Source organism: Kribbella monticola, assembly GCF_003261635.1.
GTDB classification, from domain to species: Bacteria; Actinomycetota; Actinomycetes; order Propionibacteriales; family Kribbellaceae; genus Kribbella; species Kribbella monticola.
Window position 1 is genome coordinate 225183 of the sequence record NZ_QFXK01000035.1, and the last position, 57671, is coordinate 282853.

At 68.6% G+C, this 57671-nt stretch carries 47 protein-coding genes (2 of these 47 cut by a window edge); 35 read left to right on the forward strand and 12 right to left on the reverse strand.

Annotation, left to right across the window (positions count from 1 at the left end):
- Positions 1-858: the 3' portion of a glycosyltransferase 87 family protein gene (locus tag DIZ26_RS27095; protein ID WP_232828665.1), read on the forward strand. The gene continues 348 nt to the left of window position 1, outside the view; only the last 858 of its 1206 coding nucleotides appear in the window; its start codon lies off the left edge, out of view; it ends in the stop codon at positions 856-858.
- 3 nt (positions 859-861) lie between these two features.
- Here the strand turns inward: DIZ26_RS27095 and DIZ26_RS27100 are convergent, their stop codons facing one another.
- Positions 862-1386: a TetR/AcrR family transcriptional regulator gene (locus DIZ26_RS27100; protein ID WP_112246490.1), complete on the reverse strand. Its 525-nt coding sequence runs from the start codon at positions 1384-1386 to the stop codon at positions 862-864.
- Between the two features lie 82 nt (positions 1387-1468).
- On the opposite strand from DIZ26_RS27100, the gene DIZ26_RS27105 reads away from it, so the two are divergent.
- Entirely contained in the window at positions 1469-2518 is a 1050-nt protein-coding gene (locus tag DIZ26_RS27105) for an aldo/keto reductase (RefSeq protein WP_112246492.1), read from the forward strand.
- Between the two features lie 100 nt (positions 2519-2618).
- Here DIZ26_RS27105 and DIZ26_RS27110 read toward each other — a convergent pair whose 3' ends face one another.
- Positions 2619-3512, reverse strand: a complete 894-nt coding sequence (locus DIZ26_RS27110; RefSeq protein ID WP_112246494.1) for a cell wall metabolism sensor histidine kinase WalK — start codon at positions 3510-3512, stop codon at positions 2619-2621.
- A gap of 149 nt (positions 3513-3661) precedes the next feature.
- Between DIZ26_RS27110 and DIZ26_RS27115 the strand changes: the two genes are divergently transcribed.
- From DIZ26_RS27115 to DIZ26_RS27125, 3 genes are all read left to right on the forward strand, one after another.
- Entirely contained in the window at positions 3662-5233 is a 1572-nt protein-coding gene (locus DIZ26_RS27115) for an N-acetylmuramoyl-L-alanine amidase (protein ID WP_112246496.1), read from the forward strand.
- On the forward strand, positions 5230-6453 hold the full coding sequence (locus DIZ26_RS27120; RefSeq protein WP_112246498.1) for a SpoIID/LytB domain-containing protein: 1224 nt from the start codon (positions 5230-5232) through the stop codon (positions 6451-6453). The genes DIZ26_RS27115 and DIZ26_RS27120 overlap by 4 nt, the downstream gene beginning before the upstream one ends.
- A 110-nt stretch (positions 6454-6563) precedes the next feature.
- On the forward strand, positions 6564-7745 hold the full coding sequence (locus tag DIZ26_RS27125; protein WP_232828623.1) for a glycoside hydrolase family 76 protein: 1182 nt from the start codon (positions 6564-6566) through the stop codon (positions 7743-7745).
- Between the two features lie 60 nt (positions 7746-7805).
- Here the strand turns inward: DIZ26_RS27125 and DIZ26_RS27130 are convergent, their stop codons facing one another.
- From DIZ26_RS27130 to DIZ26_RS27140, 3 genes are all read right to left on the reverse strand, one after another.
- Positions 7806-8690 carry a peptidylprolyl isomerase gene (locus tag DIZ26_RS27130; protein WP_112246502.1) on the reverse strand — a complete coding sequence of 295 codons (885 nt, stop codon included), beginning with the start codon at positions 8688-8690 and terminating at the stop codon, positions 7806-7808.
- Between the two features lie 108 nt (positions 8691-8798).
- The gene (locus tag DIZ26_RS27135; RefSeq protein ID WP_112246504.1) at positions 8799-10568 is read right to left on the reverse strand and encodes an acetyl/propionyl/methylcrotonyl-CoA carboxylase subunit alpha; all 1770 of its coding nucleotides are present in this window, start codon (positions 10566-10568) and stop codon (positions 8799-8801) included.
- Between the two features lie 66 nt (positions 10569-10634).
- Entirely contained in the window at positions 10635-11084 is a 450-nt protein-coding gene (locus DIZ26_RS27140; RefSeq protein WP_112246506.1) for an Lrp/AsnC family transcriptional regulator, read from the reverse strand.
- Positions 11085-11114: 30 nt separating this feature from the next.
- On the opposite strand from DIZ26_RS27140, the gene DIZ26_RS27145 reads away from it, so the two are divergent.
- From DIZ26_RS27145 to DIZ26_RS27155, 3 genes are all read left to right on the forward strand, one after another.
- Positions 11115-12032, forward strand: coding sequence for an SMP-30/gluconolactonase/LRE family protein (locus tag DIZ26_RS27145; RefSeq protein ID WP_112246508.1), 918 nt, complete (start codon positions 11115-11117; stop codon positions 12030-12032).
- Between the two features lie 25 nt (positions 12033-12057).
- A complete protein-coding gene (locus DIZ26_RS27150; RefSeq protein WP_112246510.1) occupies positions 12058-12987 on the forward strand; it encodes an SMP-30/gluconolactonase/LRE family protein in 930 nt (309 codons plus the stop codon).
- Between the two features lie 197 nt (positions 12988-13184).
- Positions 13185-15026: a hypothetical protein gene (locus tag DIZ26_RS27155; protein ID WP_112246512.1), complete on the forward strand. Its 1842-nt coding sequence runs from the start codon at positions 13185-13187 to the stop codon at positions 15024-15026.
- Between the two features lie 65 nt (positions 15027-15091).
- Here DIZ26_RS27155 and DIZ26_RS27160 read toward each other — a convergent pair whose 3' ends face one another.
- Positions 15092-16549, reverse strand: coding sequence for an Nramp family divalent metal transporter (locus DIZ26_RS27160; protein WP_112246514.1), 1458 nt, complete (start codon positions 16547-16549; stop codon positions 15092-15094).
- A 167-nt stretch (positions 16550-16716) separates the two neighbouring features.
- Positions 16717-17415: a hypothetical protein gene (locus DIZ26_RS27165; protein ID WP_112246516.1), complete on the reverse strand. Its 699-nt coding sequence runs from the start codon at positions 17413-17415 to the stop codon at positions 16717-16719.
- 163 nt (positions 17416-17578) lie between these two features.
- Here DIZ26_RS27165 and DIZ26_RS27170 point away from each other — a divergent pair, with 163 nt between their 5' ends.
- The 3 genes from DIZ26_RS27170 to DIZ26_RS38400 are packed head-to-tail and all read left to right on the forward strand — an operon-like array spanning position 17579 to position 23236.
- Positions 17579-19600: a sensor histidine kinase gene (locus DIZ26_RS27170; protein WP_112246518.1), complete on the forward strand. Its 2022-nt coding sequence runs from the start codon at positions 17579-17581 to the stop codon at positions 19598-19600.
- Positions 19597-20238: a response regulator transcription factor gene (locus tag DIZ26_RS27175; RefSeq protein WP_112246520.1), complete on the forward strand. Its 642-nt coding sequence runs from the start codon at positions 19597-19599 to the stop codon at positions 20236-20238. Before DIZ26_RS27170 ends, DIZ26_RS27175 begins: the two co-directional genes overlap by 4 nt.
- A gap of 25 nt (positions 20239-20263) precedes the next feature.
- On the forward strand, positions 20264-23236 hold the full coding sequence (locus tag DIZ26_RS38400) for a helix-turn-helix transcriptional regulator (protein WP_157979827.1): 2973 nt from the start codon (positions 20264-20266) through the stop codon (positions 23234-23236).
- Between the two features lie 33 nt (positions 23237-23269).
- On the opposite strand, the gene DIZ26_RS27185 is transcribed toward DIZ26_RS38400, so the two are convergent.
- Positions 23270-25411, reverse strand: coding sequence for an MMPL family transporter (locus DIZ26_RS27185; RefSeq protein WP_112246524.1), 2142 nt, complete (start codon positions 25409-25411; stop codon positions 23270-23272).
- A gap of 271 nt (positions 25412-25682) precedes the next feature.
- On the opposite strand from DIZ26_RS27185, the gene DIZ26_RS27190 reads away from it, so the two are divergent.
- The 10 genes from DIZ26_RS27190 to DIZ26_RS27235 are packed head-to-tail and all read left to right on the forward strand — an operon-like array spanning position 25683 to position 38308.
- On the forward strand, positions 25683-27062 hold the full coding sequence (locus tag DIZ26_RS27190; RefSeq protein ID WP_112246527.1) for an MFS transporter: 1380 nt from the start codon (positions 25683-25685) through the stop codon (positions 27060-27062).
- Positions 27059-29182: a molybdopterin oxidoreductase family protein gene (locus tag DIZ26_RS27195; RefSeq protein WP_112246529.1), complete on the forward strand. Its 2124-nt coding sequence runs from the start codon at positions 27059-27061 to the stop codon at positions 29180-29182. The genes DIZ26_RS27190 and DIZ26_RS27195 overlap by 4 nt, the downstream gene beginning before the upstream one ends.
- Entirely contained in the window at positions 29179-33093 is a 3915-nt protein-coding gene (nirB, locus tag DIZ26_RS27200) for a nitrite reductase large subunit NirB (protein ID WP_112246531.1), read from the forward strand. Before DIZ26_RS27195 ends, nirB begins: the two co-directional genes overlap by 4 nt.
- A complete protein-coding gene (nirD, locus tag DIZ26_RS27205; protein ID WP_112246533.1) occupies positions 33090-33428 on the forward strand; it encodes a nitrite reductase small subunit NirD in 339 nt (112 codons plus the stop codon). The genes nirB and nirD overlap by 4 nt, the downstream gene beginning before the upstream one ends.
- The gene (locus DIZ26_RS27210; protein ID WP_198676328.1) at positions 33421-34545 is read left to right on the forward strand and encodes a uroporphyrinogen-III synthase; all 1125 of its coding nucleotides are present in this window, start codon (positions 33421-33423) and stop codon (positions 34543-34545) included. Before nirD ends, DIZ26_RS27210 begins: the two co-directional genes overlap by 8 nt.
- Complete coding sequence (locus tag DIZ26_RS38650; protein ID WP_112246535.1) at positions 34542-35300, forward strand: sirohydrochlorin chelatase; 759 nt, start codon at positions 34542-34544, stop codon at positions 35298-35300. The genes DIZ26_RS27210 and DIZ26_RS38650 overlap by 4 nt, the downstream gene beginning before the upstream one ends.
- A 41-nt stretch (positions 35301-35341) precedes the next feature.
- Positions 35342-36286: a phosphotransferase family protein gene (locus DIZ26_RS27220; protein ID WP_112246537.1), complete on the forward strand. Its 945-nt coding sequence runs from the start codon at positions 35342-35344 to the stop codon at positions 36284-36286.
- Positions 36287-36330: 44 nt separating this feature from the next.
- The gene (locus DIZ26_RS27225) at positions 36331-36945 is read left to right on the forward strand and encodes a rhomboid family intramembrane serine protease (protein ID WP_112246539.1); all 615 of its coding nucleotides are present in this window, start codon (positions 36331-36333) and stop codon (positions 36943-36945) included.
- 53 nt (positions 36946-36998) lie between these two features.
- A complete protein-coding gene (locus tag DIZ26_RS27230) occupies positions 36999-37511 on the forward strand; it encodes a SigE family RNA polymerase sigma factor (protein ID WP_112246541.1) in 513 nt (170 codons plus the stop codon).
- Positions 37508-38308, forward strand: a complete 801-nt coding sequence (locus DIZ26_RS27235; protein ID WP_112246543.1) for a hypothetical protein — start codon at positions 37508-37510, stop codon at positions 38306-38308. The genes DIZ26_RS27230 and DIZ26_RS27235 overlap by 4 nt, the downstream gene beginning before the upstream one ends.
- Positions 38309-38375: 67 nt before the next feature.
- Here DIZ26_RS27235 and DIZ26_RS27240 read toward each other — a convergent pair whose 3' ends face one another.
- Both DIZ26_RS27240 and DIZ26_RS27245 read right to left on the reverse strand, forming a co-directional pair.
- Entirely contained in the window at positions 38376-40496 is a 2121-nt protein-coding gene (locus DIZ26_RS27240; RefSeq protein WP_112246545.1) for a DEAD/DEAH box helicase, read from the reverse strand.
- Between the two features lie 359 nt (positions 40497-40855).
- On the reverse strand, positions 40856-41248 hold the full coding sequence (locus DIZ26_RS27245) for a MerR family transcriptional regulator (protein ID WP_232828624.1): 393 nt from the start codon (positions 41246-41248) through the stop codon (positions 40856-40858).
- Positions 41249-41325: 77 nt separating this feature from the next.
- Here DIZ26_RS27245 and DIZ26_RS27250 point away from each other — a divergent pair, with 77 nt between their 5' ends.
- The 3 genes from DIZ26_RS27250 to DIZ26_RS27260 all read left to right on the forward strand — a co-directional run bounded on the left by DIZ26_RS27250 (position 41326) and on the right by DIZ26_RS27260 (position 44892).
- Positions 41326-42492 carry an acyl-CoA dehydrogenase family protein gene (locus DIZ26_RS27250; RefSeq protein WP_112246549.1) on the forward strand — a complete coding sequence of 389 codons (1167 nt, stop codon included), beginning with the start codon at positions 41326-41328 and terminating at the stop codon, positions 42490-42492.
- A gap of 12 nt (positions 42493-42504) precedes the next feature.
- Positions 42505-44034 carry an acyl-CoA carboxylase subunit beta gene (locus DIZ26_RS27255; RefSeq protein WP_112246551.1) on the forward strand — a complete coding sequence of 510 codons (1530 nt, stop codon included), beginning with the start codon at positions 42505-42507 and terminating at the stop codon, positions 44032-44034.
- Between the two features lie 159 nt (positions 44035-44193).
- On the forward strand, positions 44194-44892 hold the full coding sequence (locus DIZ26_RS27260; protein ID WP_112246553.1) for a maleylpyruvate isomerase N-terminal domain-containing protein: 699 nt from the start codon (positions 44194-44196) through the stop codon (positions 44890-44892).
- Here DIZ26_RS27260 and DIZ26_RS27265 read toward each other — a convergent pair.
- Entirely contained in the window at positions 44875-45960 is a 1086-nt protein-coding gene (locus DIZ26_RS27265; RefSeq protein WP_112246555.1) for a GTP-binding protein, read from the reverse strand. The genes DIZ26_RS27260 and DIZ26_RS27265 overlap by 18 nt on opposite strands.
- 117 nt (positions 45961-46077) lie before the next feature.
- Between DIZ26_RS27265 and DIZ26_RS27270 the strand changes: the two genes are divergently transcribed.
- From DIZ26_RS27270 to DIZ26_RS27305, 8 genes are all read left to right on the forward strand, one after another.
- Positions 46078-46983: an XRE family transcriptional regulator gene (locus DIZ26_RS27270; RefSeq protein WP_232828625.1), complete on the forward strand. Its 906-nt coding sequence runs from the start codon at positions 46078-46080 to the stop codon at positions 46981-46983.
- A 115-nt stretch (positions 46984-47098) separates the two neighbouring features.
- Positions 47099-48856, forward strand: coding sequence for a proprotein convertase P-domain-containing protein (locus tag DIZ26_RS27275; protein WP_112247146.1), 1758 nt, complete (start codon positions 47099-47101; stop codon positions 48854-48856).
- Between the two features lie 140 nt (positions 48857-48996).
- Positions 48997-50208, forward strand: coding sequence for a GNAT family N-acetyltransferase (locus tag DIZ26_RS27280; RefSeq protein WP_112246556.1), 1212 nt, complete (start codon positions 48997-48999; stop codon positions 50206-50208).
- Between the two features lie 32 nt (positions 50209-50240).
- The gene (locus DIZ26_RS27285; RefSeq protein WP_112246557.1) at positions 50241-50999 is read left to right on the forward strand and encodes a DUF4129 domain-containing protein; all 759 of its coding nucleotides are present in this window, start codon (positions 50241-50243) and stop codon (positions 50997-50999) included.
- Complete coding sequence (locus tag DIZ26_RS27290; RefSeq protein ID WP_112246558.1) at positions 50996-51511, forward strand: hypothetical protein; 516 nt, start codon at positions 50996-50998, stop codon at positions 51509-51511. The genes DIZ26_RS27285 and DIZ26_RS27290 overlap by 4 nt, the downstream gene beginning before the upstream one ends.
- 6 nt (positions 51512-51517) lie before the next feature.
- A complete protein-coding gene (locus DIZ26_RS27295) occupies positions 51518-52504 on the forward strand; it encodes an AAA family ATPase (protein ID WP_112246559.1) in 987 nt (328 codons plus the stop codon).
- Positions 52505-52526: 22 nt separating this feature from the next.
- Entirely contained in the window at positions 52527-53828 is a 1302-nt protein-coding gene (locus DIZ26_RS27300) for a DUF58 domain-containing protein (RefSeq protein ID WP_112246561.1), read from the forward strand.
- Positions 53825-54373: a hypothetical protein gene (locus DIZ26_RS27305; RefSeq protein ID WP_112246563.1), complete on the forward strand. Its 549-nt coding sequence runs from the start codon at positions 53825-53827 to the stop codon at positions 54371-54373. The genes DIZ26_RS27300 and DIZ26_RS27305 overlap by 4 nt, the downstream gene beginning before the upstream one ends.
- On the opposite strand, the gene DIZ26_RS27310 is transcribed toward DIZ26_RS27305, so the two are convergent.
- Complete coding sequence (locus tag DIZ26_RS27310) at positions 54352-54912, reverse strand: TetR/AcrR family transcriptional regulator (RefSeq protein WP_112246565.1); 561 nt, start codon at positions 54910-54912, stop codon at positions 54352-54354. The two genes, DIZ26_RS27305 and DIZ26_RS27310, sit on opposite strands and share 22 nt — an antisense overlap.
- 94 nt (positions 54913-55006) lie before the next feature.
- Between DIZ26_RS27310 and DIZ26_RS27315 the strand changes: the two genes are divergently transcribed.
- The 3 genes from DIZ26_RS27315 to DIZ26_RS27325 form a co-directional block, all read left to right on the forward strand.
- Complete coding sequence (locus DIZ26_RS27315; protein WP_112246567.1) at positions 55007-56413, forward strand: MFS transporter; 1407 nt, start codon at positions 55007-55009, stop codon at positions 56411-56413.
- Between the two features lie 92 nt (positions 56414-56505).
- Positions 56506-56835, forward strand: coding sequence for an MmcQ/YjbR family DNA-binding protein (locus tag DIZ26_RS27320; protein WP_112246569.1), 330 nt, complete (start codon positions 56506-56508; stop codon positions 56833-56835).
- A gap of 38 nt (positions 56836-56873) precedes the next feature.
- On the forward strand, positions 56874-57671 hold the 5' portion of the coding sequence (locus DIZ26_RS27325; RefSeq protein ID WP_232828626.1) for a DUF885 domain-containing protein. The gene runs 894 nt beyond the window's last position; 798 of the gene's 1692 nt are visible here — the first part of the coding sequence; its start codon is at positions 56874-56876; its stop codon lies beyond the right edge, outside the window.

A 57671-nucleotide genomic window follows, 5' to 3' on the forward strand; every position in this document is an offset into this window, starting at 1 on the left:
TATTTCGGCCGTCTCCACCCGGCCGTGCTGGTAGCCCTGGTGGCCGCCTCCATGCTGCTCGAGCCGGTGCGCGAGACCCTCTCGTACGGCCAGATCAACCTCATCCTCTGCGCGGTCATCCTGTACGACGTCCTCGCCGCGAAGCGCTCGAGTCGCGGGATCTGGATCGGGCTGGCCGCCGGGATCAAGCTGACGCCGTTGGTGTTCTTCGGACTGCTTCTCGTCACGAAGCAGTGGCGAGCCCTCGCGCACGCGTCGGCCGCGTTCCTCGTGACCGTGCTGATCGGGTTCCTGCTCGCGCCGCGGACCGCCCTGGACTACTGGACGCACATGGTGTCGGACACCGGGCGGATCGGCGGTCTGGCGTACGCCGGGAACCAGTCGTGGAACGGCTTTCTGATTCGCGTCACCGGTGACCTGGCGGGTGGCGGCCGGCTCTGGCAGGTCGTCGTACTGCTGACCGTCGTCGGCGGACTCTGGCTGACCCGCGTGCTGTGGTTGCGCGGCGAACAGCTCGCCTCGGTGTCGGTCTGCGCGTTGATCGGCCTGCTGTGCTCGCCGGTGTCCTGGAGCCACCACTGGGTCTGGTGCCTGCCGCTCGGCATCTCCTTGCTGACGGCAACACAACTCGGCCGCCGCCACCCGATCCCGCTGGCGGCCACCTGGTTCGGCCTCTTCGCCCTGGCACCCATCTGGTGGCCGGCCCGCGGCGACAACCAGGAACTCAGCTGGAACCTCCTCGAACACCTCGCCGGCAATGCCTACCTCTGGCTTTCCCTGACAGCCTCAGTCCTACTGGCCATCGGCACCCGCACCAAGGCCGCGGCGGAAGCCGGGAACCAGGCGCTCACCAGGTAGCCGCTACTGCGGCCGGAGTCCGTCGAGGATCAGCGCCAGCATCCGGGGGGATCGCTCGGGCGTGGCGCGCCACAGCGCACTGGTCAACTGGAGGAAGTCACCGGCGTCCGCGTCCGCGCGGATGCTCCCGTCCTTCTTGCCGGCCTCGATGAGTTCCTCGATCGCCGCCACCACCGGCTCGTACGTCTGCTCGGCCATGGCCTGCTGGGCGGCCGGGCTGAGGGCGTTGCCGAGCCCGTGCTTCCTGCGCATGGCTTCGACCAGGCCGGTGGTCCACCGGCGTAGTGCTTCCAGCGGCGGATGGCCGGCGAGCAGACCCGGGACGCTGCCGGTGATCTGCTCGACCTCGTCCTGATAGACGGCCAGCAGCAGGGCCTCTCGGGTCGGGAAGTTGCGGTACAGCGTGCCGGCACCGACTCCGGCCCGCTGGGCGAGCTGGTTCATCGAGGTGGAGCCGTCCTCGGCGAAGGCCTCGCGGGCAGCCGCGAGGATGCGTTCCCGGTTCTCCCGGGCGTCTGAACGAACCACAGAAACCTCGTCCTTGCTAAGTGGAGAGTTCTCCACTACGTTAAATGGAGAACTCTCCACATACTACTCGCAAGGGGCACCCATGCACTACATCAAGCTCGGCAGCACCGGTCTGGACGTGTCGCCGATCGCGATCGGCGCGATGACGTACGGCGAACCCGACCGCGGGCATCCGGTCTGGTCGAAGGGTGAGGCCGAGGCGCGACCGCTGATCCAGCACGCGCTCGAGGCCGGCATCAACTTCTTCGACACCGCGAACATGTACTCCAACGGCTCCAGTGAGGAGATCCTCGGCCGCGCCCTCGAGGACTACGCCGACCGTGACAGCGTGGTGATCGCGACCAAGCTCCGGCATCCGATGCGCACCGGCCCGAACGGCAGGGGACTGTCCCGGAAGGCGATCATGACCGAGGTCGAGCACTCCCTGCGCCGGCTGGGGACGGACTACATCGACCTCTACCAGATCCACCGCAACGATCACGCGACCCGGTGGGAGGAGACCCTCGAGGCGCTCAGCGATCTGGTCAAGCAGGGCAAGGTGCGTTACCTCGGTGCCTCGTCCATGCACGCCTGGGAGTTCGCGAAGGCGCTGCACCTGCAGCGGCAGAACGGCTGGGCGCGGTTCGTCTCGATGCAGAACCACTACAACCTGCTCGCCCGGGAAGAAGAGCGGGAGATGATCCCGCTGTGCCTGGACGAAGGTGTCGGCACGATCATCTGGTCGCCGCTGGCGCGCGGACGGCTCGCCCGCGGTTGGGACGACGCCCGCTCGACAGCCCGCTCCGAGACCGATGGTGCCTACGCCGACCTGCTCTACTCGCCCGCGCAGGAGGCGTCCAACCGGGACATCATCGAGGCGGTCGGAAAGGTTGCCGAAGGCCATGGTGTTACCCGGGCGCAGATCGCGCTAGCCTGGCTGCGGCACCAGCCCGTCGTCACCGCCCCGCTGGTCGGAGCCGGCTCGATCGAGCAGATCGACGAGGCGGTCGCGTCCCTGGACGTCGAGCTGACCGAGGACGAGGTGCGAGCGCTGGAAGGTCCCTACACGCCGCGGTACGACTGGCAGGGCATCTCCGACGAGGCCGAACTCGAGGCCATCCGCAACCGCATCCCTGGAATGGCGCTGTCCTGACGAGTGACCTGGCGACCGGAGGGTCCGGTTTCGACGCCATCACCTGGCCGTGGACAAGAAACCCCGGGCACAGAGACTGTGCCCGGGGTCGATGATGAGGTCAGAAGTCGAAGCCGCCGCCGTCGAAACCGCCGCCGTCGCCGCCACCGAAGTCCCAGCCGCCGGAGTCGCCGCCGCCGAAGTCACCGCCGGGGTCCTGGCTGAAGTCGAAGTCCCCGCCGTCACCGCCACCGCCGTCGCCACCGTCGTACCCGCCGCCGTCACCACCACCGTCGTAGCCGCCACCGTCGAACCCGCCGCCGGCGTAGTCGCCGTAGCCGCCGCCGGCGAACATCCCGCCGAGCATGGTGCCGATGAACATGCCGGTCATCACGCCACCCAGACCGCCGAACATGCCTTGGGCGTACGGCGAGTAGGCCGGTCCGGCCTCCCAGTACGGCACCCGCTGCGGGCCGACCATGACCTTGCGGACGTCCGGCTCGGCGCCCGCGCGGACCCGCTCGACGTCGGCCGCGCAGGCCGGGACCTCACGCGGTGCGCCGCCGGGCGGGGCCCAGGTCACGTCCGCGACGGACGGACCGTGCTGCGGGTTGAAGAAGCAGGAGGGACGCCGCTGCGGCAGCGGTTCGCCGTTCACCCGGGCGCGGACGCAGGCCATCGCGTACCGGCCGTCCTCGAGGATCTCGATCACGTGCTTGATCTGCTCGGCCTGGGTGACCTGACCGACCGCTTGCTTGGCCGACTCGTAGGAGTCCAGCGCGCGCTGGTAGTCCTGCCGGGCGCCGTCGCCGAGATCCTTGCCGACCATGTCCAGGTCGAGGTCCTGCAACTCCTCGCCGAACTTGGTGATGTCCTCGTCCGCGGTGCGCTTGACCGACTCGAGCTCGGCCGACGAGATCTCGTCGCGCTTCTTCGTCTCCAGTTGCGTGCGGCGGTAGGAGCGATAGGCCAGCGCGGCGATCACGATCACCGCGATCAGCAGGATGAATTCCATGACAGCCTTCCTCGACGGGTAGTGCGTCGAGCCTACCGGGGCAGCCCAATCGGGCCGGAAGTGCCGCCACGCAGAGTGATCACAATGCCAGGGATTCCCGTCACCGTGTGCACATAATCGATCACGCTGCCCGAGCACAGGGGTGAAAGATGAGAACAACCCGACTCGCGGTGACCGTGCTGACCGGCCTGGCGCTGTTCGTGCCCAACCATTCGCAGGCCTTACCCAGAACCGGCCCGGCACCCGAAGCCACCGACCCGTCGTACCAGGAACTGCCACTGCGGCCGGGCTTCGGTACGACGTCCGCCGGCGCGACGAAGCCCTTCGGCATGGTCGGGATCACCTGGCCGAGCCGCCCGGATTCGAGTGAGGTCGTGGTGAAGATCCGGGTCCAGCGAGGCGGCGTGTGGTCGGACTGGGAACAGCTCCCGGTCGAGGACGAGCACGGTCCCGACCCCGCCGGCGGCGAAGGGCAGCAACGCTCGGGCACCGATCCGATCTGGGTCGGCGACGCGAACGGCATCGACGCGTCCCTGACCACCAAGGACGGTACGACGGTCAGCGACGCCAAGGTCGTCCTGGTCGAGCCCGGCACCCTCGCCACCGACGCCAACCCGCCGAGCAGCCTCGCGGCCACCCGGACCGACGCCACAGCGCCGTACCCGGCACCCGCGGTCATCGGCCGGCGTGGCTGGGGAGCCGACGAACGCTTGCGCAGCCATAACGGAGCGGCCTGCGTGCGACCGAAGTACACCAGCACAGTGCAGGCGGCGTTCGTCCACCACACGGCCGATCGCAACAACTACACCCGTGCACAGGTCCCCGCGATGATCCGCGCCATGTACGCGTACCACGTGCGCAGCCGCGGCTGGTGCGACCTCGGCTACAACTTCCTCGTCGACCGCTTCGGCCGCATCTTCGAGGGCCGGTACGGCGGTACGCAGCTGCCCGTCCTCGGTGCGCACACCGGCGCGTTCAACGCCAACTCCTTCGGCGTCTCCCTGATCGGCAACTTCGAGAACGCCAAGCCGACCGGATCGATGCTGGAGGCAACGGCCCGGGTCATCGCCTGGAAGCTCGACGCGAACTACCGCTCGCCCCAGGCCACGGTCGTGCTGGACGGCAGCAGGCTGCATACGGTCTCCGGTCACCGCGACACCAAGGCCACGGCGTGCCCGGGCAACAACCTCTACTCACAACTCGGTTGGCTGAAGCAACGAGCCGACGTGTTGATGGGGCGCAGTGTGTCGACCGAGATCTACCGGTTCGCCCAGCAACTGGGCGGTTATCGCCGGATCGGCCAGCCGTTCTGGGGTGAACACCCGACCCGTACCGGCCGCGCCACGTACTTTGGCGCACGGGACCTCTACTGGTCGCCCGCCACCGGCGCGCACAGCGTTCAGGGCGGATTCCGCGGCCGCTTCCGCACCTACGGACCGGACGGCCTGCTCGGCATGCCGACCGCCGAACAGCGCAACGGAAAGCCCGCCGGCAGCCGGGCACAGAACTTTCACTACGGCGCGATCTACTGGTCGCCGCGTACCGGCATGCACGCCGTGAACGGCCTGATCTCCCGCAAGTACGGGGCTCTCGGCGCCGACCGCTCGCGCCTGGGCCTGCCGATCTCCGAACCGTTCCGGGTCGCCGGCGGCGTGCAGCAGAAGTTCCAGCACGGCCGGCTCACCCTCAGCTTTCGCACCCAGAAGGTCTACGTCACATGAAGCGCGCTGTTCTGATCGTCCTCGTCGCCGCGACTCTGCCCACCGGCCTTGCCGTCGCCCGCGAAGCGGATCCACCCCAGGCCCAGGCGACCACGACGATCAGTGGCCGCGGCTTCGGGCACGGCCGCGGCATGTCGCAGTACGGCGCTCAGGGCGCTGCCATCGCCGGCAAGTCCGTCAAGCAGATCCTGGACTTCTACTACCCCGGTACGGCGGTCGGCAAGGCCACCGGGAACGTCCGGATCCGGCTGACGGCCGACACCACCGACGGCGTCCGGGTACTTGCCACCAACAACCTCAAGGTGCGCGATCTGAAGGCTGGCAAGGTCTATACGTTGCCCAAGGCATCGACCAGGAACCAGTGGTCGATCGATCCGTCCGGTGACAGCGGCACCAAGGTCAGCTCGTTCGACTCGAAGAAGCGGACCTGGACGCTCTGGCGGACCATGAAGGGGATGGCGCAGTTCGAAGGTCCGGCTGTCACCGCGCTGATCCTGCCGAGCGGCAACCAGGCCCGGTACCGCGGCATCCTGCGTGCGATCGACACCAGCGGGCCCCATCTCGACACGGTCAACGTGCTGTCCTTGGAGACCTACCTGCGAGGCGTAGTGCCCCGGGAAGCCTTGTACACCTGGCGTCCGGCGGCTCTGCAAGCACAAGCGGTTGCCGCGCGCACCTATGCGGCGTACCACCGGAGGCGGTCGACGGAGCGGGCCTACGACCTGTGCGACACGATCCTCTGCCAGGTCTACGGCGGCTACAGCTCGGAAGAGTCCTCCACCAACGCCGCGATCGCGGCGACCGCCGGTCAGATCCGGCTCTACAAGAGCGCGCCGATCATCGCGGAGTTCTCGTCGTCGAACGGCGGCGCGACCACGTCCGGCGACCTGCCGTACCAGGTGCAGAAGGTCGACACCTGGGATGCCTACCCGGGCAACCGGAACCCGAATGCGAGCTGGACGGTCACCAGGCCGACCTCGCAGGTCCAGGCGGCCTTCGGCGTCGGCGTCCTGCGCAGCCTCAAGGTGACAGCGCGAACCGGCGTCGGTCCCGGCGGCGGCCGGGTATTGCGGGTCGAGGCGGTCGGCGTCAACGGCCAGAAGAAGGCGATGACCGGCGATCAGCTCCGGTCGCGGCTCAGTCTCCGATCGGCCTGGTTCAGCTTCGTGCCGGCAGCTGCCCGCACCCTTGATATATCAAGTGATCAGGAAACCCGCTGACGCTGAAGCATTGACGCCGAAACCCTGCGCCGGTTAGAACGTGACATCGATGTCAACCGCAGCCGCCCAGGAGGAGCAAGTCGATGCGCAGGAAATTTGGTATATCAACCATGAGGATCGCCGGTGGGGTGCTGGCGGTCTCGATGCTCGCTGCGCTGCACGCCCCTGCAGCCGGTGCGGCCGTCACCAACGGCACCAACGGGACCGCCGCCACCGAGACGGCCGGTCACTTGCCTAACCCGGCCGCCCGGGCCGCGGCGTCGTACCAGGCCCTGACCAAGTACTTCGAGACCGGCCAGTCGGAGTTGCTGCTGGAGGAGTACCCGAACACCCAGCAGAACGCCTACTCCTACGTCTGGCCGTACTCGCAGGCCGCGGTCGCCGCCGAGGACTTGGCCGGCATCCCGGGCGCGGGCCGCAAGGCGTCGGCGGAGGCCGAACGCAGGCTGGCCGGCTACCAGCCGTACTGGAACGACACGACCACGCCCAAGGGCTACGACTCCTACGTCCGCCCGCCGCTCGGTGGTGGCGGCGACAAGTTCTACGACGACAACGAGTGGATCGGCCTGAACCTGATCCAGCACTACCAGCGGACTGGTGACCGCTCGTCGCTGGCCCGGGCGAAAGAGATCTTCGCCCTCGTTGTGCACGGCTGGGACACCGACCCGACGCACCCGTGCGCGGGCGGCGTCTACTGGACCCAGGCGCCCTGGAGCCAGGACCGCAACACCATCTCCAACGGCCCCGGCGCCGAGCTCGGCGCTCACCTCTACCTGCTCACCAGGGACAAGTCGTACCTGACCGAGGCGAAGCGGATGTACGCGTGGGCCCAGCAGTGCATGCTCGCGCCGAACGGCCTGTACTACGACCACATCGACCTCGCCGGTAACGTCGAGAAGACCCAGTGGAGCTACAACCAGGGCGTCATGCTGGGCGCCGGAGCCCTGCTCTACAAGGCGACCCACGACCGCAAGTACCTCGACGACGCCAAGGCACTGGCGAAGGCGTCGCTGGCGTTCTACGGCGCGGAGGACCGGCTGTGGAAGCAGCCGACGAGGTTCAACTCGATCTACTTCAAGAATCTGCTGATCCTCGACTCGATCTCGCACGACCCGAGCTACAAGGCCACCATGCAGGCGTACAGCGTGCGCGCCTGGAAGGAGGTCCGTGACCCGGCCACCGGGCTGTTCCACTTCGCCGACGGACCGGTCCTGCTCCTCGAGCAGTCGGCCATGGTCCAGATCGACGCACTGCTGGCCTGGCCCCGTTCGCGGTACGACGAACTCGCCTGACCCGCAACGCACAAGCGGCCCGCTCCCAGAAGGGGGCGGGCCGCTTTGCTGTCAGGCAGCTCAGGCTGCGGCGGTCGCGCTCTTGATCTCCACCGGGATGTACGGCGCGCCGTCGGTCGGGCCGCCCTGCGGAGAAGGAACGACACCGGCGTTGGCGACCTTGTCGATCGCCTTGAGCCCGGCCTCGTCGACCGTGCCGAACGCCGTGTACGCCGGGGTGAGCGCCGAAGCATCGCCGTACACGATGAAGAACTGGCTGCCGTTCGTGTTCGGGCCGGCGTTCGCCATCGCGAGGATGCCGCGGCCGTACTTCAGCTGCGGGTAGACCTCGTCGGCGAAGCTGTAGCCCGGACCGCCGGAGCCGCTGCCGGACGGGTCGCCGCACTGCAGCACCTGGAGTCCGGCGCCGACGGTGAGCCGGTGGCACTTGGTGTTGTCGAAGTACTTCTGGCCGACCAGGTTGAGGAAGCTCTTGACCGTGCAGGGAGCCAGCGCGCTGTCCAGGTTGAGGTGCAGGTCGCCGATCGAGGTGCCGAGGGTGACCTTCGACGTGCCGCTGGCCTTCACCTTGCCGTTGGCCGGCGCGTTCACCGGCTTGCTGGCCGGCTCGGCCGACTTCTTGTAACTGCAGTCGACCTCGGAGGCGAGCGGCGTCGTCCGCTTGGGGGCGGCGGCCAGTGCGGTCGGGATCGACTTCGGCTTGTTCTCCGGCCCCGGTGCCGAGGGGGCGGTCGACGACGGTGACGGCGTGTTGCCGGCGGCCGGGGTGTCCTTGCCGTTGTTGCCCAGCACGACGAAGAGACCGACGATCACGACGACCACCGCGACGATGGCCGTGATGGTCGCAGTCAGCATCCGTCGCTGGCGACGGCGTTCGGCATCACGCTCGGCCTGACGCTGGGCCTTGCGCTGTGCGAGCTGCTGCTGATGGGTCTTCTTGGACATGCAGAGTTCTCCTCATCGAGCCTGGCGATCAGAGCCGTCCGACGCGGACCGCTGGAGGGAACTTACAGCGTTTCCCTGAGAACACGCTGTGGATGCCGGCCGAAGTTGTCAGTCCTTGATCTCGCAGATCGCGGCCCCGGCGGCCACCGTGGCGCCCACCTCGGCGGACAGGCCCGTCACGGTGCCTGCCTTGTGCGCGTTCAGCGGCTGCTCCATCTTCATCGCCTCCAGGACGACGATCAGGTCGCCGGCGGCGACGGTCGCGCCCTCCTCGACGGCGATCTTGACGATGGTGCCCTGCATCGGCGAGGTCAGCGAGTCGCCCGAGGTGGCCGCGCCCTTGCCGCTGCCACCGGAGCGCTTGGCCGGCTTCTTCTTCGCCGTACCGGAGGCCGCGGCCGACGCACCGAGGCCGGCCGGGAGAACGACCTCGAGCCGCTTGCCGCCGACCTCGACGGTGACCTTCTCCCGCTCGTCCGGCTCGGCGTCCTCGGCGACCCCGTCGTACGGCGGGATCTGGTTGTCGAACTCGGTCTCGATCCAGCGGGTGTGCACCTTGAAGCCGTCGACGCCGGTGAACGCAGGATCGCTGACCACGGCGGCGTGGAACGGGATCGCGCTCGGCATCCCGCCGACGACGAACTCCTTCAGCGCACGGCGGGACCGCTCCAGCGCCTGCGTCCGGTCGCGCCCGGACACGATCAGCTTCGCCACCAGTGAGTCGAAGGCGCCGGGCACGGTCTCGCCCTGGTCGTAACCGCCGTCGAGCCGGATGCCCGGACCCGACGGCGCGTGCCACCTGGTCAGGGTGCCCGGCGCGGGCAGGAAACCGCGGCCAGGGTCCTCGGCGTTGATCCGGAACTCGATCGAGTGCCCGGAGATCTCCGGGTCGTCGTAGCCGAGTTCCTCGCCGTCGGCGATCCGGAACATCTCCCGGACCAGGTCGATCCCGGTCACCTCTTCGCTGACCGGGTGCTCGACCTGCAGCCGGGTGTTCACCTCGAGGAACGAGATCAGGCCGTCCTGGCCGATCAGGAACTCACACGTCCCGGCGCCGACGTAGCCGGCCTCGCGCAGGATCGCCTTGGACGACGTGTAGAGGATCTCGCGCTGCTCCGGCGTGATGAACGGCGCGGGCGCTTCCTCGACGAGCTTCTGGTACCGGCGCTGCAGCGAGCAGTCGCGGGTGGAGATCACCACGACGTTGCCATGGGCATCGGCCAGGCACTGGGTCTCGACGTGCCGCGGCTTGTCCAGGTACCGCTCGACGAAGCACTCACCGCGACCGAAGGCACTGATCGCCTCGCGGGTCGCGGACTCGAACAGCTCGGGGACCTCTTCCATGGTGCGCGCGACCTTCATCCCGCGCCCACCACCGCCGTACGCCGCCTTGATCGCGATCGGCAGCCCGTACTCCGTGGCGAAGGCGACCACCTCGTCCGCGCCGGCCACCGGGTTCGGCGTACCGGGGACCTGCGGGGCGCCGACCTTCTCGGCGATGTGCCGGGCCTTCACCTTGTCGCCGAGCGAGTCGATCGCGGCCGGCGGTGGGCCGATCCAGATCAGCCCGGCGTCGATGACGGCCTGGGCGAACTCGGCGTTCTCGGCCAGGAAGCCGTAGCCGGGGTGCACCGCGTCCGCGCCGGAGCGGGCCGCGACGTCGAGGATCTTGGCGATGTTCAGGTAGGAGTCCGCCGGGGTCGCACCGTCCAGCGAGTAGGCCTCGTCGGCGAGCCGCACGAACAGTGCGTCCCGGTCGGGGTCGGCGTACACGGCGACACTGCCCAGGCCGGCGTCGGCGGCGGCACGGACCACCCGGACGGCGATCTCGCCCCGGTTCGCGACCAGTACCTTGGTGATGCGCTTGCTGTCAGACACAGCTGAACTCCCTTCGGCGAGCCCGAGTCTAGGGTCAACTGTGCTTCACCGGTGACAGGTTGTTGATCACATCACCGTCGGCGGCCGCTCGAAGAACGACTCCAGCACGACGACTGTCTGAGTGCTGGTCACACCGTCCACCTGGTGGAGCGCGCGCAGGGTGCCCTGCAGTGCCTCCGTGCTGGTGGTTCGCACCTTGACGAGCACCGAGGCAGGCCCGGCGACGATGTGCGCCTCCTCGACGGCGGCGATGTCGCGAAGCGCCCGCCGGGTCGACTCCTCTCCCATCCAGGCGTCGGTGTCGAGCAACACATAGGCCAGTACGCCGACGCCGACCGCGGCGGGATCCACCTCGACCGTGGTCCGGCGGATCACTCCGGCCGCCTTGAGCTTGCGAACCCGCTCGTGCGCGGCGCCCGCGGACAATCCGACCGCCTGACCGAGGACGGCGTAGGACTGTGTCGCGTCCTTCTGCAATTCGGTGAGAAGTCGGCGATCTATCTCATCTATGGTCATCTTAGCCTTTGACTGAATACCATCTTGTGAATGACGACTCTAGCAGAACGAATGAAGGTTCAGTTCGAACAACTCGACGAGCGGTTCGGCGAGGTGGCCCGCGGCGACGAGTACCTGGAACGCCTGTACGGCGGCGGCCGCTGGCTCGAAGGGCCCGTCTACTCGCCGGCCTGGCGCTGTTTGTTGTTCAGCGACATCCCGAACGACCGGGTGCTGCGCTGGGACGAGGTGTCCGGCAATGTGACCGTCTTCCGTCAGCCGGCCGGCTACAGCAACGGCCACACGCTGGACAGACAGGGCCGGCTGATCAGTTGTGAGCAAGGTAATCGCCGGGTCACCAGGACCGAGTTCGACGGGTCGATCACCGTGCTCGCCTCGCATTTGGACGGCCGGCGGTTGAACAGCCCGAACGACGTGGTGGTGAAGCGGGACGGCTCGATCTGGTTCACCGACCCGCCGTACGGGATCACCTCCAACTACGAGGGTCACGCGGCGGAGCAGGAGATCGATGGTTGCCACGTCTACCGGATCTCGCCGGACGGCCAGTTGAGCGTGGTCGCCGACGACTTCGTCCGGCCGAACGGGCTGGCCTTCTCGCTGGACGAGTCCCGGTTGTACGTCGTCGATACACCCGAGCGGCACATCCGGACGTTCGACGTAAAGGACGAGCAGTTGACCGGCGGCGAGGTGTTCGCGCCGTGCGAGGCCGGGATGTTCGACGGGATCCGGCTGGACGCGAAGGGCCGGATCTGGGCGGCGGCCCACGACGGCGTGCACTGCTTCGATCCAGACGGGACGCTGCTCGGCAAGGTGCTGTTTCCGGACGTGGTGTCGAACCTGTGCTTCGGCGGACCGAAGCGGAATCGGCTGTTCGTCACCGCGACGACGTCGGTGTACTCGTGGCTGCTCGCGACGGACGGGGCCCCACCGCCGTACGATCACCGGTGACAACGTCGGTCCTTGGGAGTAGCGGATGACCTTGCTCGAGCCGTTGGCCGGAAGTGTTCCCGCGGTCTGGGAGAAGCTGGACGACCGGTTCGCCGGGATCCGGGGTGACAGCCGGCTCGAGCGGCTGTGGACCGGCGGGCGCTGGCTCGAAGGGCCTGTGTACTCACCGGCGGGGCGCTACGTGCTGTTCAGCGACATCCCGAGCGACCGGATCTTGCGCTGGGACGAGACGTCGTACCAGGTCTCGGAGTACCGGCACCCGGCCGGCAACACCAACGGGCACACGCTCGATGCCGAAGGCCGGCTGGTCAGCTGTGAGCACGGCGGCCGCCGGGTGACCCGGACCGAGCACGACGGTTCGATCCGGGTGCTGGCCGACAGTCACGACGGTCACCGGCTGAACAGCCCGAACGACGTGGTCGCCCGGGCGGACGGATCGATCTGGTTCACCGACCCGGCGTACGGGATCGACAGCGACTACGAGGGATTCGCCGGTGAGATCGAGACAGATGGTTGCCATGTCTACCGAATCTCACCGGACGGCGTGCTGACGGTCGTCGCCGACGACTTCAACCGGCCGAACGGGCTGGCCTTCTCCAACGACGGCAGCCTGCTCTACGTCACCGACACCGAGGAGGCGACGATCCGCGTCTTCACCGTGAACGGCGACACCCTGTCCGGCGGTGAGCTGTTCGCCGAGTGCGGGAACGGCGCTTTCGACGGCATCCGGCTCGACAACCAGGGCCGGATCTGGGGAGCGGCGGCGGACGGGGTGCACGTCTATCACCCCGACGGCAGCCTGCTCGGCAAACTCCTGGTCCCCGAGACCGTCGCCAACCTGTGCTTCGGCGGCGCCAAGCGCAACCGTCTCTTCCTCACCGCCACCACCTCCCTGTACTCCCTCTTCACCACGGTCAACGGCGGACCCGAGCCGTACGACGCCACCGCTACGTGACGTAGTCGGTCACTGTGTGTGTCCGCACGGTCGCTGGTTCGATCTCTTCGATCATGCGCTGGGATCCCTTGTGGACAAGGGATGGCAACGGCTCTTGACAGGGGCGGTTACGCAGCGCACAGTCGAACTGACCGTCGACTGAGTTACGCACAGTGGTCAGCGACGGAGTTAGCCATTTCCACGGGGGAAATTCCGTCATGCCTCATCCAGTTCTGCCTGCGTTCCTGCGGGCCATCAGCCGGGTCGCCGTGATCGGCGCCTTGGTGGCGGTGCCGTTCCTGGCCGGCGCCAACGCGTCGACCGCCGCTCCGGCCTCGGTCACGCACGCGATCTCCAGCACGACCAACGTGACCGCGCCTTCGGGCAACGGCGCCTGTCTCAACGGACCGCCCGACGCCGTCAACTGCAATCTCTACAGCAGCAAGGAAGACGTCTGGCTGAGCGGCCTGCCGAACGCGGCCGCCCTCGGCGACGGAACCTACTTCTTCGCGGTCCTGGTACCGGGTGGACAACTCGATCCCAACGACGGCGGTACGGCGAATCTCTCCGACGAGCCCGGTGGTGACACCGCCACCAACCGGACCTTCAGCATCACCAACGGCATCATCTCGTACGCCGGAAGCCACGGCTTCTTCGACAACAAGGTCCAGCTGTTCCCGTACGACGACACCTCGAACCCCGGTGGCGTCTACATCCTTGCCGTCTGCAAGGGCTCTGGCCCAGTGTTGCCGAGCGACTGCAAGTACGACGCGTTCAAGGTGCAGGCGGGTGCGACCACCGCCAGCGACCTCATCGTCACCAAGGACGCCGCCGGTTCCTACGACACGACGTACGGCTGGACGATCGGCAAGAACGTCGACAACACCAGGGTCGAGCAGATCGGTGGGTCCGCGACCTTCAACTACACGGTCACTGTCGGCCATGGCGCCGGAGTCAACAGCAACGTGCACGTGACCGGCACGATCGATGTCTTCAACCCCAACGCCGGATCAGTCAGCGGGGTCGGAGTGACCGACGTCCTGTCCGACGGGACAGTCTGCACTGTCAACGCAGGCGCGGCCGCGAACCTGACCGTTGCCTCAGGCGACAACTACTACGCCTACAGCTGCGACCTTTCCGCGACTCCGCAAGGCCAGCTCGACAACACCGCGACGGCCACCTGGCCGGAGCAGGCGGTGAGTCCCGACGGCGCGCTGGCGGCCGGCAACGCCGACTTCGTCTTCAGTGACATCGGCTTCACGCAGACCCTGATCGACAACTGCGTGAATGTCACCGACACCTACGCCGGCGCGCTCGGTACGGTGTGTGTCGGTGCCGCGAACCCGACGACCTTCAACTACAGCAGGGTCATCGCCGTACCGGCGTACGACTGCGTTGCCTACGACAACACCGCGACCTTCACCACCAACACGACCGGGACGACGGGGTCGGCCAGTGCTCAGGTCACGGTCTGCGGGCCGGCCAAGACTGGTGCGCTGACGATCGGCTTCTGGCAGAACAAGAACGGCCAGGGCATCATCACCGGCGGGGCGAAGACGGGGACGGTCTGCAACTCCGGCACCTGGTTGCGCCAGTACGCGCCGTTCCAGGATCTCAGCTCGACGGCCACCTGCGCCGCAGTCGGCACCTACGTCACCAACGTGATCAAGGCCGCCAACTGCTCGGGTAGCACCTGCAACGCGATGCTGAAGCCGCAGATGCTGGCGACAGCGCTCGACGTCTACTTCAGCAACCCGGCGCTGGGTGGCAACCAGATCAAGGCACCCGCTCCGATCGGTGCGGTCAAGATCGACCTGACGAAGATCTGCAGGATGATCGACGGATCGGGCGGGGCGGCCAGTTGCGCGGGCAGCTACGAGAACACGAGTGCCGCATTCGGCGGATCGGCTGCCCTGACGGTGCAGCAGATGCTGACGTTCGCCGCGAGTCAGTCGAACGTCGGCGGCACGGTTTGGTACGGACAGGTCAAGGCGACCCAGGTACTGGCCAAGGACGCCTTCGACGCGGTCAACAACCAGGTGGCGTTCAGAGCACCGTGACCTGGTGAAGGACGGCAGAGCGGTGGCGGGCGGACGGGCCCACCACCGCTCCGCTCTTGCCGGGATCAGAAGTTGCTCTTGACCTGGTCGATGATCGTGAAGACGGCCAGTGCGCCGAAGGCGAGGAAGCCGAACAGCATCACGCCGGCGCGCAGCGGGGTGATCCGGATCGACCGGGGCAGCGCGCGCGAGTTCATCCACCACAGCAGGCCGGAGTACACGAACATCATCGTGCCCGCGGTGCACGCCGAGATCACCAGCAGTACCAGCGGCTGGGTCAGCCCGGCCAGCAGGACCAGGATGCCGAAGGCAACGAGTCCCCAGACCAGCCAGAAGTAGAGCTTGGACTCGGTCACCTTCGAGGTCCGCAGGTAGCGCGACTTGATCATGTCCGAGGCCAGCCGGGAGGTGTAGTCGACGATCCCGGCCGCGGCCGCGAACAGCGAGAACGCGCCGATCGCCCAGAACAGGTAGCCGAACCAGCCGCCCACCAGGGACTGCAGGGTGACGCCCTCGATCTTGAGGAAGCTGATCTTGTTCTGCACCGCGGGATTCCCGAACAAGGTGGCGTGCGCCAGCATCGAGGTGAACAAGATGGTGACCACGGTGATCCCGACGAACGTCATCGCCTGTTCGAGGTTCGCGAACTTCCACCAGCGCCGCCAGCGGGCCAGGTTCGCCTGGTCGGGCGGGAAGGTGTAGCCGTTCGCCGTCGGGTCCGCTTCCTCCTCGCCGGTGACCGGTGACGTGAGCCGCGGGACATGGACGCCCATGCCGAAGCCCTTGTCCCGGATCCAGTTGCTCTGGCAGAGGTTCTGGCCGCCGCCGGCACCGGCGTACGCGATCGCGCCCATCATCAAGGCGAAGCCGAGCTGGTCGACCGGGAATTGCGGCTGGGTCACAGCGTCGCCGAGCGCGCTGTAGGTCTTACCGCGGATCGCGAAGATCAGCGCCAGCACGACGAGCAGCGCGACGGCCGCGATCTTGACGAAGATGAGCCGCTCGAGCATCACGTAGACGACCGGGGCCAGCGTCAGGATCGCGCCGATCACCAGCAGGATGCCGATCGCGATCCAGCGCGGGTCGCCCGCGCCGAACAGGTAGGTGAGCATCGAGGCGGAGCTGGTCGCCCAGCCGGGCCAGAGATTCGCGAAGTACGTCATGATCGCGAAGAACAGGCCCCAGTGCTTACCGAACCGGTTGAACCCGGTCAGGGCCGTCTCGCCGGTGGCCAGCGTGTACCGCTCGATCTCCATGTTCAGGAACCACTGGACGACGACGCCGACGACGGCGCCCCAGAGGAAGACCAGGCCCACCTGGGACGAGATGTACGGCCAGAGGATGAACTCGCCGGACGCCAGCCCGACGCCGGCGCCGACCATGCCCGGCCCGACGATCCGCCAGGTCTGGCTCGGTGGTTCGGGCAGGTCCCGGACCTGCGGTGCGGGCAGGTTCTTGGTCGGCAGGTTGAAGCTTTCCTGAGCTGGACTGCTGTGGTGATCCGCTGATCTGGTGTCTGCCATGGGCTCCTCGCTCCCGGTCGACCCCCGGTTGGGACCCTAGCGAACGACCGCCACACCGGCGACCCGACAGCCGTGTCCGCGGGAACACCTGGTCCGGCTCGGAAGGCGGCCCGAAGCGCGCGCCGAGCTGGAGTGACTCTCCAGCTCGGACCGCGGAGTGGGGCGGGTCAGCGGGCGAGTGGTGGTAGGTCGAAGGCGTCGTTCGAGCTGCGGAGCAAGGCGATCGATGCTCCGGCGAAGCCGATCGCGGCGACGACGAGACCGGCGCCGGCGGCGAGGTGACCGGGCATGAAGGGATGGGTGAAACCACCGACTGCCAGCGCGATCCCCATCCAGGCCGGAGCCACCCGGCTGCGCCACAAGGCGATCCCGAGCAGCAGCAGCCCGAACGTGACGGCGAGGATGAACAGCAGCCCGCCGATCATCTCGGTCGGCTGCTTCTCCGTCGCGTCCGCGAACTTCTCCATCGTCGCGGCGTCCAGCCCGTCATGAACGACCAGGTACTCCGGCCCGACCACTCCCGGCAGCAGGAAGAACCCGGCGCTCATCCCGCCCACCGCGAGCAGTCCGCCGGCGGTGGCCAACCGAGGCGCCGTACGCCGTGCTGCCCAGGCCGCCGCGAACATCGCCGGGATCAGCAGGAAGAACGGCACCTGCAGCCACTGCATCAGCTGGAAGCGCCCCGGATCCGCGGTGACCGCGGCGAGCGTGGTCGCGAACGGCGCGTCCCCGTCGACCGGGCTGAGCAGGTAGTACAGGCCCATGAACAGCATCGGAACCGGCGCGACCACGGCGAGCAGGACCCGCCAGAATCCGCGGACGTCGCGTGCTGTTTCGGCCTTGGTCGTCAAGGTGGTGTCGGACATCGGTGGCTCCTCGAGCAGGAAAGCGAATGTGTCCGGATCAGCGTCGGCCGCCGTTGCCCCTGATCGGCAGGTGCGCGGCCCAGGGCGGAGGTGAGAAACCTTCCTGGATGATCTAGGGGTGCGCCCCTACGCGATCGTGGGCCGCCGGGCTGATGATGAGCAGATGAGGGAGGCGGCCAGCAGCGGCAGACGCCGTACGGGGGATCTCCGTACTGCGGCGTCGGTGCTGCTGGCGGTCGCGCTGGTCGAGGTCGCCGGAACCGTGATGGCTTCGGCAGCGTCCGGCTTGAGCTGGGCCCGCCTCGCTGACCTGTTCGTGGTCTCGAACGCTGCCATCGGCCTGGCGTTGGCGCTGGCCGGCTGGCCGATCGCGTACTACCGCCCGCGGAACCTGGTCGGCTGGTCGTTGCTGCTGGGCGGTTGCTTCTACGGCTCGACCGCCACCGGCCTGAGCATCCTTGCCTGGTTGGGTGAACCGACCACTGCGTGGCGGGTGTTCGCGACGATCACGAACGCCGGCTGGAGTCCCGCGCTCGCGTTCTTCATCCCGTTGACACTGGTGCTGTTCCCGGACGGACGGCTGCTGAGCCGCCGCTGGCGGTGGCTGGTCGTCGGGCTCGTGGTCAACGCGCTGGTCTGGACCGCCGCCGCGGTGCTGGATCCGCTCGGTGGCCTCACCGCTGAGGTCGGCATCCCGGGGTACCCGGCTCGCCCGGACCTCGGGCAATTCGAGGCGCTCGGCGCCATCGGTGGCGCCGGCCTGGTGATCAGCTTCTTCGCTGCGTTGGTGGCGCTCGTACTGCGCTACCGCGGTGGCGCGGAGCGGATCCGCCGGCAGATCCTCTGGTTGTTGCTCGCTCTCCTCATCATCGTTGCCTGCTTCGGACTCGAGAACCTCTCCGGCTCCGAGTCGCTGCTGTTCGGCGTACTGCCGATCCTGTTGATCCCGCTCGCGATCGCGATCGCCGTCCTGCGGTACCAATTGCTCGACATCCGCCTGGCCGTCTCGCGCTCCGTCCTGTATCTCCTGCTGACCAGCGGTGTCGTGACGGGCTACATCGGCTTGATCGCGCTGCTCGACCGGACCGTACGCCGGGAGGTGTCGCTCAACTCCTCGGTGGTCGCGACGCTGGTGATCGCACTGGCGTTCAATCCCGTCCGGGTCTGGCTCCAACGGCTGATCCATCGGGCCTTCTACGGTGCTCGCAAGGACCCGGTCCGGGCGATCGCCGAGGTCGGGGCGCAGATCGGCGCGGCCGGCGGGCTGACCGGCGTACTGGCTGCGCTGTGCCGGGTGATGCGGTTCCCGGCAGCGGTGATCGTTGTCGGCGGCAACCAGCTGGCGACGTACGGCGAACTGCCGGCGGCCCGGCACGCGATCGAGCTGAGGTCGGGGGAGGACCGGCTCGGCGAGCTGGTGATCGGCTTGCGGTACGGCGAGTCGAGCCTGAACCAGGCCGACGAGCAGGTGCTGACGTTGCTCGCGGCCCCGTTGGCGGTCGCCGTACAGGCTCGCGGGCTGGCCGACGAGTTGCGGGACTCCAGGGAACGGATCATCAGCGGCCGGGAGGAGGAGCGGCGGCGGATGCGGCGCGATCTGCACGACGGGCTGGGGCCGGTGCTGACGGCCGTCGTGCTGAACGCGGATGCGGCCCGGCGCCTGATCGAGACCGAGCCGGAGCGGAGCGCGGTGCTGCTCGCGGACCTGCGCGATCAGACGATCGGCGCGATCGAGGAGATCCGGCGACTCGTCTACGCGCTGCGGCCGCCGGCGCTCGACGGGCTCGGCCTGCTCGGCGCGCTGCGCGAGTACGCCGCTATGGCGACCCATCGCGCCGACGGGACCGCGTTGAGCGTGATCGTCGACGCTCCACTCACGCTGGCCGAGTTACCGGCCGCGGTCGAGGTGGCCACCTACCGGATCGCCACCGAGGCGCTCACCAACGTGATCCGGCATTCCAACGCGACGGCCGCCGCCGTACGGCTCAGCGTCGAGAAGGACGTACTGCGGTTAGGTGTCTGCGACAACGGGATGAGCGCGGAGACCGGGTGGCAACCGGGGATCGGGCTCACCTCGATGAAGGAGCGGGCGGCCGAACTCGGCGGGGAGTGCGAGATCCGCTATGGTCCGGCCGGGTGCACAGTGGACGTCGTACTGCCGCTGGCGGAGGGGGCTCGTCGATGAACGTGCGGATCGTGGTCGCGGACGATCACGGCATCGTCCGGGAGGGTCTGGGCGCGTTGCTCTCGGCCCACCACGGTTACGAGCTGGTCGGTACGGCGGCGACCGGCGCGGAGGCGGTCCGGGCCGCGGTGACGCTGCGCCCCGACGTCCTCGTGATGGACATCCAGATGCCGGAGCTGACCGGTATCGAGGCGACCCGGGAGATCACGAAGGTCGCCCCCGAGGTGGCCGTGCTGATGCTGACCATGTTCGACGACGACGAGTCGGTGTTCGCGGCGATGCGGGCCGGGGCGCGCGGGTACGTGCTGAAGGGAGCCGCGCCGGACAACGTGATCCGCGCGATCGCCGCGGTCAGCGCGGGCGAGGCGATCTTCGGGCCCGGGGTCGCACGACGGGCGTTGTCGTACCTGTCCGGGCCGCGGCCGGATCAGCCCGCGTTCCCCGAACTCACGCCCCGCGAGCGGGAGGTCCTCGACCTGATCGCCGCCGGCCTCGGCAACGCAGCGATCGCGAGCCGGCTCCGGCTCGCGCCCGCGACGGTCGGCAACCACATCACCAACATCTTCGCCAAGCTCCAGGTCGCGGGCCGCGCCGAAGCCATCATCCGGGCCCGGACGGCCGGTCTGGGCGAGGGCTGACCTGCCGGCTGGCACACTCCTGGGTGTGGACGGGACTGTGACGGCGTTGGTGGCTTCCTACGCGCCGGACGCGGGCGCGGTCACCGCACCCGCGTACGTGCGGCTGGCAGAACTGGCCGACGCCCTCCCGGACCGAAGGCTCGTACTACGCAACGCCGCCTGGCCGGTCGTGTTGTTCGACGACCCCACCGCCGCTGTCGCCGCAGCTCGCGTACTGCGTGAGCAGGCAGCCGCGATTCCCGCGGGGCAACTGCTCCGGATCGCCGTACACACCGGCGTAGCGCAGCAGGCAGCGGTCCGCCATGCCGAGCAGGTGAACGAGGTCGCCAATCCCGGCCAGACCCTGTTGACCTCGCTCGCTGCCGAAGCCGTTGACGATCCGGTCGATCTCGGCGTCCACCGGCTTCGGGATCTCGGCGCCGGCGAGCGGTTGTTCGCGTTGCCGGAGGGTGGACTGGAGGCACCTCGCTCGCTGGCGCGAACGGCCAACAACCTGCCGGTGATGTTCACTTCTTTCGTCGGACGCCGGGCCGAGCTGGGGGCGATCACGACGCAACTGGCGTCAAGCCGGTTGATGACCTTGAGCGGTCCGGGTGGGACCGGCAAGACCCGGCTGGCGGCTCAGGTCGCAGCCGGATCGGCGCAACGGTGGCCCGACGGGGTGTGGTGGATCGACCTCGCGGCGGTGACCGACGGCGGGTTGCTGCCCGAGTTGGTGGCCTCGACCATCGGCGTACCGGTCGGTGATGTTCGCTTGCTGGCCGGGCAGTTGCGGGAGCGGAAACTCCTGCTCTGCTTGGACAATTGCGAGCATCTACTCGATCCGGTCGCTGAGCTCGTGATCGCCCTGCAGAGCTCGTGTCCGGAGATCACTGTACTGACGACGAGCCGGGAGCCGCTGGACATTCCAGGTGAAGTCGTACGCCGGGTGCCGCCGCTGACGGTCAGTGAAGGGCCGGAGCTGTTCGCCGAGCGGGCCGGCGATGCATTCGTCGCGGACGAGGTGGACGCCGAGGCGATCTGGTCGATCTGCCGCCGGCTGGACGGGATCCCGCTGGCGATCGAGTTGGCGGCTTCCTGGCTCCGGACATTGACGCCGCGGCAGATCGAGGCGGGGCTGGACGACCGCTTCGGACTGCTGGTGCGGAACACGCGTGGGGTCGCGGCCCGGCAGCAGACGCTGGCGGCGTCGATCGACTGGAGCTACGACCTGCTTGACGATTCCGAGCGAAAGGTCTTCCGGCGGCTCGCGGTGTTCTCGGGTGGGTTCACGTTGGCTGCGACGCAGGCCGTCTGCGATGACCCCGCAGTACTGGAGACGCTCGGGCGGTTGGTGGACAAGTCGCTGGTGGTGGCAGAGGAGGAGCGGTACCGGCTGCTGGAAACGATCCGCGAGTACGCCGGTACGCGGCTGGCCGAGAGTGGTGAGCTGGAGCAGGTGCGCGATCTCCACCTGGACTACTTCCTGCACGTCGCCGAGGCGGCCGAGCCGCTGCTCGACGAGAACCGGGACGCCTGGCGTGCCGTGATCGAACCGGATCGCGACAACTACCGCGCCGCCTTGGAACACGGGCTCGCCGACGACGGGGGGACCGAACAGGGGAGACGATTGGCCGCGGCTCTGCCGTGGTTGTGGAATCTCGGGGCCACCGGACCGGAAGGCATCGGGTACCTGCGGCGGGCGATCGGCTCCGCGCCGGACGACAGATCGTTGCTGCAGGCAAGATTGTTGTACGGGTATGCGACGGTGGCCGACACGGCCAGCCCGTTCGAGTTCGACGCCGCCGAGCGCGGACTCGAGCTCGCCACCGAGCTCGGCGACGACCGGCTCCGCGCGCGCTGCCTCGTGATGGTTGCTGTGGGCAAGATCTTCACCGACCTTCAACAGGCCTGGGACTACGCCGGAGAGGGCGCTCAGCTGGCCGAGTCGATCGGCGACGACAGCGCGCGGGACGCCAACCTCGCGCTGCGGTGTCAGCTGCTGGTGATGTGGGATCGCCACGAAGAGGCACGCCCGCTGCTGGAACTTGCCGCGGCCGGCCTGCTGGCGCGAGGCGAGCGCGGAATCGCGGCCAGCGTGCTCACCCTGCTCTCGGGTAGCCAGGCGGCGACCGGCGAACTGCTGCCCGCGATCGCCACCGCCGAGCAGACCTTGGCGGTCGCCGAACCGCTCGGAGACTTTCATCGGGTCGGGATGGCGCGAGCCCAGCTGGCGATGCTGCTTGGCAGGAGCGGGCGGATCGACGCAGGCTTGGCGTTGCTCGAGCCGTTCGTGCGGCTGGTTGCGGAGGCCGGCGCGGTGGTGCCCGGCCTGAGGTATGCGATGGGCGAGCTGCAGTTGTGCGCCGGTGAGTTCGAGTCGGCGATCGGCTGGCTACGGCAGGACACCCCGACCGAGGGGCCGATCGCCGAGACCTACGTCCCCGCGATGATGCTTCCCGCGCTCGGGACGGCGCTGCGTGGCGCCGGTCGCGCCGAGGAATCGGCGGCCGTCCTCGACCGCGCGGTGCGGCTCAGTCGGCGTTTCACCCTGCCGCGCCCGTTGGCGGACGCACTGGAGCAGCAGGGCTACCTGGCGATGGAGGCCGACCCGGACAAGGCGGCCGACCTCTTCCACGAGGCGCTGACCCTCCGCGTCGACCACGGCCTACGCCTCTACTGGCCGGACAGCCTGAAGGCGCTGACCGCGTTGGCCGAGCACACCAACCGCCCACTCGACACCACCCGCCTGGCCGAACTGAGCCTCGACGAAGCGGTCGCCTACGTACGCCGTACGCGTGGCTCCCGCGGCCGCCCGTCCACCGGCTGGGCCAGTCTCACCCCGACCGAACGCGAGGTGGTCGCGCTGGCCGTCGAAGGCCTCAGCAACCCCGAGATCAGCGCCCGGCTCTACATGAGCCGTGGCACCGTCAAGACCCACCTCGCGCACGTCTACGCCAAGCTCAACGTCGCCAATCGCACCGAACTGGCCGCCCTCGCCGCGACCCGCCCGGACTAGCCGCCCGGGCCGGCGCGTGTGCGACCACCCGGACTAGCTGGGCTGGTCGGCCTTGGCGAGTTTGCTCGGCCACCAGATGTTCCGGCCGATGTCGTGGGACAGAGCCGGGACCAGCAGCGACCGGACGATGGTGGTGTCGAGCAGGACGCCGAAGCCGACCATGAACGCGATCTGCGCGAGGAAGAGGATCGGTACGACGCCGAGCGCGGAGAAGGTGGCCGCCAGGACGACCCCGGCGGAGGTGATCACGCCGCCGGTGACGGCCAGGCCGGTCAGGATGCCCGGCCGGGTGCCCTGTTCGATCGACTCCTCCCGGACCCGGGTCATCAGGAAGATCGAGTAGTCGATGCCCAGGGCAACCAGGAAGACGAACGCGTAGAGCGGGATCGACGCGTCGGCGCCGGGGAAGTCGAAGACGTGGTTGAAGACCAGCGCGCTGATCCCCACGGTCGCGCCGAACGAGAGCACGTTGCAGACCACCAGCAGGATCGCCGCGACGACCGAGCGCAGCAGCAGCATCAAGACGACGAAGATCACCGCGAGGATGGCCGGGATGATCACCTTGAGGTCGCGGTTGCTCGCGTCCATCACGTCGAGGTTGATCGCGGTGTTGCCGCCGACCAGGACGTCCGGGCTGACCTGGTCCAGCTCGGTGCGCAGGTGCTTGACCACCTTGGTCGCCTCGGGGGAGTCGGCCGCGACCTTGAGGGTCGCCTGCACGAGCACTTTGCCTTCGACGATCTTCGGTGGGACGCCCGGTGCGGTCGAGGCGGACGCGGACGCGACCCCGTCGACCTTCATCGCGGTCTGGACGACCCGGGCGGCCTGGTCCTCGGTGGTGAGGATCTGCACCGGCGTGCCGGAGCCGGCGTCGAAGTGCTTGGCCAGCTCCTCCTGGCCGGTGACGGACTCGACCTTGTTCAGGAACAGGTCCTCCTGGGAGATGCCGTGCGCCTTGAAGGTCGGCAGGAAGGCGCCGCAGGCGATCAGGGCGAGAGCGGAGACAGCCCACACCTTGCGCGGGCTGCGGCCGACCAGGCCGGAGACGCGGCCCCACAGCTTGCGGCCGCCGACCTGGTCCTTGGCATGCACGTGGTCGACGCGGGGGATGGCCGGCCAGAAGATCCGGCGGCCGAAGGCGAGCAGGATCGCGGGCAGGAACGTCATCGCAGAGACCAGGGCGCCGGCGATGCCGATGGCCCCCACCGGGCCGAGGCCCTTGGTGCTGCCGAGCTGGGACAACAGCAGGCAGAGCAGGCCGAGGATCACGGTGGCCGCGCTGGCGGCGATCGGCTCGATCGAGGCCCGCCAGGCGACGCGCATCGCTTCGTACTTGCTCTCGTAGTCGTGCAGTTCTTCCTTGTACCGCGAGACCAGCAGCAGCGAGTAGTCGGTGGCGGCGCCGACCACGAGGATGAACAGGATGCCCTGACTCTGGCCGTTCAGCTCGATCACGTTGTTCTTGGCCAGTGGATAGACCACCGACGCCGCGAGCGCGAGCCCGAAGACCGCGGTCAGCAGGACGGCGATCGGCAGCACCGGGCTGCGGTAGACGATCAGCAGGATCACGAACACGACGGCCAGCGCGACGCCGAGCAGGATCCCGTCGATCCCACCGAAGGCGGTGACGAAGTCCGCGAACACGCCGCCCGGTCCGGTCACGTACACCTTCAGCCCGGTCGGCGTGAGCGACTGTTTGATCTCGCCGCGCATCTCGTCGGCGACGGCGAACAGTGCGGTCTCGCCGGACTTGACCACCTCGGTGAGGCGGTCGCTGTTCAGCTCGAGGGTGATCAGCAGCGCTTTCTTGTCGGCCGACGGGATGATGATCTTGGCCGGCGCGGACAGGTACTGACTGATCGTCTTGCCGTCACCGAGGTCGAGCGACGGCACCTTGGCGAGGAAAGCGTTCGCCTTCGCCAGGTCGGCGGGGGTGATGCCGCTGTCGCGCTCGATCAGGACGAAGTACGGCAGGGCCTTGGAGTCGACGAACTTGGCCGACTCGTTGTTCACCAGCGTGGACTCCGCCTGCTTGGGCAGGAAGTTCGCGTTGTCGTTCTCCTGGACCTCGCTCAGCCGGCCGACCGTCGGGCCGCCGATCGCGCCCAGCAGCAGCCAGCCGATCAGTACCGCCGCGATCCCCGCCCGCCACGCCCAGCGCCGGTTGTTCCGCACCCTCGTCCCCTATCCCTCGGTTGACGGCACAGTACCCAGTCGTACAGACCACACCGGGAACCGGTCACCCGGTTGTGAAGACTCCGCCGCCGCTCCGGCGTCGTCAGCGCGCCCGCTGCCGCTGACCCCGGCCCGCGCCGACTTCTCTCACCGGCCCGCGAGCAGTGTGCGGGAGCCGTTTCGGCGGCGTAACAACGAGATGACCGCTCGGAAACACCCCGGTCATAGCTTCTTGAGCTAATCGGACAGGTCGAATGATCGGAGACGAACGATGACGCTCGAGGCACGACCTGGGGTGGCTCCGCTGGAGCGGACCGGAGCGGTAGGCACGGTCGAAGCACCCCGCCGGGGCCGCTGGATCGACGTCTGGGACCCCGAGGACGCCGGTTTCTGGGCCGAGAAGGGCCGCAAGGTGGCCCGGCGCAACCTGTGGCCGTCGATCTTCGCCGAGTTCCTGGGCTTCTCGGTGTGGCAGCTGTGGAGCATCGTGGTGGTGTCGCTGCCGGCCGCGGGCTTCGCCTACAGCACCGACCAGATGTTCTGGCTGGTCGCGCTGCCGAGCCTGGTCGGCGCCACGCTGCGGCTGCCCTACACGTTCGCCGTACCGAAGTTCGGCGGCCGCAACTGGACGATCGTGTCCGCGCTGCTGCTACTGATCCCGACCTCCGGCCTGGCGTTCTTCGTCAGCCGCCCGGACACCCCGTTCTGGCTGATGGCGCTGGTCGCGGCCACCGCGGGCGTCGGCGGCGGCAACTTCGCCAGCAGTATGACGAACATCTCGTTCTTCTTCCCCGAGCGGGACAAGGGCTTCGCGCTCGGGCTGAACGCGGCCGGCGGCAACCTCGGCGTCGCCGTCGTCCAGTTGTTCGTGCCGATCGTGATCGTCGCCGGTGCCGGACTGACGCTGAACCGCGCTGGCCTGATGTGGCTGCCGCTGATCCTGCTGGCCGCCGTCCTGGCCTGGCGGGTGATGGACAACCTGTCCGCCGCGACCTCGTCGTTCCGCGCCTCGATCGCGGCGGCGAAGCGGCCGCACACCTGGGTGATCTCCTTCCTCTACATCGGTACCTTCGGCTCGTTCATCGGCTTCTCGGCGGCCTTCCCGCTGCTGATCAAGACGACGTTCCCGCACATCACGGTGGCCCACATCGCCTTCCTCGGCGCGCTGGTCGGCTCGGTCTCGCGGCCGTTCGGCGGCAAGCTGGCCGACCGGATCGGTGGTGCCAAAGTGACCGTGGCGGCCTTCGTGGTGATGGGCATCGGCATCCTGTCCGCGATCGCCGCACTGCACTCCGGCAGCTTCACCTGGTTCCTGCTCAGCTTCCTGGTGCTGTTCGTGGCCAGCGGCGCAGGCAACGGCTCGACGTACCGGATGATCCCGGCGGTGTTCCGGCAGACCACGCTCGATCTGGACGGTAAGCCGGAGCCGGTCCGGGCCCGGCGGGAGGCGGCGGCCTGTATCGGGATCGCCTCGGCCATCGGCGCGTACGGCGGCTTCTTCGTACCGCGCGGCTTCGCGATGTCCACCGGGCACTACGGCTCGCTGGTACCGGCCCTGTACAGCTTCTGCGGCTTCTACGTCGTCTGCCTCGCCCTCACGTACTTCTGCTACCTGCGTCGGGGTGGCCCGCTCAGCCAGGAGCGCGTGTGACCGCTGTAGACACTCACTGCCCGTACTGCGCTCTGCAGTGCGCGACGACTCTGCACCCGGTCGAGAGGCCGGGTGCAGTGGCCGTGCAACCTCGCGAGTTCCCGACGAACCGGGGTGGCCTGTGCCGCAAGGGCTGGACCGCGCCCGAGGTGCTGACGGTGCCGGACCGGCTCACGAAGCCGCTGGTCCGCAACGCCGCCGGCGATCTGGTGGAGACGAGCTGGGACGAGGCACTCGACTTCGTTGCCGACCGCATCCGCTCGCTGCAGACGGCGTACGGCGATGACTCGGTGGCCGTGTTCGGTGGTGGTGGTCTCACGAACGAGAAGGCGTACGCGCTCGGCAAGTTCGCCCGGGTGACGCTGCGCACGTCGAATGTCGACTACAACGGCCGCTTCTGTATGTCGTCCGCTGCTGCTGCGACGAACCGCGCCTTCGGCATCGACCGGGGTCTCCCTTTTCCGCTGACGGACCTCCGGACCGCCGGGGCGATCCTGCTGGTCGGCAGCAACATCGCCGAGACGATGCCGCCCGCCGTCGCGCATCTGGACAGCGCCCGGGCGGCTGGTGGCCTCCTGGTTGTCGACCCACGCCGTACTGCGACAGCGGGACTCGTGGACGAAGGAGCCGGCGTACACCTGCAGCCAACGCCCGGTACTGACCTGGCCCTGGTGCTCTCCCTGACGCACGTGGTGCTGCAGGAGGGACTGGCTGATACTGCGTACCTGCAAGAGCGGACTGACGACCCTGACGGCCTGTTCCGGTCCACGGCCGGCTGGTGGCCGGAGCGCGCCGAGCGCGTGACCGGCGTACCGGCTGTCACCATCCGGCAGGCAGCACGGCTCCTCGCCGCAGCTGCGCCAGTACACGGTGGTGCTGGAGCCTTCATCCTCACCGGACGTGGAGCAGAGCAGCACAGCAAGGGCACAGACACCGTCACCGCCTGCATCAACCTGGCTCTCGCACTGGGCCTGCCTGGGCGACTCGGAAGCGGCTACGGCTGCATCACCGGTCAGGGGAACGGCCAAGGCGGCCGGGAGCACGGGCAGAAGGCAGACCAGCTACCGGGCTACCGCAGCATCGCGGACCCCGCAGCACGCGCCCACGTGGCCGGTGTGTGGGGAGTGAACCCGGACGACCTGCCGGGCCCGGGCCGGAGTGCTGTCGAGCTGATCAACGCCCTCGGTACGCCGGAAGGCCCGCGCGCACTCCTGGTCCACGGCAGCAACCTACTGGTCTCCGCGCCGCGGCTCGCCTCAGTGCGAGAGCACCTCGCCGCACTGGACCTTCTCGTCGTCGCGGACGTCGTTCCGTCGGAGACCGCCCTGATCGCCGATGTGGTCTTCCCGGTCACCCAATGGGCCGAGGAGGACGGCACGATGACCTCGCTGGAAGGACGCGTACTGCGACGCCGGGCGGCCGTGACGCCGCCAGGCGAGGTGCGCAGCGACCTCGCCATCTTCGCAGGACTGGCCGAGCGGCTCCGCCCGTCGACCCCGTTCTCCACGGATCCTGCCGAGATCTACGAGGAGCTTCGCCTCGCCAGCGCGGGCGGCATCGCGGACTACGCCGGGATCAGCTGGGCGAGGCTGGACGCCGACGAGGCGCTGTTCTGGCCCTGCCCGGACGAGAGTCACCCAGGCACGCCACGACTGTTCGCCGACAGCTTCGGTACGCCGGACGGCCGGGCGCGCGTGATCGCGGTCGACCATCGTCCGGTGGCGGACGACCTCCGTGGCGAAGCGCCGTTCTACCTGGTGACCGGACGTCTGCTGCAGCACTACCAGAGTGGTGCGCAGACTCGCCGGGTCGTCGAACTGGCCGAGGCCGAGCCCGAGGTGTTCGCCGAGATCCACCCGCGGATCGCCGCCCAGCTGGGAGTCTCGGACGGGCGGCCGGTGCGGCTGACGACGGCGCGGGGATCGATGGTGCTCCCGGCGCGCGTGACGACCGACGTACGGCCTGACACGGTGTTCGTGCCGTTCCACTTCGGTGGCGAGGGCAGCGTGAACGAGCTGACCAACGATGCGCTGGACCCGGTCTCGAAGATGCCCGAGTTCAAGGCCTGCGCGGTCGAACTGGCCGCCGCATCCCTGTCCGCAAAGGGGATTCCGGCATGACCGAACGCGTGGTGATCATCGGCGCGGGGATGGCGGGCACCCGGCTCGCCCAGCTCCTCGACGGCCGGTACGACGTACAACTGCTCGGCGACGAAGGCTTCTACAACCGCGGCCGCCTCACCGAGTACGTCGCGGGTCGCGCGGCGGAACCCGTTGTTTCCAAGGCGAATCCGACCACGGCCGTGGCGGTCGATCGCGCAGCCAAGGTCGTGCTCGCCGAAGGTGGCCGGCGGATTCCGTACGACCGGCTCGTGTTCGCGACGGGTGCCGAGCCGGTCGAGCCACCGGCGGTCAAGGGATTCCGCACGTTGCGGACCGCCGAGGACGCGATCGCGATCGTGCAGGCGGCCGAGCACGTACGCCGGGCGGTGGTCCTCGGCGGCGGCGTACTCGGCGTGGAGACGGCCTGCGCCTTGCGCGAGCGTGGGGTTGCGGTCACCTTGATCCACGACGGTGAATCCCTGCTGGGCAAGACGATCCGGGCAACGGCCGGCCGGCGGATCACCAGGGCCGTTCGCCAGCTCGGCGTCGAGGTGCTGCTGAACACGACCATCGCGAGCACCGACGTACGGGATGGGCGGTTCCGGTCCGCTCAGCTGACCGGCGGTGAGGTTGTCTTCGGCGAGTTGCTGATCGCTGCCTGCGGGGTCGAACCGCGGGCGGCGGTGGCTGCGGCGGCGGGGCTTCCGATCGGGACGACCGGCGGGATCATCGTTGATCACACGTTCACCACTCCGGTCGACCCTGACGTGCACGCGATCGGCGACTGCGCGGAGTACGAAGGGCGGACGACCGGAACCGTGGCCGGCGCCTGGGACCAGGCGGAGATTCTTGCGCGCCACCTGGCTGCCGAAGAGGTCGAGTCGGGACCGGGCGATGAGGTCATCCGGCTGACCGCCGGGGGGCTGGACGTGCTGGTGCTCGGGGTTGAAGCCTCGGGTGGAGAGGTCGTTCAGCTGGACGACGACAAGCGATTCGTACGGGCGGTGATCCACGACGGCGTGGTGCGGTCCGCGGTGGTGGTCGGGGCGCCGGAGGTGGCGGCCGAGTTGGTGCTGCTGGCGGATCGGCGTACGCAGGTCGCTGCCGATCTGTTGTTCGCGGCCCCCGAGACACCGAAGAAGCGACAACTGACCGTCTGCCGGTGCAACGGCGTGACGCGGGCTGCCATCGAGGCGGCCTGGCAGGCGGGTGCCGACAGTGTGGCCGGCATCGCGGCGAAGACCAGAGCGACCACCGGGTGCGGCAGCTGTACGGGGGCTGTCGGCAACCTTCTCGACCGGCTCCGGCGCGGCGAGAGCGAACCCGTCCCGACCAGGAGGGCAACCATGACAGAGCTGAACAAGGCCCGGCACTTGGTGATCGTTGGTGGCGGCATGGTCGCGCACCGGCTGGTGGAGGCGTTGCGCTCCCGGGACACCGCGGTGAACTGGCGGATCACCGTGCTCGCCGAAGAGCCGCGGATGCCGTACGACCGGGTGGCGCTGACCAGCTACTTCTCCGGTCGTGACCCGCAGGACCTCTCCCTCGGCGACCCCGAGCTCTGGGACGACCCGGCCGTCACGTTGCGCAAGGGCGTCACCGTGACCGCGATGGACGTCGAGGCCAAGACGGTCCGGACCTCGCGCGACGAGGTGATCGGGTACGACGAACTGGTGCTCGCCACCGGCTCGTACGCCTTCGTGCCGCCGATCAAGAACAGCGACGTGAACGGCTGCTTCGTCTACCGCACAGTCGACGACGTCGCGGCTCTGCGCGTGTACGTCGAACGGCTTCGGGCCGAGGGCAAGGACGTCAACGGAGTCGTCGTCGGTGGTGGTCTGCTAGGCCTCGAGGCGGCGGGTGCGCTGCGGGCGCTGGGTGCGAAGACCAAGGTGGTCGAGTTCGCACCGAGGCTGATGGCGTTGCAGGTGGACGAAGGCGGCGGCAGTGCGCTGGCGCGGCTGATCCGCGATCTCGACATCGAGGTGCTGACCTCGACCCAGACGACCCGGGTGAAGACGACGTCGCAGGGCGCTGCCAAGGCGATGGCCGTTGCCGACGGCCCCGATCTGCCGGCCGACGTGGTGGTCTTCGCCACCGGGGTCCGGCCGCGCGACGAACTCGGTCGCGCCAGCGGCCTGGAGATCGGCGAACGCGGCGGCGTCGTGGTCGACGACACCTGCCGTACTTCGGTGCCGGGCGTCTGGGCGATCGGCGAAGTGGCCTGCATCGAGGGTCGGGTCTGGGGCCTGGTCGCGCCTGGCTACGCGATGGCCGAGATCGTCGCGGACCAGTTGCTCGGCGGCGCGGCGACCTTCCCGGGCGCCGATTCGTCCACCAAGTTGAAGCTGCTCGGTGTCGATGTCGCCAGCTTCGGCGACGCTTTCGGTGCAACCGAGGGCGCGCTCGACATCGTGTACGCCGACCCGGTCGCGGGTGTCTACAAGAAGCTGGTGCTGTCCGACGACGCGCGGACGCTGCTCGGCGGGATCCTGGTGGGCGACGCATCGGCGTACTCCGGGCTGCGCCCGATGGTCGGCCGGCAACTGGGAGCCGACCCAGCGTCGTACCTGTTGCCGGAGGGCTCGCAGCCGGTGCAAATGGAGCTGCCGGACGACGCTCCGGTCTGCTCCTGCAACAACGTCTCGGCCGGCACGATCCGGTGCGCGGTTCGCGACGAGGGTTGCGGGGACCTCAAATCGCTGTGTGGCAAGACCAAAGCCGGTACCAGCTGCGGTTCCTGCCTGCCGATCGTGAAGAACCTGCTGAACTCCGAACTGGCCGCGGCCGGTGTCGAGGTCAGCAAGGCCCTCTGCGAGCACTTCGCGTTGTCCCGCGCGGAGCTGTTCGACGTCGTCCGGGTGACCGGGCTGCGGACCTTCAGCGAGATCGTCGAGCGGCACGGCACCGGTCGCGGTTGCGACATCTGCAAGCCGGTGGTGGCCTCCATCCTGTCCAGCCTCGACCCGGCCGGGCACGTGCTGGACGGTGAGCGCGCGACTCTGCAGGACACCAACGACCACGTGATGGCGAACATCCAGAAGGACGGCACGTACTCCGTCGTCCCACGGATCCCCGGCGGCGAGGTGACGCCGGAGGGCCTGATCGCGATCGGCGAGGTGGCCCGGGACTTCGGGCTGTACACGAAGATCACCGGCGGCCAGCGGGTCGACCTGTTCGGAGCCCGGATCGAGCAGCTGCCTGCGATCTGGAAGCGATTGGTCGACGCCGGCTTCGAATCGGGGCATGCTTACGGCAAATCGCTGCGAACCGTGAAGTCCTGCGTCGGTTCCACCTGGTGCCGGTACGGCGTCCAGGACTCCGTCGGGATGGCGATCGCGCTGGAGCTGCGGTACCGCGGGTTGCGGTCGCCGCACAAGCTCAAGCTGGGCGTCTCGGGCTGTGCCCGGGAGTGTGCGGAGGCGCGCGGCAAGGACGTCGGCGTGATCGCCACCGAGAACGGCTGGAACCTGTACGTCGGCGGCAACGGCGGGATGACGCCGCGGCACGCGCAGCTGCTCGCATCGGACCTGTCCGACGAACAGTTGCTGCAGGCAATCGACCGGTTCCTGATGTACTACATCCGCACCGGCGACCGGCTGCAGCGGACCGCCGTCTGGGTGAACGAGATCGAGGGCGGCCTGGACCACGTCCGCGACGTCGTGCTGAACGACAGCCTCGGCATCGCGGCCGACCTCGACGCAGCGATGGCCAGCCACATCGACTCCTACGTCGACGAATGGCAGGCGACCTTGCAGGACCCGGAGAAGCTGGCCCGGTTCGTCTCGTTCGTGAACGCCCCGGATCAGCCCGACGCCGACCTGCGCTACGTGGTCGAACGCAACCAGCCGCGGCCGGCCACCCCGGCAGAACGCGGACAGATGGAGCCGGTCCTGCTGGCCGGCCCCCGACTGGAGGTACGCCGATGAACACCCTCACCGCCGTGGCGGTCTGCTCCTATGACGTGTTGCTGCCCGAACGAGGTGTCGCCGCGCTGATCGGACAGCGGCAGATCGCGCTGTTCCGGACCCACGACGGCGCGGTGTACGCGCTGGACAACCACGACCCGGTCAGCGGCGCCAACGTGATGTCCCGCGGCATCGTGGGCAGCCGCGGCGACGTACCGACCGTGGCGTCGCCGATGTTCAAGCAGGTGTACGACCTGCGTTCCGGGCAGTGCCTGGACGACCCGGACGTGGCGATCCCGGCCTACGAGGTACAGGTCGTCGACGGACAGGTCCTGGTGAGTGCCGGTGATGAATAGGCCGGGCCCGCTGAGCGGTTGCACGCTGGCGGTGACCGCTCATCGCCGGGCCGACGACCTGATCGCCTCGTTCGAACGCCGGGGCGCGAAGGTGCTGCACGCGCCGACCCTGCAGATCGTGCCGGCACCGGACGACCAGACCCTGATCGAGGCGACCCGGCGGGTGATCGCGAACCCGCCGGACGACGTCGTCGTCACGACCGCGGTCGGATTCCGCGGCTGGGTCGAGGCAGCGGACACAGCTGGGTTGGCGGCGGATCTGCTCAGCACCCTGGAGCAGTCGCGGCTGCTTGCGCGTGGGCCAAAGGCGCGTGGAGCGATCCGCGCGGCCGGGCTGGTGGAGCACTGGTCCGCTCGGTCGGAGACGACGGCCGAGGTCGTCGAATGGCTGCGGGACCAGGGGGTTTCGGGGCGCAAGATCGTCGTACAGCTGCACGGTCTGTCGGATCCGGCGTTGATGGATGCGTTGCGGTCCGCGGGCGCCTCGGTGCGCGGGCTGGAGGTCTATCGCTGGGGACCGGCGCCCGATCCAGCCGCGGTCGAGCGGGTGATCGGGCAGATCTGCGCCGGCGCGGTGGACGCCGTCGTCCACACGTCGGCACCTGGTGCACAGGCGTTGCTGGATGCTGCCGTCCTCGCGGGGCAGTACGACGCGTTGGTGACGGCGCTTCGGACCGGGCGCGTGCTCAATGCCTGTGTCGGGCCGGTAACCGCTGCGCCGTTCCAGGCGTTGGGGCTGGAACCGTTGGTGCCGGATCGGTACCGGCTCGGCGCGCTGATCCGGATCGTGACCGATCGGCTGACCGATGACAACGCGCGCTCGATCGAGACGGCCTTCGGGCAGTTGGTGATCCGCGGCGGCGCAGCGGTCCTGGACGGCGAAGTGCTGCCGCTGGGACCGGGGCCGCGCGCAGTACTGGCTGCTCTGGTTGCGGCTGGTGGAGATGTGGTGTCGAGACCGGACCTGCTGGCGGTGCTGCCGGGTGCGGAGGACGTCCACGCCGTCGAGGTGACCGTCAACAGACTCCGTACTGCGGTCGGCCGGCCTGAGTTGGTGCGAACCGTAGTACGCCGCGGCTATCGCCTGGCCGTCGAACCAGTGGGGATGACGACATGAGCTTGCAACCGACTCGCTTCGGCGGTGGACCGGCTGGTGCCTGGGACGCCGCTCCGGATCTGATCGCGGCCGCACACGGTACGGCCGACCCGCGCGGCATCCGCACCGTGCACGCCCTGGTTCGCGAGATGGCCCGGCAGCGGCCGGAGATCCCGATCTCGCTGGGCTTCGTCGACGTCGACGAACCGGCTCTCCCTGGGCTGGTCGACCGAGTCGTTGCTGACAGCAACCAGGCGGTCGTCGTACCGCTCCTGCTCAGCAGCGGCTACCACGTCGCCGTGGACATCCTCGGCCAGGCCGCACGCCACTCGCAGGTGACCGCCGCAGCCGCCCTGGGGCCACACCCGGTCCTGGCCGACATCCTCGCCGACCGCCTCGGAGACCTCAGCGCGATCGACCACGTCGTACTCGCGGCGGCCGGTTCCTCGAACCACCGAGCCCTGCTCGACTGCTCGGCCACCGCCGCCCTTCTCGCCGAGCGCATCGACCGCCCCGTCGAGGTCGGCTACGTCTCCGGCGCCGGCGAACGACTCGCCTCGGTCCTCGCCCGCACCCCCACCCGCACCGCCGTAGCCACCTACCTGCTCGCCCCCGGCGCCTTCGCCGACCACATCCGCCGCCTCTGCCGAAACCACCCCGTCACCACCCCCCTCGGCCCCGACCCCCGCCTGGCCGCCCTGGCCCTGACCCACTACGACACCGCCCTCAGAGCGCACACTGGATCGCCTAACGGCTCACTGCGTTTGGCAGATTAAACCCGTGTCGTTGCAAGCCCCTGACAAATAGGCTCGCGCTCATGACCGACGACGACTGGAGGGACGGCGGGTTCAGGCAGCGTCGGCCCTCGGTGGAGACTCTCGCCTGGGTCGCGGCGTCGATGGGTCGGGGCAGTCGCATCGTTGGCTATCGCCGAATGACCGGCGGCGTCTGCTCAGCCGTGCATCGGGTGACTGTCGAGCGACGTGGGGTGCGAACGTTCGTCGTACTGCGGCAGTATCCGGGCGGGCTCGGCCTGCAGGAGCCCTTGAAGCAGGAGATCGCCAACCTCGGTGTGGTCGTGGGAAGTGGGCTGCCGGTTCCGAGCATTCTGGCTGCTGATGTTGCTGGTGCCTCGACGGGTGGTGCGCCGTCGTTGCTGATGACACGGTTGCCGGGGCATGTTGACCTCAATCCGGCGGAACCTCGGTCGTGGCTGACGAGGATCGCGGAGCTTGCTGTTCTGGTGCATTCCCTCGATCTCCCCGCGAAGACGTTCAGACCTTGGACGGATTCCTGGATCGCTCCGCTGGACGGGTTTCAGCTGCCGGTCGACGCACAGAAGCCGGCTGTATGGAAGGCGGCGTTCGGTGTCATGACGGCGCCGCCGCCCAAGGACACTGCCGTCTTCCTGCACTGCGATCTCCTGCCGGTCAACCTGCTGTGGTCGCGCGGGCGAATTACTGGGCTGACCGACTGGAACTCCATCCATCGGGGGTCGCGCGCGATTGACGTCGGACACTGCCGGCGATACCTGACGGCGCTCTATTCGCCCGAGTGGGCAGAGCAGCTTCGGTCGCTCTATGAGTCGATCGCCGGGGTGACTCTCGATCCGTGGTGGGACCTCTATGCGCTGCTGCACTATGACGACAGCGCGTCGAAGTGGATCCGTGGTCAGGTCGCTGGGCGCCGTCCCGTCGATGTGCCCGGCATGACCGCGCGGATCGAGGTCGCTGTCGAGACAGCGCTTCGGCGGCTCGGATAACCGGCGTGGCGTTGTTCGGCCTTTTGGGTGTTTAGGTTTCTGTTGTGTCTGTTCATGCTTCTGCTGAGAATCCGTTCGCGTCGCTCGGGAGCGGTCCGCGGCGACCGTTGCTGACTGCTGTGGTGTTCGGGGTGACGCTGGTTTGTGGGGTCGCTCAGTTGGTGCATCGGCCGTTGTACGAGCAGGTGGCGCGGGACGCGGGGCGGATCGACGACGGGCAGTGGTACCGGCTGGTCACGGGCATGTTCTTCCAGGACACGTGGGGGTGGGGGCTGGTGTCGAACCTGGTGTGGCTGGCGGTGTTCGGCGTTCTCGCGGAGCGGGTGTTCGGGCGTTGGCGGTGGCTGGTGCTGTACTTCGGGTGTGGGTTGTTCGGCCAGTTGATGAGTTACCTGTGGCTCAAGCCGGTCGGTGCGGGGAACTCGATGTGCACCGTCGGGCTCATCGGTGCGCTGGCCGCAGTCGCGATCGTGGCCCGGCGCCGGTACCGCGTAGTGCTGCCGCTGCGACTCCGGATCACCGCGTACGCCGTACCGGTGTTGGCCGTGCTCGACACCGCCCTCCGCGACAACCACGGACTGCCTTGCCTGCTGGGGTTCGCGCTGGGCTTCCTACTGCTCCCATCGAAAAATGGGCCGGATCTTTCCGATCGGTTGTAACCCTGCGAGGCCTCCGGTGAGTAGATGAAGGTAGGACCGGAGGAGGGGGACTGATGGGTAAGCCTGGATGGGAAGGCGACTACGTCGACTTCTTCGTCGCCAGGGCTGCCGGGTTGCGGCGTACGGCGTACTTGATGTGCGGCGACTGGCAACTCGCGGAAGACCTGGTGCAGACCACCTTCGTCCGGCTCTACCAGCACTGGCCGCGGGTCAGGCGGGAGACGGCGGATGCGTACGCGCGGCGCATCCTCACCAATCTCTTCCTGTCCCGGCGGAAGAAGTCCTCTCGCGAGCAGGTGACCGAGGACGTCCCGGAACGACCCGGGCAGCACGACACCGACCACGAGGTGGGCGACCGGATCGACCTGGCCCAGGCAATGGCCGGCCTGTCCGACCGGCAACGCGCCATCGTCGCCCTCCGGTTCGTCGACGACCTGTCGGTGGCGGAGGTGGCCGAGCTGCTCGGCATCGCCGAAGGCACCGTGAAAAGCCACTCTGCTCGCGCCCTGCAGACCTTGCGGGCCGTCCTCGGGACGCCCACAGACCTCGAAAGGCCGCTGACATGACCGAAGACCGCGCAGTACGGGAAGCACTTGGCAGCTATCTCGAACCAGAACCTCCGATGGCCCTCACCGTCGACACCATCCTCACCGCCGGCCGAAGGCGCCGGCATCTTCGTCAGACCGCCGTCGCGGCCATGGGCGGCGTGACCGCGGCGGCCGTTGCCTTTGGCATCTATGCCGCCCAGCCGCCGGCCGAAGCGCCGGTCGCCGCCGCGCCAAGCGCGTCCGCGCCGGGTACCCAGGACGACCCGAACCGGCAGGTCCACAATCCGGTGGCCGCCCTGATCCAGGCGCGAGTTCGAGCCGCGTTGCCGAAGACGTCGCTCACCCTCGACCAGATCTACCCCAGCGACTGGAACCACGACGTGGCGCTGCCGCCCGACCAGGCCGCCAACGCGACGGACTGGCAGGCGCTCTACACAGCCGGCTCGAACAAGCACGAGTTCTGGGTGGGTGTCTTCGTCTCACCGCCGAGCCAGAAGCCGACCGAAGCCGAACTCCGCAACAGTTGCCGGCGCCTGGGCGGTCCCACGAAGTGCTCGTACGTGATCAATCCCGACGGCAGCATCCTCCTCCGCCAGATCCGCGCCACAGCCGACGGCATCTGGGTCCGCACCGTCAACCACCAACGCCCAGGCGACCGAGAGGTCACCGTCCAGGAACGCGTCCCGGCCACCTCCCTCACCGACGCCCTGAAGAAGTGGAGCATCCCAGTCCCCACCCTCGACCACCTCGCCACGGACCCCCAACTGAAGATCCCAGAACCCAAGGTCCAACCACCGCTCCCGACCGAGAGCTGAGCTGGAAACTTCTCGTCGCCATTTGCAAACTTCTTTCCGGCGAAGGCGAAGGCGGGCGGCGTACCAGTTACTTGGTCAGAGCGTTGGTCAGGAGGGCTGCCAGGGCTTCTAGTTGGAAGTCGGCCGATGACGCCACCTCTTCGTCCGAGCCGTCGAGGGCTCGGGCGGCCAGGCCGGCCTTGGCGTCGATGAGGTCGGCGATGCGGGTGTCGATGGTTTGGGCGGCGATGATGCGCCAGGCGGTGACCGGTTCTTCCTGGCCGATGCGGTGGACGCGGTCGATCGCCTGGGTCTGCTCGGCGTTGGTCCAGGAGAGCTCGGCCAGTACGACGTTGGACGCGACCTGCAGGTTGAGGCCGACGCCGGCTGTCAGCAACGAGCAGACGACGATCGAGACGTCGGGGTCGTTGACGAAGGCGTCGATGTTCTGCTGGCGTTTGCGGGACGTCTGGTCGCCGCGGATCGAGGCGTAGCGGATGCCGCGTTCGGTGAAGATGCGTTCGGCGACGTCCATCACCTCGATGTGGCGGGCGAAGAAGACGACCTTGCCGACGTTGTGCGCGAGCTGGGCGGCGTAGTCGGCGGCCAGGCCGGCCTTCGCGTTGCCGATCCGGTTCAGCAGGCTGAACACGTTCTCGCCGGTCTTCGCCGCGTCCTTGTCGGCCCGTTCCCAGCCCGCGACCTGGCGGACGAGATCGTGGTCGATGCCGTCGACCACGGCGCCGGAGTTGCGGGTGGCCAGCGCCGTCTCGTACCGAGCGACGAGGCGGTCGGCCAGTTCGCGCTCGGCCTGCCTGATGGAGTGGCCGACCGCGCCGTCCAGTTCGACGGGCAGATCGGCGATGCGGCGGGCCGGGATGTCGGCGGCCACGTCGACCTTGCGTCGCCGGACGATCCCCTGGTTGATCACGCAGGCCCGGGCGGCCGCGTAGAAGCCGGGATCGGCCGGCGTCAGGCCGGTCTCTTCGAGCTCCTCCATCAGGATGCCGCCGGGGCCCTTCTCGTCGATCCAGCCGAGGAACTGCCAGATCGCGGTGAAGTCCTCGATGTCGTTGATCAGCGGCGTTCCGGTGAGCGCCATCAGCAGCGGCCGCGCGGTCCGGCTGCGGATCCGCTCGGACAGCTGGAGCACGTTCCGCGAGCGCTGCGACTTCTTGTTCTTGATGAAGTGCGCTTCGTCGACGACCATGCCGCGGAAGCCGAGGTCGCCGAGCCAGCCGACGTGCCGGTCGAGCACCTCGTAGTTGACGACGACGATGTCGGCGAAACCGTCGATGGTGTCGCCGTCGCCGTGGATCACGGTGGCCTTCTTCTGCGGCGTCCAGATGGCCGCTTCGCGGGCCCAGTTGGTCTTGACGACGTTCGGTACGACGACCAGCAGCGGATACGCGTCAGCGGCATGGGCAGCCAGCAGCGCCTGGGCCGTCTTGCCCAGACCCGGCTCGTCGGCCAGCAGGAAGGTCCGATGACCAGCGGCGGCCGCGGCGACCAGTTGCCCCTGGTGCCGCATCAGTTCGAGACCGGGACTGAGTCGCACGAAGCCGGGCTCGGGCAGCGCCTTGCTCGCCGAGGCGGCGGCGTACTCGAAGGACTTGAGCAGCGGGGTGATCAGCTCCCACCCGGCCAGCCGGCGCGCCTTCGGCTTCGGCGGCGGGGGAGCCGAGAAGTCGGGAGCGAGGAAGGGGTTGGCGAGCTGCCGCTGGACGACCGACTGCGGGACGACCCGGCGTACGGGTGCGGCGGTCTCCGTCGGCTCGGCGGGAGCGGGCTCCTCGGCGGGCGGCTCTTCGCCGGCGGCGATCTGCATCTCGCGCTTGAGTGCCACGGCCGCGGGGGACATCACCGCGTCCTCGGCGAGCAGCACGAGCAGCGAGGTGTCGCGGGCGGCCGATTTCGCGAGGATCGTCGCGACGCCGTCCAGGCGCCGGAGCTGCTCGTCGCGGTAGGCGTCGCCGGACGTCGTGTCGGCGTTCACCCGGGCGCGCTCCTCGCGCACCAGCAGAGCGACCACCTGGAACTTCGTGCGGATCGAGGGGCGCACGTTTCCACGCTCGACCGCGGCCTCGACCTCCCGGACGGCTTTGGCCAGGACCGGGATGAGGCCGTCGGAGTCGGTACTACGGCCGCGACGCCGACGTCGGGATGCAGTACCGGTAGCGCCGGACTGGCGCTGGCCTTGACGGGCCAAAGAATCTCCTCTGCAGGGCCATGACACGTTCGCCATGGCGGAACGGCAGCACCGCGCGCCACACGCGAGAACCCGCCGCTGGAAGGGCCGCAGTACTGGCCTCTCGGCAACGCAGCTGAGCCCCACCGCTTCTGCGAGCAATCAACGAGCCGGAAACCGAGGCGGTCAGCGTCTCGAACCGACGGCCACAGGCTGTTGGCCGTCAGCGCCGGCCAACCACGAACAAGCCACCGCTGGACGGCCGACGTCGCCAGGGGGATGTTGCCAACGCTTGGTGCTGCGCCAATACTAGCGCGTCACCAGCCCACGCAGTACTCGTGATCGGGCGTGCCTTCGACCCCGGTACGGCGTGTCGCCGGTCACCGGGTGCGCAGAGCCTGCAGGTCGGTCTGGCAGCGGTGTTCGACCTCGGCGAGTTCGCGCAGGGTTTCGTCGATGTCGCGCCGGCGTTGCTCGAGTTCGGCGCGCCGGGTGCCGATCTGGTTGAGCAGGTAGACGAGCTGGCCTTCCTCGCCCGGCTCGGCGTCGTACATGTCGACGATGGTGGCGATCTCGTCGAGGCTGAAGCCGAGTCGCTTGCCGCGCAGGATCAGGCCGAGCCGGACCCGGTCGCGGGGGTGGTACACGCGGACCGTGCCGCGGCGCTCGGGGTTGAGCAGGCCGCGGTCCTCGTAGAAGCGGATCGTGCGCAGGGTGACGTCGTACTCGGCGGCGAGCTCAGCGATCGACCACGTCTGGGTTTCAAGAGCCACCTGGTCATTGTGCACACCGTCGATCATGCTTTACGTTTACGTAAGCGTCAATCACCGCAGTCACCGGGAGAAGGTCAATGTCGTACGAGCTGTCCGAAGAGCACCGCGAGTTCCGCCACAGCGTGCGCGACTTCGCCCAGGCCGAGATCGCCCCGCACGCCGCGGAGTGGGATCGCAAGCACTACTTCCCGACCGAGGTGGTCCAGAAGATGGGTGCGCTCGGCCTGTTCGGGCTGACGGCCCCGGAGCAGTACGGCGGCTCGGGCGGCGACTTCACCAGCCTCTGCGTGGCGATCGAGGAGATCTCCAAGGTCGACCAGTCGATGGGCATCACGCTCGAGGCGGCGGTCGGGCTCGGCATCAACCCGATCCTCACCTTCGGTACCGACGCGCAGAAGGACGAGTGGCTGCCGGATCTCGTTGCCGGTCAGCGGCTGGCCGGGTTCGGGCTGACCGAGCCGGAGTCAGGTTCCGACGCGGGGGCGACCAAGACCCGCGCAGTACTGGACGGTGACGAGTGGGTCATCGACGGGTCGAAGCAGTTCATCACCAACTCTGGCTCCTCGATCACGTCGCTCGTCACGGTGACCGCGCGGACGGGAGAGAAGGCCGACGGCCGGCCCGAGATCTCCACGATCATCGTCCCGACCGGTACGCCGGGGTTCGTGGCGGAAGCGGCGTACGACAAGCTCGGCTGGCACGCGTCCGACACCCACCCGCTGTCGTTCAGCGGCTGCCGGGTGCCGGCCGCGAACCTGCTCGGTGAGCGCGGCAAGGGATTCGGGCAGTTCCTCGCGACGCTCGACGACGGCCGGGTCGCGATCGGCGCCGTGGCGCTCGGCTGCATCAAGGCCTGCCTGGAGATGTCGGTCCAGTACGCCGGGGAGCGCAAGACGTTCGGCGTACCGATCGGGCAGAAGCAGGGCGTTGCCTTCCAGATCTCCGATCTCAAGGTGATGGCCGACGCGGCCGAACTGCTCGTCTACCGGGCGGCGGCGCTGAAGGACGCGGGCGCGCCGATGAAGGAGTTCAAGCAGGCGGCGGCCGTCGCGAAGCTGTACGCGACCGAGTCCGCGGTGACCGCGACCCGGATCGCGACCCAGGTGTTCGGGGGCTACGGCTTCATGGAGGAGTACCCGGTGACCCGGTTCTACCGGGACGCGAAGATCCTGGAGATCGGCGAAGGTACTTCCGAAGTACAGCGGATGCTGATCGCCCGCGGCCTCGGCCTCCCCGTTGAGTGACAGGATGGCGGCATGACTCGGGATCACTGGACTGAGGTCAAGGTCGCCCGTGAGGCGACCCTGTCCCCGCCGGAGAAGGCCGCTGCCAAGCTGGCCTCGCAGAACAAGCTGTACGTCCGGGACCGGATCGCCACTCTCGTCGACGAGGGCAGCTTCGTCGAGGACGCCCAGTTGGCGAACGCGCTGAACCCGGGTCTGCCCGCGGACGGCGTGGTCACCGGCCGGGCGCTGGTCGACGGCCGGCCGGCGTTGCTGGTGGCCAACGACCCGACCGTCAAAGCCGGTTCCTGGGGCGCGCGGACGGTCGAGAAGATCGTCCGGATCACCGAGGTCGCGCTGCGCGACGAGCTGCCGATCTTCTGGCTGATCGACTCCGCCGGCGCCCGGATCACCGACCAGGTCGACCTCTTCCCTGGTCGACGTGGTGCGGGCCGGATCTTCCACAACCAGGTCGCGTTGTCGGGCAAGGTGCCGCAGATCTGCTGCCTGTTCGGCCCGTCGGCGGCCGGCGGCGCGTACATCCCGGCCTTCTGCGATCTGGTGATCATGGTCGACGGCAATGCGTCCATGTACCTCGGTTCGCCGCGGATGGCCGAGATGGTGGTCGGCGAGAAGGTGACGCTGGAGGAGATGGGCGGCGCCCGGATGCACACCACGGTGTCCGGCTGCGGCGACCTGCTCGCGGCCGACGACACCGAGGCGATCGAGCTGGCCAAGCAGTACTTCTCCTACCTGCCCGGATCGTGGCAGCACCGGCCGCCGTCGTACGACTCGTCGGAGGCGGGCCGTCCCTTCACCCGGGACCTGGTGCCGGTCGAGGAGAGCGTCGGCTTCGACATCCACGACGTGATCGACGCGTTGCTGGACTCGGACACGTTCTTCGAGCTCAAGCCGGCGTACGCGCCGGAGCTCGTCACTGGGTTCGGTCTGCTGGCGGGGCAGGTCGTCGGGATCGTGGCGAATCAGCCGGCGGTCAAGGGCGGCGTGCTGTTCGTGGACTCGGCGGACAAGGCGGCGCGGTTCATCTGGTTGTGCGACGCGTTCAACGTGCCGCTGGTCTATTTGTGCGACGTTCCTGGGTTCATGATCGGGTCCGAGGTGGAGCGGGCCGGGATCATCCGGCACGGCGCGAAGATGATCACCGCGGTGTCGGAGGCGACCGTGCCGACGGTGTCGGTGATCGTCCGGAAGGCTTATGGTGCGGGGCTTTACGCGATGTGCGGGCCGGGTTTCTCGCCGGACGCGTGTATTGCGTTGCCGACGGCAAAGATCGCGGTGATGGGTCCGGAGGCGGCGATCAATGCCGTTTACTACAACAAGATCCAGGAGATCGCGGACGAGGGTGAGCGGGTCGAGTACGTCTCCAAGCTGCGCGAGGAGTACGAGACCGACATCGACATCCTGCGGCTCGCGGCCGACCTGGTGATCGACGCCATCGTCGAACCGGAGAACCTCCGCAACGACCTGATCGCCCGGCTGGCCGCCGCCCAGACCAAGGACCGCCACTTCTCCACCCGCCGCCACGGCGTACCCCCTGTCTAGGGAAGGAAGGCGAGGGGTTGGCCCCACGGCGTACCGCCGGCCTAGGGAAGGAAGGCGAGGGTGGGCCACGGCGTGCCGCCGGTCTAGGGAAGGAAGGCGGGGGGCCCGGTGTGAAGTGGGGAGCTGGCTTTGGGGTGGTGGGGGGTTTAGGTTCGTCGTATGAGGGCGCCGGAGCGAGGGGCACTGCCGTTGCGGCTGGCTGCGACTTTGGGCCGGACGTACGGGCGACTGACGGAAACCGTGCAGGGCTTGGCGGATGAGGACTTCGCCCGGCCCACGCGCTGCCAGGAGCTGACGGTCGGTCCGTTGCTCGTCCATCTCCTGTACGACGCGCAGCGGGCACTGACGGCGTTCGCGTCCCCCTCGACGAGCGAGCCCGATCGCGATTTCGTCAGCTACTGGCAGGACTTCCCGGCCGGCTCCGGGTCGGATCCGACCTTCGTCCAGGTGGTCGCATCGGCGTACAACAATCCCTCCCGCAGTCTCGTGGGCCATTGGCGCGAGCTGTCCGAAGCCGCCGTACGAGCTGCCGCGGTCGCCTCGACCGACAAGCATCACCTGGTCGAGACGCAGGGCCACGTACTACGGGTCGGCGACTTCGTGGCGACCCTGGTGACGGAGGCGACCATCCACCATCTCGACCTGACCCTCGAGCTGCCGGACGCACCCGAGCCGGACCCCGAGGCTTTGCAGGTGACCGCGCGAACCCTCGACGGCTTGTTCGGACCTGAGGCGTGGGACGTGATCGCCTGGGACACCACAACCTATGTGCTCAAGGCAACGGGACGCCTGCCCCTCGACGACCACGACCTGGAGATGCTCGGCGGCCACGCTTCCCGGCTACCACTGATCGGGTAGCACGCCGGCGAAAGGGTCGTCGAGGGTTTGCCAGTCGAGGGAGGCGAGCTCCGACTCGGTGAGCAGGCACGCGTCGAGGACGGCCTGCAGGCGGGCCGGGTCGAGGCCGACCCCAGTCGCGACGACGGTGCACTCGGCGAGGTGCTCGGTGTCGGCCCATTCACCCAAGGTGCCAAGGGAAGCGCTGTGGCCGGCCGACTCCCACCGGACCCGTTGCGTCGGCCTGTTCGCCAGCCACATCACGCCGCGACTGCGGACCACGCCGTCGACGATGTTCTCCAGCGCGTCGTTCAAGCGAGCCGGGTGCAGCGGCCGGGTCGAGCGCCACAGCACGGTCGTGACCCCGTCGCCGCTGGGCTGCAGCCGATCCTCGCCCGCGAGGTCACCCGCCCACGCTTCGGCCGCAGCGAAGTCGAACAGTCCTCTCCGAGCGACCAGCTGCGTCGGCACCCCGGCCGGATCCGCGTCGACGACAGTCGTGCGTGGATTGAGGTGCAGCAGGAGGTTGTGCAGGCGTTCAGGAGTCGCCGCGCGGTGAGCGTTCGCGAGCACGCACACATCGGCGTACTCGATCTGTCGCGCCGTCACCTCGGCCACGTTCCGCCGGTCGGGCAGGCCGAGGGCGAGGTCGCGTTCGGCCAGCAACTCGTCGCCGGACAACTGCGCCACGAGCAGCACCGCGTCGACCACGCAGGTAACGGTGTCGACCACGACCTCAGGCAGCGTCGCCACCAGCGCATTCGCCAACGACCGCGCTTCCATCGCAGGCGGAGCAGCCAGTACTACGTGTTGCCAGTGCTCGCGTGCGATCAGCGTCTCCAGCAGTGGGAGCAGCGACTCGATCAACTGGCAGGAACCGCAGTCGTCGTCCACCGAGAACTCGCCGGCGTCAATCGACCCCGACGCGTCACTCACCTGCCACGAAAGCACGCCCCGCGTGGGCAGCTCGTCCTGACCCACCACGACGGCGACCGTTCCGGCGTCGATCATCGAAGCCAGAACAGGTTCGCGGAGGGTCGTCGAAAGCCCGACGAGCAGGGTCAACGGGGTCTTGCGCTGGGCGGCCATGCACTGAGTATATGAAAATCATTTTCATCAGTCCAGCCGGCGGTCGCAGCGGATCAGTTAACAGTTAAGGCGCCGATGCCTTCCCCGGGCCGCAGGGTGCTCACTACTGTGCGGACTATGCCGGAGCCCTTGGAGCAGGCCGACAGCGAGTTCGCGGCAGTTCTGCGTGCGGCGATCCGCGCCCGCGGCCTGGGGCTGGAACGGATCCGCGACCGGCTCCGCGCGCAGGGGGTCTCGGTCAGCCTCGCGACGCTCAGCTATTGGCAGTCGGGGCGCTCGCGGCCGGAGCGGCGGGAGTCGATGGCGGCGGTCGAACTCCTGGAAGGCGTGCTGGAGTTGCCGGCGGGAAGTTTGCTCGCTTCGCTGGGACCGCCCCGGCGTCGCGGTCGATGGTTGAGCACCGTTCCGGTTTCGCCTGACCTAGCTGCCTTCTGGCCGCAGCCCGATGCGGTGGAGGCGGCGGTCAGCGAGGTCGACATCAAGTGGGACGAGCGGCTGACCAGGATCAGCCAGCACGACCGGGTTTCCGTGGACGCCGATGGTGGCGAGCAGTCGTACCACTCGCGCCAGGTCCTCCGGGCCGAGGCGGACGGTCCCGATCGCTGGGTCGTGATCATGCATCTCGACGAGCACGATCGCCCACTGCCGACCATCAACCCGCTGCGGCACTGTCATCTGGGCCGGACCGTACTGCGGCCCGCCGACGGGCTCCTGGTCGCCGAGCTGCTGTTCGACCGGCCGCTGCGTAAGGGCGAAACAGTGATCACCGAGCACGAACTGGTGAATGCGAAGCCCTGTCCGCCGGCCGGCAACTACGAGCGGAAGTTCCGCCTGCCGGTGCGTGAGTTCGTGCTCGAGATCTGCTTCGACCCGGCCCGGCTGCCGGCGAGTTGTGAGCGGTATTCCCAGGTGGACGAGGCCGGCGAGATCGCCGTGGCGGTGGAGCCGGCCGAGTCGGTGCACGGGGTCGCGCTGAATTTCGGCCCCGGCCGGTACGGCTTCCGCTGGGACTGGCAGAAGTGAACTGTTGACCGCGGCACCTTAACTGTGAAAGGCCTGCGACCGATTTCGGTCTCCTGTATTCGTTCCTAGGGTCGGCTCACCCCCTGCTTTCTCTAGGAATACAAGGAGAACCATGATGTTCTGGCGCAGAAAGCCCGTCGGCGCAGCCGTGATCGTGGCAACCATTGCGTGCCTGACTCCACTCGATGGTGCCGCGCTCGCAGCGCAGCCGTCGCCTCCAGCCCTTTCCCAGCAGGACGCGCTGCATCGGATCTCGGCAAACCTGGCGCCGGATTCGGCCCAGGCCGGTCGCTGGATCGAGAACGGCAAGCTGATGGTTGCAGTGATCAACGAAGCCGAGGCCGCCCGGGTACGGAAGTCCGGCGCGACTCCCAAGCTGGTCACGCGAAATCTGACCGACCTGCAACTCCTGCTCGCCAAGGTCGACAAGCTGGCCCGGGCAGAACGCGGTACGGGTCTGCAGAGCTGGGGGATCGACCCGGTCACCAACAAGGTCGTGGTGCGAGCCCGGGCGTCGTTCCAGCAGCGCGGCGCCTACGGAGCCATCCGCCGACTCGGCGACGGCGTACAGGTGGTCACGGTGACTACGCATTTCCAGCAACAGTCCGGCGAAGTGAACCCTGGCGATCCGTGGTGGCCGGGGAGTGAGAGCAACTGTTCGGTCGGCTTTCCGGCGACGGATGCTCAGGGTGGCAAGCACTTCGTCACCGCGGGGCATTGCACGAACGACGCGAACCAGGCGGCGTACGGGGCGAGTGGGCAGACCAACAAGCTCGGTACGTCGAATGTCGGCGGCACGCACAGCATCAACGCCCGCGAAGGTGACATGGGCGTCGTCGACGTGACGGAAGCCGGCTGGACGATCTCGCCCGCGGTGAACACCTGGGGCCAGCCGGCCGTGACGGTGACCGGTTCGGCCGACGCGATCGTCGGCGACGCGGTGTGCCACTCGGGCAACACCGCGCCCAACTGGGAATGCGGCACGGTCACGGCGGTGAACCAGACGATCGACTACGGCAGTGTGGTGATCGACGGGCTGTCGACGACCAACGCCTGCTCGGAGGGCGGCGATTCGGGCGGTGCCTGGCTCCGTGGCGACAAGGCTGTCGGCGTGCACTCGGGTGGCAACAGCAGTTGTGTCGCCAACGATCCCGGCAACTCGGTCTTCCAGCCGGTCAACGAGGCGCTGGCCAGGTGGAACCTGACGCTGCTGACCGGCGGCGGCACTCCTGGCGACACCGAGGCGCCCACTGCTCCGGCGAACCCGCGCTCCACCGGTACTACGGCCAGCAGTGTCTCGCTGGCCTGGGACGCGTCGACCGACAACGTCGGGGTCACGGGGTACGACGTCTACAACGGAGGCACACTTGCCACCTCGGTCGCCGGTACGACTGCCACGATCAGTGGGCTTGCCGCTGACACGAGCTATTCCTTCACGATCCAGGCGAAAGATGCTGCAGGCAACAAATCCGCGGCGAGCGCGGCGGTGACAGCGCGGACCCAGCCGGGCGGTGGTGATCCCGGTGGCCGGACGTTCAGCAATGGCACGGACTATCCGATCCGTGACTTCCAGACGACGGTCAGCACCGTGAGTTCCACCGCCAGTGGTCGCGCGGCCAGCCCGATGAAGGTGACGGTCCAGGGCAACCACAGCTGCCTGGAAGACCTCAACATCAGCCTGGTTTCACCCAGCGGCCGCTGGTACTACCTGCAGCGGTACGGCGGGACGACCTGCCACCCGCTGCCGGCTAGCAAGACCTACGACGTCACCCCGGCCGGCACCGAGAACGCAACCGGAACCTGGTCGCTTCGCATCGGCGACAACGGCCCGGGCGACACCGGCACTCTGACCAACTGGTCCATCACCGTCTGAACGAGCTCTGAGGCGCCTATCGCGGGTAGGCGAAGGCAGGTACCGGGCGGCGCGGGCGCCGTCGCCCGGTGCCTGCCGCATCGTCGAAGTCCCGGTGAAACTCCCGGGCGGCCGAGCTGTGGGTCTGATAGGCAAGAGGTATGGGTATCGAGATCGGGCGGTTCGAGGGTGGCTGGGCGGAGCTTCTGCCGCTGGTGAATCTGGCGTTCGCGGCGCCGTGGAACGAGGCGCAACTGGAGGCGGAGCGGAAGATCTGGGAGCCGGCGCGGAGCATCGTCGCGACGGAGGAGAAGGAGGTCGTCGGGCACACCTGCGCGTTCTCGTTCGACCTGACCGTGCCGGGCGCGCGGCTACCGGTCGCGGGGGTGAGCATGGTCGGGGTGCTGCCGACCCATCGCCGCCGGGGCGTCCTGCGCGACCTGATGCGCCGGCAGTTGACCGAGCTGTACGAGACGGGCGCCGAGCCGGTCGCGGCGTTGACCGCGAGCGAGCCGGTCATCTACGGGCGGTTCGGGTACGGGCTCGGCTCCGACCACCAAGAGGTGACCGTGCCGAAGGTGGCTCGCGCCCTGCGCCCTGTCGACGACGCGGACGACATACGCATCTCGTACGCCGATCCGGTGGAGTCCCTCGACGTCTGCACCGAGATCCACAACACCGAGGCGCTGGAGCGGCCTGGGATGTTCCAGTTCGACGATCGGTGGAAGACGCACGTGATCGGCGAGACCGTGGTCACCGACAGCCGCAACGGGTCGCCGCTGCGGTGTGTGCTCGCCTCGCGCGACGGTGAGACCACCGGGTACGCGCACTACCGGACCAAGCGGGCCGACAAGCGCTTCGTCGACGTGATCCGGGTGCACGCCAAGGACCTGGCCTCGCACGTCGCGCTCTGGCAGTTCCTGCTCGACCAGGACCTGCTCAGCCAGACGTACTGCGAACAACTGCCGAGCGACGATCCGCTGTTGTCGCTGCTGGTGGACCCGCGCGCTCCCAACGCGACCACGAGAGACGGGCACTGGGTCCGGCTGGCTGATGTCGGCCGTGCGCTCGCAGGACGGACCTACGCGAGCGACCTCGACGTAGTACTCGAGGTAGAGGACGACTTCCTGCCGTGGAACGCCGGAGCCTGGCACCTCACGGGTGGGCCGTCCGGCGCGACTTGCGTGAAGACGGATCGCCCAGGCGACCTGCGCCTCGGCGTACGGGAGCTGGGCTCGGTGTACCTCGGTCGCCCGTCGCTCGCGCTGCTGGGAGCTGCCGGGCTGGTCGAGGAGCGTACGCCGGGAGCGCTTCGGGCCAGCTCGGCCGCGTTCCTGGGCAACCGCCTTCCCTGGCTCGACACGGGCTTCTGAGAGCGCACCCGAGCAGCGGCTACTCTTCCCGGATGCAGCCGAGACGTCGTGGCACCGCGGCAGTAGTGGCCGTGGTGCTGCTCGGCGTGGCGGCGGTTGTGCTCGTAGTACTGGCTTCTGCCGGCGGCAGTGTGCGGCCGGTGAGTGAGAGCACGCTCAGCTCATCGCCGCGGCCGCTGCCGACGATCAGGTCGACGCCGCAGGCAACGCTGCCGACTCCCGCTGTTCCGCCGCCGTCGCAGAAGCCGGTGAAGCCGGTGAAGATCCCGGATTGGGTGAAGGCGCTCTGGCAGGCGCTGTTCTACACCTTCGTCACCTTGGTCGTGCTGTTCCTCGCAAGGCTCGTCTACCGCATCCTGCGCAAGGTCGAGCTCCCCGAGGCGGAGACGGAAGACGGCGAATGGGAGCGGATGAAGGTCGACCGCTTGGCCGAGGCAGTCGACTCGGGACTCGCCGCGGTCGACTCCGGTACTGCGACCGACGCGGTGATCGCGTGCTGGGTAGCGCTGGAGGATGCGGCGGCCTCGGCCGGAGTCGGGCGGGCCGCCTCGGAGACGCCGGCGGAGTTCACCGTCCGGGTGCTCGGTGTCGGTGGGATCTCGGAGCCCGAGTTGCTGCGGCTCGCTCAGCTGTACCGCGAGGCCAGGTACTCCACACACGGCTCGAGCGAGGAGGCCAGGAGTCAGGCGCGTGCTGCTCTGATCCGCCTCCGCGACGAGCTGTCGGCAGCAAGGGCGGCCCGCGCTGACCGTGTCAAAGCTCTTCAGGAAGCCGAAGAGGCGGCCCGATGAGGAAGCTGCTGATGCAGTACGTCGGCATCGCGGTGCTCGCCAGTCTGCTGGCGATCGCCGGCTTCGGCCTGGCCGGGACACAGCCGAAGGCGCTGTGGTTCGTCGGCGCCGGGCTGTCGGTCGGGTTCTTGTCGCTGGCGCTGCGACTTGTCGCCCCGCAGGTGCTGGAGACCTCGTGGCCGTCGCGGCAGGACGAGAAGTTCGCCGAGTCGAGGGCATCGCGCAACAGCGACAACCGGACCCAGTTCCTGGCCACCTGGGTGCAGGAGTCCGACCGGGAACGCCGCGCAGGAGAGGGATCGCAGACGTTCGTCCGCAAGATCAGGCCGATGCTGCTGGAGCTGACGACGAGCCGGCTCGTGCACCGGCACGGGATCGATCCGGAGCTGGAGCCGGAGCGGGCCCGGGCGCTCCTGGGCGACCAAGTGTGGTTGCTGATCACCGGCACCGAGGCGCGGACCGCGTCGTTCGCGGAGATCGAACAGGCCGTACAGACCATCGAGAAGCTGTGAGGAACCGTGACTGATCACGAACTGGGGCTCGGGCTGGCAGAGGTCTCGGCACTGAGCCGGAAGGTGCTGGACCGCGTCGGCGAGGCAGTGGTCGGCAAGGGCGACGCGCTTGAGTTGGTGCTTGCGGGCATCCTGGCCGGCGGCCATGTGCTGCTGGAGGACTATCCGGGGCTGGCCAAGACGCTGGCGGCCCGGTCGTTCGCTCAGGCGCTCGGGCTGGAGTTCCGCCGAGTGCAGTTCACTCCCGACCTGTTGCCGTCCGACGTCACCGGAGCGTTCGTCTACGACCAGCGCGACTCGGAGTTCGTGTTCCGGCCGGGTCCGATCTTCACCGGACTCCTGCTGGCCGACGAGATCAACCGAACGCCACCGAAGACGCAGGCAGCGCTGCTGGAGTCCATGCAGGAGCACCAGGTCACAGTGGAAGGCCAGACCTTCCCGCTGCCGGTGCCGTTCCACGTGCTCGCCACAGCGAACCCGGTCGAGTACGAAGGCACCTACCCGCTACCGGAAGCGCAGCTCGACCGCTTCATGCTCCGGATCGGTTTCGGCTACCCCAGCGCAGCCGAGGAGTGGGAAGTACTGCAGCGCCGGATGAGCCGCCGATCCGAGGACCAGACGGTCGAGGCAGTCACCGACGCAGCCGGACTGCTCGCCGCCCAGCAGGCCATCGAGACCGTGACCGTCGACGACACAGTAGGCCGGTACTGCGTGGAGCTGGCTGCCGCGACTCGTCGTGACTCCCAGGTGCTGGTCGGTGCTTCACCGCGTGGATCCCTGGCGCTCCTTCTCACCGCCCGCGCGTACGCGGTCATCCAGGGCCGGGACTACGTAGTACCCGAGGACGTCAAGGCAGTCGCCATTCCTGCACTGGCACACCGGATCACGGTCCGGCCGGAGCTGTGGCTGCATGAGGTGACCGGGGCGACTGTGGTCCGCACAGTGCTCGGCTCCGTCGCTGCGCCGCCGACTGTCGCCAGCGCACGGCAGTGACCGGTGTGAGTGAGGCGGCGCGATGAACTGGCGGCCGACGCATGCACAGGTCCGGGCGGTCGGGGTATCGGCAGCCCTGCTCGTGCTGGCCGTGCTTGCTCGCCGTCCGGATGCGGCCGTGCTCGGCCTCCCCTTGGCCTTCGTGGCTGTCTGGGGACGTTTCTTCCGGCCCAGTGCCAAGCCGGATCTCCACACCGAGGTCGACGCGGACGTGTTGTTCGAAGGCCAGGCCACGACCTACCGGCTGCGGGTGGACAGCCCGCTGGACCCTGACATCGACTTGATCGTCGCGGCGCTGCCCCGGAGCCGCTGGTTCCGCTACGACCCCGTCTATGCGGCTGTCGCGGAGCCGGTCGCGGACGGGGCGGTGACCCTGGAGGTCGGCGTACGGTCCGAGCGCTGGGGACTCCGGTCGCTCGAACGCCCACAGGTGATCGCCACCTCGGTGCTCGGCGGCTACCGGTTCCGGGTGCCTTCGGCCGAGCCCTTGAACATCAGTACCTTGCCGCTGCGCGAAGGGTTCGAAGCAGTCGATTCCGTACCACGCCCTGCCGGGCTCGTCGGCCTCCATCGCTCACGCCGCCCAGGTGAGGGGACCGAGCTCGCCGGAGTGCGCCCGTTCCGCACCGGCGACCGGCTGCGGCGCATCAACTGGTCGGTCTCCGCCCGTACCCGCGAGCTGCACGTCACCTCGACCTGGTCCGACCGGGACACCGAAGTGGTCATCCTGCTGGACACCGGTGGTGAGGTCGGCGTCAGCGAGGGGATCGACGGCCGGTCGAGCAGCCTGGACACCGGCGTACGGGCGGCGGCTTCGATCGCCGAGCACTACCTGCGCCATGGCGACCGGGTCCGGCTGGTCGACACCGGTACTGCGGTGCGCGGCGTCCGGGCCGGTAGTGGGCGTGCTCACTTGCGCCGGATCCTCGACGTGCTGGTGCACGCCGATCGCAAGGGCAGGCAGCAGGACGAGGAGCAACTCGCCCGCAGGCACCGCGTGCGGTCGGACAGCCTGGTGCTGGTGCTGAGTCCGCTGCTCCGGAAGTCGATGCTCGGCTACATCGTCACGCTGGTCCACTCGGGCTGCACAGTGATCGCGGTCGACACGCTGCCGTCCGATGTCGCCGACGTACTCGACCCCGCGCGCCACGACACGAAGAACTGGCCGCTGGCCTGGCGGCTGCGCCTGCTGGAGCGCCGGTCCGAACTCGACCGGCTCAGCGACCTCGGCGTACCGACTGTCGCCTGGCGCGGCGCCGGAACTCTGGACGAAGTACTGCGGGATGCCAGCCGGCTGGCCTCGGCGCCGAGGATGCGGTCATGACTCTTGCGGACAGGATCACCAACTGGCTGGCGCAGCTTCGGGCATCCGGTCTGGCGTCCGTGCTGTCCCGGTTGGTGATCGCGATTGCCGGCACAGTGGCGCTCGTCGTACCGACCGTGCAGTCGTGGGATCAGCTGGATCTGGTTCCGCTGCTCGGGGTGCCGTTGTTGCTGGTCTGCATATGGTTGCCGGACTCGACGGCAGCGGCCCTGTTCCTGGTCGTCGTGGCCGGTGGCTGGATGATGCGTGCTCCCAGCGAAGTGGGATTCGGTCTGGTGGTCACCGGGATCGCCTTACTGGCGGTGCATCTGGCGTCGGCGTTTGCCGCGCAGATTCCGTCGTACGGGAAGGTGAGCCGTCGCGCGCTCCGGCGATGGTTGCTGCCGGCAATGATCGCGGGGCTGCTGGGTCCCGTGGTCGCGATCGCGGCGGCCGTGGTGCGTGGCGCCGAGGTGCCGGGGTCGCTGCTGGTGACGGTTGCGGCGCTGGCGGCCGCGACCGTGGCGGTCTGGTTCGCCGCGGGTCAATCGGTCTCCGGCGGTTGATGGATCTTCATCGTCATCAGTAGCTCCTCGGCCCAGGGGAGCGGGATGCGGTCCGGCCCGGCGACCTGCATCGCGGTCAGCACGGTGAGCAACATGCCGGTGGCGAGGAACTGCCGGGTCTCCTCGGCCGAGGCGCCGGTCAGGTCGCGGACCAGCTGGTGGATGCCGCCGAAACGCTCCCGCACGACCGCCCCGATCTGCGGCTCGACGCTGGCTGCGAACCCGTGCAGCAGCAGCACGAGCAGTTCGCGCTCTGCCATCAGCTTCTCGTAGGCGCTGCCGAGGCTCTCCAGGTCAGGCCGCTCCGCCGCCGCCTCCCGGAAGGTCTGCTCGATCCGGTCGCAGACCCGGTTGCACGAATCCAGGAACAGCTGCTGCTTGGTCCCGAACAGGCGGATCACGTACGGCTGGGAGACACCGGCCAGCCGGGCGATCTCGTCGGTCTTGGTGCCCTGGTAGCCGGCCGCGCCGAACGCGGTCACGGCCGCCTGCAGGACCTCCTCGCCACGCTCGGCGGCGGTCAGGCGGTGCTTCGTCATGGATCCTCCTCCGGATTCTCCTTGACATGTTATCAGTCAATGCATACCTTGTGAGAAACGTAGTTATCAGTGAATAACAACAAGGGAGACTCCGATGACTTCGACCGCCCTCGATCCGGGGCCGGCAGCGCCGGCGGTACGGCGTTCACTGGCCACCGTGCTGGCCGTGGTGGGTATTCCGATGTTCATGGTCACGCTGGACAACCTGGTGGTGACGAACGCGCTGCCGGTGATCAAGAGCGAGCTGGGCGCCTCGCTGACGGACCTGCAGTGGTTCATCAATGCGTACACGTTGTCGTTCGCCGCGCTGCTGCTGACCGCCTCGGCGATCGGCGACCGGATCGGCCGGCGCCGGATGTTCATCTTCGGGATCGGGCTGTTCACGCTCGCCTCGGCGGCCTGCGCGATCGCGTCCGAGCCGTGGATGCTGATCGGGGCGCGGGCGATCCAGGGGATCGGGGCGGCTGCGGTGATGCCGTTGTCACTCACGTTGCTGGCGGCCGCCGTACCGGCTCAGCAGCGCAGCGCGGCGATCGGGATCTGGGGCGGGATCTCGGGTCTCGGTGTCGCTGTCGGCCCGGTCGTCGGAGGCGCCGTGGTGGACGGGCTCAACTGGCAGTGGATCTTCTGGCTGAACGTGCCGATCGGCGTACTGGTGCTGCCGTTCGCCGCAAAGGTGCTGCAGGAATCGTTCGGGGGTAGTCGCCGGCTCGACCTGGTTGGTCTGGTGCTGTCCGCGGCGAGCGTGCTGAGCATCGTCTGGGGCGTGGTGCACGGTGCTGACGACGGCTGGACCTCCGGCCGCATCCTGACCGCGCTGATCGGTGGGGTCGCGTTGCTCATCGCCTTCCTGGTCTGGGAAAGCCGGACGGCCACGCCGATGCTGCCGCTGCGGTTGTTCAAGTCGCGGTCCTTCAGCGTCATCAACCTGACCCTGTTCACCTTCTCTGCCGGGGTGTTCGGTTCGGTGTTCCTGCTCGCCCAGTTCTTCCAGGTCGTCCAGGGCTACACGCCGCTGCAGTCGGGGATCCGGACGCTGCCGTGGACGATGGCGCCGATGGTCGTCGCGCCGCTGGCCGGTCTGATCGTCGACCGCGTCGGTGCCCGGGTGCTGATCGCGACCGGCCAGGTGTTCCTCGCCACCGCGCTCGGCTGGATCGCCTTGATCACCAGCACCGAGGTCGGCTTCAGCTCCTTCGTCGTACCGTTCGTCCTCGCCGGTATCGGGATGGGCCTCACCTTCGCACCGGCTTCGAGCGTGGTCATGCACAGCGCCTCCGAGGCGGACCGCGGCGTTGCCTCCGGCACCAACAACACCATCCGCGAGGTCGGCGTCGCGATGGGCGTCGCCGTACTGGCGTCGGTCTTCGCCTCCGCCGGTTCGTACGAATCACCCACCCAGTACGTCGACGGCCTCGTCCCCGCCGTCTGGGTAGGAGCCGCCATCGTCGCCGTCGGTGCGGTGGTGGCCGCAGTAGCCCTGCCAGGCCGCCGGCGCTGACACTGTCCGAGGATCTGACCGAGGTCGAGGCCGAGCAGGACAGCCTCGGCTTCGGTCAGGTTTTGGGGGAGGGGCCTGACTAAGGTTGGGGGGTGCTTGATGCGGAGGATGTGCGGCGGATCGCCTTGTCGTTTCCGCGGACGGTGGAGAAGCAGCGGTGGGGGCATCCGACCTTCGACGTCGCGGGGCGGATGTTCGTGACGGTGCCGGACGACCAGACCTCGTTCGCGGTGAAGTGCCCGCGGTTCGAGCGGGCGGAGTTGATCGCGGCGGAACCGGAGAAGTTCTGGGTGCCGCCGCACGAGGCCGGGTCGAGCTGGGTCCGGGCGCGGCTGGACGCGCTCGAGGACGAGGACGAACTGCGCGACATCCTGCTCGACTCCTGGCGCCAGGCCGCGCCGGACGGGCTGGAGCACGAATAGGTTCGATCCGGCACTGCCGCGCGGGTAGGGTCGGCCGGGTGACGGATGCAACCACATCGACCAGCCCGATCGACCAGATCTCCGAGCGGTATCTGGAGGACTACGTCGAGCTCTCGCCGACCTCGGCCACGTTCATGGGGATCGAGGGCCACGACCACCGGCTGCCGGACTACTCGCCGGCCGGGTTCGAGGCGCTGATCGAGCTGAACCGGCGGGCCATCGCCGAGGCCGAGGCGGTCCAGCCCGGTACGCCGCGCGAGGAGGTCGCCAAGGACGCGTTCCTGGAGCGGCTCCGGCTCGAACTGGAGACGTACGAGGCGGGCGTACCGCAGTACGAGCTGAACGCGATCGCGTCGATCCCGGCCGAGGTGCGCCAGGTGTTCGACCTGATGCCGACGGCGACCGAGCACGACTGGGAGATCATCGCGATCCGGCTCAACCAGGTCGGTACGGCGCTGGACGGGTTCCGCGACTCCGTGAGTCAGCAGGCTGCGGCCGGCCGGGTGTCGGCCGTTCGTCAGGTGAACGATCTGGCCAACCGGATCGCCAGCTGGGCGGGTGCGGACGGTGAGGACTTCTTCGCCGGGTTCGCGGCGAAGGCACCGGACGGCTCGATCAAGGCGACCGTCGAAGCTGCCGCGGCGGCTGCGCGCAAGGCGTACGAAGGGTTCGGTGAGTGGCTGCGGACCGACCTCGCTCCGCAGGCCCCGGCGCGCGACGCCGTCGGCCGCGAGCGGTACGAGCTTGCCTCCCGCAACCATCTCGGCGCTGCCGTCGATCTGGAGGAGACCTACGCCTGGGGCTGGCAGGAGCTGGCCCGGATCGAGGGCGAGATG

Excerpts from the sequence above, each read along its gene's own strand:
- DIZ26_RS27125 (WP_232828623.1), top strand. The coding sequence starts at position 6,564 with ATGAGGATCGCCGGTGGGGTGCTGGCGGTCTCGATGCTCGCTGCGCTG.
- DIZ26_RS27270 (WP_232828625.1), top strand. The coding sequence starts at position 46,078 with ATGCCGGAGCCCTTGGAGCAGGCCGACAGCGAGTTCGCGGCAGTTCTG.
- DIZ26_RS27150 (WP_112246510.1), top strand. The coding sequence starts at position 12,058 with ATGACCTTGCTCGAGCCGTTGGCCGGAAGTGTTCCCGCGGTCTGGGAG.
- DIZ26_RS27175 (WP_112246520.1), top strand. The coding sequence starts at position 19,597 with ATGAACGTGCGGATCGTGGTCGCGGACGATCACGGCATCGTCCGGGAG.
- DIZ26_RS27265 (WP_112246555.1), bottom strand. The coding sequence starts at position 45,960 with ATGGCCGCCCAGCGCAAGACCCCGTTGACCCTGCTCGTCGGGCTTTCG.
- DIZ26_RS27115 (WP_112246496.1), top strand. The coding sequence starts at position 3,662 with ATGAGAACAACCCGACTCGCGGTGACCGTGCTGACCGGCCTGGCGCTG.
- DIZ26_RS27190 (WP_112246527.1), top strand. The coding sequence starts at position 25,683 with ATGACGCTCGAGGCACGACCTGGGGTGGCTCCGCTGGAGCGGACCGGA.
- DIZ26_RS27290 (WP_112246558.1), top strand. The coding sequence starts at position 50,996 with ATGAGGAAGCTGCTGATGCAGTACGTCGGCATCGCGGTGCTCGCCAGT.
- DIZ26_RS27120 (WP_112246498.1), top strand. The coding sequence starts at position 5,230 with ATGAAGCGCGCTGTTCTGATCGTCCTCGTCGCCGCGACTCTGCCCACC.
- DIZ26_RS27140 (WP_112246506.1), bottom strand. The coding sequence starts at position 11,084 with ATGACCATAGATGAGATAGATCGCCGACTTCTCACCGAATTGCAGAAG.
- DIZ26_RS27305 (WP_112246563.1), top strand. The coding sequence starts at position 53,825 with ATGACTCTTGCGGACAGGATCACCAACTGGCTGGCGCAGCTTCGGGCA.
- DIZ26_RS27160 (WP_112246514.1), bottom strand. The coding sequence starts at position 16,549 with ATGGCAGACACCAGATCAGCGGATCACCACAGCAGTCCAGCTCAGGAA.
- DIZ26_RS27285 (WP_112246557.1), top strand. The coding sequence starts at position 50,241 with ATGCAGCCGAGACGTCGTGGCACCGCGGCAGTAGTGGCCGTGGTGCTG.
- DIZ26_RS27260 (WP_112246553.1), top strand. The coding sequence starts at position 44,194 with ATGAGGGCGCCGGAGCGAGGGGCACTGCCGTTGCGGCTGGCTGCGACT.
- DIZ26_RS27110 (WP_112246494.1), bottom strand. The coding sequence starts at position 3,512 with ATGGAATTCATCCTGCTGATCGCGGTGATCGTGATCGCCGCGCTGGCC.
- DIZ26_RS27155 (WP_112246512.1), top strand. The coding sequence starts at position 13,185 with ATGCCTCATCCAGTTCTGCCTGCGTTCCTGCGGGCCATCAGCCGGGTC.
- DIZ26_RS27165 (WP_112246516.1), bottom strand. The coding sequence starts at position 17,415 with ATGTCCGACACCACCTTGACGACCAAGGCCGAAACAGCACGCGACGTC.
- DIZ26_RS27145 (WP_112246508.1), top strand. The coding sequence starts at position 11,115 with ATGACGACTCTAGCAGAACGAATGAAGGTTCAGTTCGAACAACTCGAC.
- DIZ26_RS27230 (WP_112246541.1), top strand. The coding sequence starts at position 36,999 with ATGGGTAAGCCTGGATGGGAAGGCGACTACGTCGACTTCTTCGTCGCC.
- nirB (WP_112246531.1), top strand. The coding sequence starts at position 29,179 with ATGACCGAACGCGTGGTGATCATCGGCGCGGGGATGGCGGGCACCCGG.
- nirD (WP_112246533.1), top strand. The coding sequence starts at position 33,090 with ATGAACACCCTCACCGCCGTGGCGGTCTGCTCCTATGACGTGTTGCTG.
- DIZ26_RS27310 (WP_112246565.1), bottom strand. The coding sequence starts at position 54,912 with ATGACGAAGCACCGCCTGACCGCCGCCGAGCGTGGCGAGGAGGTCCTG.
- DIZ26_RS27130 (WP_112246502.1), bottom strand. The coding sequence starts at position 8,690 with ATGTCCAAGAAGACCCATCAGCAGCAGCTCGCACAGCGCAAGGCCCAG.
- DIZ26_RS27300 (WP_112246561.1), top strand. The coding sequence starts at position 52,527 with ATGAACTGGCGGCCGACGCATGCACAGGTCCGGGCGGTCGGGGTATCG.
- DIZ26_RS27235 (WP_112246543.1), top strand. The coding sequence starts at position 37,508 with ATGACCGAAGACCGCGCAGTACGGGAAGCACTTGGCAGCTATCTCGAA.
- DIZ26_RS27210 (WP_198676328.1), top strand. The coding sequence starts at position 33,421 with ATGAATAGGCCGGGCCCGCTGAGCGGTTGCACGCTGGCGGTGACCGCT.
- DIZ26_RS27315 (WP_112246567.1), top strand. The coding sequence starts at position 55,007 with ATGACTTCGACCGCCCTCGATCCGGGGCCGGCAGCGCCGGCGGTACGG.
- DIZ26_RS27220 (WP_112246537.1), top strand. The coding sequence starts at position 35,342 with ATGACCGACGACGACTGGAGGGACGGCGGGTTCAGGCAGCGTCGGCCC.
- DIZ26_RS27275 (WP_112247146.1), top strand. The coding sequence starts at position 47,099 with ATGTTCTGGCGCAGAAAGCCCGTCGGCGCAGCCGTGATCGTGGCAACC.
- DIZ26_RS27280 (WP_112246556.1), top strand. The coding sequence starts at position 48,997 with ATGGGTATCGAGATCGGGCGGTTCGAGGGTGGCTGGGCGGAGCTTCTG.
- DIZ26_RS38650 (WP_112246535.1), top strand. The coding sequence starts at position 34,542 with ATGAGCTTGCAACCGACTCGCTTCGGCGGTGGACCGGCTGGTGCCTGG.
- DIZ26_RS27105 (WP_112246492.1), top strand. The coding sequence starts at position 1,469 with ATGCACTACATCAAGCTCGGCAGCACCGGTCTGGACGTGTCGCCGATC.
- DIZ26_RS27170 (WP_112246518.1), top strand. The coding sequence starts at position 17,579 with ATGAGGGAGGCGGCCAGCAGCGGCAGACGCCGTACGGGGGATCTCCGT.
- DIZ26_RS27250 (WP_112246549.1), top strand. The coding sequence starts at position 41,326 with ATGTCGTACGAGCTGTCCGAAGAGCACCGCGAGTTCCGCCACAGCGTG.
- DIZ26_RS27255 (WP_112246551.1), top strand. The coding sequence starts at position 42,505 with ATGACTCGGGATCACTGGACTGAGGTCAAGGTCGCCCGTGAGGCGACC.